Annotated in this window: 49 protein-coding genes and 7 pseudogenes (1 of these 56 cut by a window edge); 32 read left to right on the forward strand and 24 right to left on the reverse strand. The window is 68.6% G+C overall.

The features are described from left to right. Positions 1-103 precede the first annotated feature (103 nt). Positions 104-1,561 (reverse strand): SulP family inorganic anion transporter, encoded by a 1,458-nt coding sequence (locus OHA03_RS39770; protein WP_267009639.1) that lies wholly within the window; start codon positions 1,559-1,561, stop codon positions 104-106. A gap of 1,409 nt (positions 1,562-2,970) precedes the next feature. Further along, positions 2,971-3,318 (reverse strand): hypothetical protein, encoded by a 348-nt coding sequence (locus OHA03_RS39775; RefSeq protein WP_267008848.1) that lies wholly within the window; start codon positions 3,316-3,318, stop codon positions 2,971-2,973. A 434-nt stretch (positions 3,319-3,752) separates the two neighbouring features. On the opposite strand from OHA03_RS39775, the gene OHA03_RS39780 reads away from it, so the two are divergent. Beyond that, positions 3,753-4,361, forward strand: a complete 609-nt coding sequence (locus tag OHA03_RS39780) for a hypothetical protein (protein ID WP_267008849.1) — start codon at positions 3,753-3,755, stop codon at positions 4,359-4,361. A gap of 98 nt (positions 4,362-4,459) precedes the next feature. Next, positions 4,460-9,052, forward strand: a complete 4,593-nt coding sequence (locus tag OHA03_RS39785) for a cation-translocating P-type ATPase (protein ID WP_267008850.1) — start codon at positions 4,460-4,462, stop codon at positions 9,050-9,052. A gap of 190 nt (positions 9,053-9,242) precedes the next feature. Here OHA03_RS39785 and OHA03_RS39790 read toward each other — a convergent pair. After that, positions 9,243-10,345: pseudogene (locus OHA03_RS39790) on the reverse strand (hypothetical protein). A gap of 195 nt (positions 10,346-10,540) precedes the next feature. Between OHA03_RS39790 and OHA03_RS39795 the strand changes: the two are divergent. Continuing rightward, the gene (locus OHA03_RS39795) at positions 10,541-11,053 is read left to right on the forward strand and encodes a DinB family protein (protein WP_267008851.1); all 513 of its coding nucleotides are present in this window, start codon (positions 10,541-10,543) and stop codon (positions 11,051-11,053) included. Between the two features lie 134 nt (positions 11,054-11,187). Here the strand turns inward: OHA03_RS39795 and OHA03_RS39800 are convergent, their stop codons facing one another. Continuing rightward, positions 11,188-14,469: a GH92 family glycosyl hydrolase gene (locus tag OHA03_RS39800; protein WP_267008852.1), complete on the reverse strand. Its 3,282-nt coding sequence runs from the start codon at positions 14,467-14,469 to the stop codon at positions 11,188-11,190. A gap of 611 nt (positions 14,470-15,080) precedes the next feature. On the opposite strand from OHA03_RS39800, the gene OHA03_RS39805 reads away from it, so the two are divergent. Further along, positions 15,081-16,301, forward strand: a complete 1,221-nt coding sequence (locus tag OHA03_RS39805) for a chitinase (RefSeq protein WP_267008853.1) — start codon at positions 15,081-15,083, stop codon at positions 16,299-16,301. 440 nt (positions 16,302-16,741) lie between these two features. Continuing rightward, a complete protein-coding gene (locus tag OHA03_RS39810; protein ID WP_267008854.1) occupies positions 16,742-17,230 on the forward strand; it encodes a hemerythrin domain-containing protein in 489 nt (162 codons plus the stop codon). Between the two features lie 73 nt (positions 17,231-17,303). Here OHA03_RS39810 and OHA03_RS39815 read toward each other — a convergent pair. After that, positions 17,304-17,576 (reverse strand): annotated as a pseudogene (locus OHA03_RS39815) (aminoglycoside phosphotransferase family protein); the annotation flags it as partial. A gap of 80 nt (positions 17,577-17,656) precedes the next feature. Between OHA03_RS39815 and OHA03_RS39820 the strand changes: the two are divergent. Both OHA03_RS39820 and OHA03_RS39825 read left to right on the forward strand, forming a co-directional pair. Beyond that, complete coding sequence (locus OHA03_RS39820) at positions 17,657-18,196, forward strand: transcriptional regulator (RefSeq protein WP_267008855.1); 540 nt, start codon at positions 17,657-17,659, stop codon at positions 18,194-18,196. Between the two features lie 17 nt (positions 18,197-18,213). Further along, the gene (locus OHA03_RS39825) at positions 18,214-19,488 is read left to right on the forward strand and encodes an MFS transporter (protein WP_267008856.1); all 1,275 of its coding nucleotides are present in this window, start codon (positions 18,214-18,216) and stop codon (positions 19,486-19,488) included. 86 nt (positions 19,489-19,574) lie between these two features. On the opposite strand, the pseudogene OHA03_RS39830 reads toward OHA03_RS39825, so the two are convergent. Next, positions 19,575-20,879 (reverse strand): annotated as a pseudogene (locus OHA03_RS39830) (transposase); the annotation flags it as partial. A gap of 385 nt (positions 20,880-21,264) precedes the next feature. On the opposite strand from OHA03_RS39830, the gene OHA03_RS39835 reads away from it, so the two are divergent. The 3 genes from OHA03_RS39835 (at position 21,265) to OHA03_RS39845 (ending at position 23,985) form a co-directional block, all read left to right on the forward strand. Further along, complete coding sequence (locus tag OHA03_RS39835; RefSeq protein WP_267008857.1) at positions 21,265-22,896, forward strand: hypothetical protein; 1,632 nt, start codon at positions 21,265-21,267, stop codon at positions 22,894-22,896. A gap of 255 nt (positions 22,897-23,151) precedes the next feature. Beyond that, positions 23,152-23,451 (forward strand): transposase family protein, encoded by a 300-nt coding sequence (locus tag OHA03_RS39840; protein ID WP_267008858.1) that lies wholly within the window; start codon positions 23,152-23,154, stop codon positions 23,449-23,451. A gap of 153 nt (positions 23,452-23,604) precedes the next feature. Continuing rightward, entirely contained in the window at positions 23,605-23,985 is a 381-nt protein-coding gene (locus OHA03_RS39845; RefSeq protein ID WP_323181369.1) for an FKBP-type peptidyl-prolyl cis-trans isomerase, read from the forward strand. Here OHA03_RS39845 and OHA03_RS39850 read toward each other — a convergent pair. The 4 genes and pseudogenes from OHA03_RS39850 to OHA03_RS39865 form a co-directional block, all read right to left on the reverse strand. Next, a pseudogene (locus tag OHA03_RS39850) lies at positions 23,960-24,939 on the reverse strand (YihY/virulence factor BrkB family protein); the annotation flags it as partial. The gene OHA03_RS39845 and the pseudogene OHA03_RS39850 overlap by 26 nt on opposite strands. Continuing rightward, entirely contained in the window at positions 24,940-25,413 is a 474-nt protein-coding gene (locus OHA03_RS39855) for a hypothetical protein (protein ID WP_267008859.1), read from the reverse strand. A 306-nt stretch (positions 25,414-25,719) separates the two neighbouring features. Further along, on the reverse strand, positions 25,720-25,893 hold the full coding sequence (locus OHA03_RS39860; protein WP_267008860.1) for a CsbD family protein: 174 nt from the start codon (positions 25,891-25,893) through the stop codon (positions 25,720-25,722). A 489-nt stretch (positions 25,894-26,382) separates the two neighbouring features. Further along, entirely contained in the window at positions 26,383-27,180 is a 798-nt protein-coding gene (locus OHA03_RS39865; RefSeq protein WP_267008861.1) for a tetratricopeptide repeat protein, read from the reverse strand. On the opposite strand from OHA03_RS39865, the gene OHA03_RS39870 reads away from it, so the two are divergent. Next, a complete protein-coding gene (locus OHA03_RS39870) occupies positions 27,179-27,439 on the forward strand; it encodes a transposase (RefSeq protein WP_267008862.1) in 261 nt (86 codons plus the stop codon). The genes OHA03_RS39865 and OHA03_RS39870 overlap by 2 nt on opposite strands. A 45-nt stretch (positions 27,440-27,484) precedes the next feature. After that, positions 27,485-27,961: a hypothetical protein gene (locus tag OHA03_RS39875; protein WP_267008863.1), complete on the forward strand. Its 477-nt coding sequence runs from the start codon at positions 27,485-27,487 to the stop codon at positions 27,959-27,961. Between the two features lie 128 nt (positions 27,962-28,089). Here OHA03_RS39875 and OHA03_RS39880 read toward each other — a convergent pair whose 3' ends face one another. The 3 genes from OHA03_RS39880 to OHA03_RS39890 all read right to left on the reverse strand — a co-directional run bounded on the left by OHA03_RS39880 (position 28,090) and on the right by OHA03_RS39890 (position 30,179). After that, complete coding sequence (locus tag OHA03_RS39880; protein ID WP_267008864.1) at positions 28,090-28,815, reverse strand: SDR family oxidoreductase; 726 nt, start codon at positions 28,813-28,815, stop codon at positions 28,090-28,092. 208 nt (positions 28,816-29,023) lie between these two features. Further along, positions 29,024-29,587, reverse strand: coding sequence for a hypothetical protein (locus OHA03_RS39885; protein WP_267008865.1), 564 nt, complete (start codon positions 29,585-29,587; stop codon positions 29,024-29,026). 118 nt (positions 29,588-29,705) lie between these two features. Continuing rightward, positions 29,706-30,179: a hypothetical protein gene (locus OHA03_RS39890; RefSeq protein ID WP_267008866.1), complete on the reverse strand. Its 474-nt coding sequence runs from the start codon at positions 30,177-30,179 to the stop codon at positions 29,706-29,708. Between OHA03_RS39890 and OHA03_RS39895 the strand changes: the two are divergent. The 5 genes and pseudogenes from OHA03_RS39895 to OHA03_RS39915 all read left to right on the forward strand — a co-directional run. After that, positions 30,136-30,381 (forward strand): annotated as a pseudogene (locus tag OHA03_RS39895) (hydrolase); the annotation flags it as partial. The gene OHA03_RS39890 and the pseudogene OHA03_RS39895 sit on opposite strands and share 44 nt — an antisense overlap. Before the next feature lie 106 nt (positions 30,382-30,487). Then, entirely contained in the window at positions 30,488-32,212 is a 1,725-nt protein-coding gene (locus OHA03_RS39900) for a PASTA domain-containing protein (protein WP_267008867.1), read from the forward strand. Positions 32,213-32,343: 131 nt separating this feature from the next. Beyond that, a complete protein-coding gene (locus OHA03_RS39905) occupies positions 32,344-33,405 on the forward strand; it encodes an ATP-binding protein (protein WP_267008868.1) in 1,062 nt (353 codons plus the stop codon). Continuing rightward, positions 33,402-35,219: a hypothetical protein gene (locus OHA03_RS39910; protein ID WP_267008869.1), complete on the forward strand. Its 1,818-nt coding sequence runs from the start codon at positions 33,402-33,404 to the stop codon at positions 35,217-35,219. Before OHA03_RS39905 ends, OHA03_RS39910 begins: the two co-directional genes overlap by 4 nt. A gap of 322 nt (positions 35,220-35,541) precedes the next feature. Beyond that, positions 35,542-36,057 (forward strand): DinB family protein, encoded by a 516-nt coding sequence (locus OHA03_RS39915; RefSeq protein WP_267008870.1) that lies wholly within the window; start codon positions 35,542-35,544, stop codon positions 36,055-36,057. 14 nt (positions 36,058-36,071) lie between these two features. Here OHA03_RS39915 and OHA03_RS39920 read toward each other — a convergent pair. The 5 genes and pseudogenes from OHA03_RS39920 to OHA03_RS39940 form a co-directional block, all read right to left on the reverse strand. Further along, positions 36,072-36,788 (reverse strand): annotated as a pseudogene (locus tag OHA03_RS39920) (IS5 family transposase). A 346-nt stretch (positions 36,789-37,134) separates the two neighbouring features. Further along, a complete protein-coding gene (locus tag OHA03_RS39925) occupies positions 37,135-37,413 on the reverse strand; it encodes a hypothetical protein (protein ID WP_267008871.1) in 279 nt (92 codons plus the stop codon). A 298-nt stretch (positions 37,414-37,711) separates the two neighbouring features. Beyond that, complete coding sequence (locus OHA03_RS39930) at positions 37,712-38,113, reverse strand: hypothetical protein (protein ID WP_267008872.1); 402 nt, start codon at positions 38,111-38,113, stop codon at positions 37,712-37,714. Positions 38,114-38,231: 118 nt separating this feature from the next. Then, positions 38,232-38,837 carry an ABATE domain-containing protein gene (locus OHA03_RS39935; protein WP_267008873.1) on the reverse strand — a complete coding sequence of 202 codons (606 nt, stop codon included), beginning with the start codon at positions 38,835-38,837 and terminating at the stop codon, positions 38,232-38,234. Positions 38,838-39,078: 241 nt separating this feature from the next. Beyond that, the gene (locus tag OHA03_RS39940; RefSeq protein WP_267008874.1) at positions 39,079-39,240 is read right to left on the reverse strand and encodes a hypothetical protein; all 162 of its coding nucleotides are present in this window, start codon (positions 39,238-39,240) and stop codon (positions 39,079-39,081) included. A 691-nt stretch (positions 39,241-39,931) separates the two neighbouring features. On the opposite strand from OHA03_RS39940, the gene OHA03_RS39945 reads away from it, so the two are divergent. The 9 genes and pseudogenes from OHA03_RS39945 to OHA03_RS39985 all read left to right on the forward strand — a co-directional run bounded on the left by OHA03_RS39945 (position 39,932) and on the right by OHA03_RS39985 (position 46,959). Beyond that, entirely contained in the window at positions 39,932-40,405 is a 474-nt protein-coding gene (locus tag OHA03_RS39945) for a VOC family protein (RefSeq protein WP_267008875.1), read from the forward strand. A gap of 189 nt (positions 40,406-40,594) precedes the next feature. Next, entirely contained in the window at positions 40,595-41,716 is a 1,122-nt protein-coding gene (locus OHA03_RS39950) for an alpha/beta fold hydrolase (RefSeq protein ID WP_267008876.1), read from the forward strand. Positions 41,717-42,081: 365 nt separating this feature from the next. Next, positions 42,082-42,513, forward strand: a complete 432-nt coding sequence (locus tag OHA03_RS39955; RefSeq protein ID WP_267008877.1) for a Sec-independent protein translocase subunit TatB — start codon at positions 42,082-42,084, stop codon at positions 42,511-42,513. Between the two features lie 150 nt (positions 42,514-42,663). Beyond that, on the forward strand, positions 42,664-42,924 hold the full coding sequence (gene tatA, locus OHA03_RS39960) for a Sec-independent protein translocase subunit TatA (protein ID WP_267008878.1): 261 nt from the start codon (positions 42,664-42,666) through the stop codon (positions 42,922-42,924). Positions 42,925-42,989: 65 nt separating this feature from the next. After that, positions 42,990-43,868: a twin-arginine translocase subunit TatC gene (tatC, locus tag OHA03_RS39965; RefSeq protein ID WP_267008879.1), complete on the forward strand. Its 879-nt coding sequence runs from the start codon at positions 42,990-42,992 to the stop codon at positions 43,866-43,868. Between the two features lie 218 nt (positions 43,869-44,086). Then, positions 44,087-44,802 (forward strand): annotated as a pseudogene (locus OHA03_RS39970) (IS5 family transposase); the annotation flags it as partial. 119 nt (positions 44,803-44,921) lie between these two features. Beyond that, complete coding sequence (locus OHA03_RS39975; RefSeq protein ID WP_267007759.1) at positions 44,922-45,230, forward strand: transposase; 309 nt, start codon at positions 44,922-44,924, stop codon at positions 45,228-45,230. Further along, on the forward strand, positions 45,227-46,147 hold the full coding sequence (locus OHA03_RS39980) for an IS3 family transposase (protein WP_267007760.1): 921 nt from the start codon (positions 45,227-45,229) through the stop codon (positions 46,145-46,147). Before OHA03_RS39975 ends, OHA03_RS39980 begins: the two co-directional genes overlap by 4 nt. 209 nt (positions 46,148-46,356) lie before the next feature. Further along, the gene (locus tag OHA03_RS39985; protein WP_267008880.1) at positions 46,357-46,959 is read left to right on the forward strand and encodes a GNAT family N-acetyltransferase; all 603 of its coding nucleotides are present in this window, start codon (positions 46,357-46,359) and stop codon (positions 46,957-46,959) included. A gap of 158 nt (positions 46,960-47,117) precedes the next feature. Here OHA03_RS39985 and OHA03_RS39990 read toward each other — a convergent pair whose 3' ends face one another. The 4 genes from OHA03_RS39990 to OHA03_RS40005 form a co-directional block, all read right to left on the reverse strand. Further along, a complete protein-coding gene (locus OHA03_RS39990; RefSeq protein WP_267008881.1) occupies positions 47,118-47,366 on the reverse strand; it encodes a hypothetical protein in 249 nt (82 codons plus the stop codon). A gap of 191 nt (positions 47,367-47,557) precedes the next feature. Beyond that, positions 47,558-47,803 carry a hypothetical protein gene (locus tag OHA03_RS39995; RefSeq protein ID WP_267008882.1) on the reverse strand — a complete coding sequence of 82 codons (246 nt, stop codon included), beginning with the start codon at positions 47,801-47,803 and terminating at the stop codon, positions 47,558-47,560. 531 nt (positions 47,804-48,334) lie between these two features. Then, entirely contained in the window at positions 48,335-48,511 is a 177-nt protein-coding gene (locus OHA03_RS40000) for a hypothetical protein (protein ID WP_267008883.1), read from the reverse strand. A gap of 126 nt (positions 48,512-48,637) precedes the next feature. Next, positions 48,638-49,543 (reverse strand): NAD(P)H-binding protein, encoded by a 906-nt coding sequence (locus tag OHA03_RS40005; RefSeq protein ID WP_267008884.1) that lies wholly within the window; start codon positions 49,541-49,543, stop codon positions 48,638-48,640. 155 nt (positions 49,544-49,698) lie between these two features. On the opposite strand from OHA03_RS40005, the gene OHA03_RS40010 reads away from it, so the two are divergent. Next, positions 49,699-50,951, forward strand: a protein-coding gene (locus OHA03_RS40010; RefSeq protein WP_267007271.1) for an IS3 family transposase whose coding sequence is annotated in 2 segments (ribosomal slippage) — positions 49,699-49,981 and positions 49,981-50,951 — 1,254 coding nt in all. Because the reading frame shifts where the segments join, the coding sequence is not laid out codon by codon here. A gap of 206 nt (positions 50,952-51,157) precedes the next feature. Here the strand turns inward: OHA03_RS40010 and OHA03_RS40015 are convergent. After that, the gene (locus tag OHA03_RS40015) at positions 51,158-52,174 is read right to left on the reverse strand and encodes a hypothetical protein (protein WP_267008885.1); all 1,017 of its coding nucleotides are present in this window, start codon (positions 52,172-52,174) and stop codon (positions 51,158-51,160) included. Between the two features lie 239 nt (positions 52,175-52,413). Between OHA03_RS40015 and OHA03_RS40020 the strand changes: the two genes are divergently transcribed. The 3 genes from OHA03_RS40020 (at position 52,414) to OHA03_RS40030 (ending at position 54,724) form a co-directional block, all read left to right on the forward strand. Beyond that, the gene (locus OHA03_RS40020; RefSeq protein WP_267008886.1) at positions 52,414-52,866 is read left to right on the forward strand and encodes a MarR family winged helix-turn-helix transcriptional regulator; all 453 of its coding nucleotides are present in this window, start codon (positions 52,414-52,416) and stop codon (positions 52,864-52,866) included. Between the two features lie 929 nt (positions 52,867-53,795). Beyond that, positions 53,796-54,299 carry a hypothetical protein gene (locus OHA03_RS40025; protein ID WP_267008887.1) on the forward strand — a complete coding sequence of 168 codons (504 nt, stop codon included), beginning with the start codon at positions 53,796-53,798 and terminating at the stop codon, positions 54,297-54,299. Between the two features lie 194 nt (positions 54,300-54,493). After that, a complete protein-coding gene (locus OHA03_RS40030; RefSeq protein WP_267008888.1) occupies positions 54,494-54,724 on the forward strand; it encodes a hypothetical protein in 231 nt (76 codons plus the stop codon). A 197-nt stretch (positions 54,725-54,921) separates the two neighbouring features. Here the strand turns inward: OHA03_RS40030 and OHA03_RS40035 are convergent, their stop codons facing one another. Next, positions 54,922-55,542, reverse strand: coding sequence for a TetR/AcrR family transcriptional regulator (locus tag OHA03_RS40035; protein ID WP_267008889.1), 621 nt, complete (start codon positions 55,540-55,542; stop codon positions 54,922-54,924). A 52-nt stretch (positions 55,543-55,594) separates the two neighbouring features. Between OHA03_RS40035 and OHA03_RS40040 the strand changes: the two genes are divergently transcribed. Further along, entirely contained in the window at positions 55,595-56,311 is a 717-nt protein-coding gene (locus OHA03_RS40040; protein ID WP_267008890.1) for a hemerythrin domain-containing protein, read from the forward strand. Then, positions 56,308-56,755, forward strand: the start of a protein-coding gene (locus tag OHA03_RS40045) for a hypothetical protein (RefSeq protein ID WP_267008891.1). It continues 530 nt past the right edge of the window; the window shows 448 of its 978 coding nt (coding positions 1-448); the start codon lies at positions 56,308-56,310; its stop codon lies off the right edge, out of view. Before OHA03_RS40040 ends, OHA03_RS40045 begins: the two co-directional genes overlap by 4 nt.

The raw sequence follows: 56,755 nt of genomic DNA on the forward strand, positions 1-56,755 counted from the left end.
GGCGCCCCGACGTCCGTACGGTGGGGCAGGGGCCGGCTGCGGCGCCGACCAGTAGAGGCCTGCACCGGCGCACGGCCCGAGCCGCCGTCATCCGTCGTGTGGGTCAGGGTTCCGCGGGGACCAATCTGACCGGGGCGGTGCCCGGGGTGTTGTGTCTGTCCGCCCAGGTGGTCAGGGCAGTGAGGCACGCATGGTCCAGATGCCGCAGGCCCGACAGGTCGAGCTCGATCGGGCGGTCCTTCGGCAGCGCCTCCAGGGCGTCGAGTATCGCCGGCAGTCGGAGGAACGTCGCATTGCCCGTCAGCCGCGCGCGGATCACGCCGACTCCTCCGTCGGCGACATCGACCTGAAGGTGAGAGGTGTCCCACGCCGACTTCGCCACGGAGAGCGCAACACCGATCAGCACGCCTTCGAACATGTTCGCCACGACGATCATCCCAGCCGTGGCGACCACGATCACTGCCTCACCCCGGTGCGCACGCCACAGCACAATCAGCTCCTTGACAGGGACGAGCTTCGCGCCGGAGTAGACGAGGATGCCCGCGAGGCAGGACAGCGGAATCACACCGAGTGCCGACGGCAGCAGCGCGGCGAACAACAACAGCCATCCCCCGTGCAGCACTCTGGACGCCTTGCTCCGTGCGCCCGCCTGGACATTGGCCGCGCTGCGGACAATGACCGCGGTCAGGGGCAGCGAGCCGAGCGCGCCGCATACCGCGTTGCCGGCGCCCTGGGCAATGAGTTCCTTGTCGTAATCCGTGCGTGGTCCCGCGTGGAGGCGGTCCACCGCCGCCGCGCTGAACAGGCTTTCAGCCGATGCGATCAGGGCGAACGCGAGCACCGTTCCGAGGACGCCGAGCTGAGTCAACAGCCCGAATGCGTCCGCGCTCGGTGGCTGAACGGCGTCCAGCAGCCCCTGTACCTCGACCTTCGCGACAGGCGTGTCGCAGATCGCGGCGATACCGGAGGCGACAGCGACAGCGACCAGCGGAGCGGGCACGAGCCGCATCGATGGAGGGAGGTGCTTCCACCCGACCAGGACAGCGATCGTCCCGAGGCCCAGCCCGAGAGCCACCATCGACTGGGCGGAACCGAACACATCGGCCAGCAGGCCTGGCATACCGACGATCTTGGAAGGTCCGGTATCAGGCGCCTCGCGATCGGCCATGACGTACAACTGGCCGGCGATAAGCAGGAGTCCGATGCCGGCGAGCATGCCTTGGACGACGGCCACAGAGATGGCCCGGAACCAGCGGCCCAGTCTGAGTACGCCCATGAGGAGCTGAAGCAGGCCGGCGGCGAGGACGAGAACACCGAGGCCGGCGAGGCCGTGAGCCGTCACGGCTTCGTAGACCAGCACCGTCAGGCCGGCCGCCGGGCCGCTGACCTGGAGACTGCTCCCCGGCAGCAATCCGGTCACCAGCCCTCCCACGATTCCCGTGACCAGACCCAGCTCGGCCGGAACACCGGAGGCGACAGCCACCCCCACGCACAGCGGGAGCGCGACCAGGAACACCACCAGAGATGCGGCGAAGTCGTCTCTACCCCTTGCCCCGCACACACCCTCTTTGCCGCGCCAGAGGGCCTTCCCCCGCCGGCGTCGGCCGCTGGGGTCGTGGATGGTGCCCTTCACAGGGCGCGGATGGTGCCAGTGGCCCGCCGGTGGGCGAGCTCGGAGCCGACGTGGATCGCCTCGCATCTGTGAGGGATGGGGCTTGGGGCGGCGGCACTCCGGTGGCAGCTGCGGGCACGGTTGTTGAATGACTGCATGTCAGCTTGTCTCTCCTGCACGGTCATGCGAAGTACGGATGACGATCGGGTCCACAGGGTTGCGCTCGGGTTGACCGACCTGGCGTCAGTGGAGCAATGCCAGGAGCCGACGCTGCAGGTCGGACAGCAGGCCGTTCCGAGGCGGAGCGGACGCGGGATTCGGCTGTGGAGTGGTCGGGCTCGGGGCACAGGAACTCTGTTCTCGTTCCGAGGCCGCGAGTGCATGTGAACTGTCCGGCGACAACGGCGCCGCGGAGGGCTGGGCGGGCCGGCGAGCCGCTTCGGCGCGCACCAGTGCGCACACGGCCGCGAAGACATCTGCGGGCATGACGGGTTCTCCTGCGAGGTCACGTGACGTAGGTGTTGACGACGGCAGGCCGCACCTCGCGTGCCTCTCGCGGCAGAGCACGACGTGTACGAGAGATGTGCGGCCGGAGCCGATCAGCAGCGCAGCACGAGACCTGTTGGAGAATCAGCCGAGCCGGCTCTGCCCACAGGCGCCGGTGCGCAGGCACGGCGCCCAGTTGCTGTGGGCTCTGCGCCGAACGTGGGGTCGGTCGCCACCGCAGTAGCTGCAGATGGGGTGTGGCGCGGCTTGCCGAACGAGGTTGTTCCGGACCGCCACCTGTGGTCGTCGCTGTGACGGCTGGGAGCCGGGGGGCAGGACAGCTCTGATGACGCTGAGTCGATGACAGCGGCGCTGACCGTCTGACTTTCGTGAAGCGTACGGCTGCTGTGATCGAGGCCGATCTTGGAGACAGGTGCGGGGGCTGGGGTGAACACTCCGTGCATCAACGTCATCAACGCGATCAGCAGGGCTGTACACACGGCGCGGCGTACCGTCCGCTGTCGTGCACCGCCGCTGATGGGCGTCATGTTGAGTCCTCCCGTGATGCCTGATACCAGGGAACATCGACGAGGAGGCTGCGGCAGTCCGACCCCTCCGCGCGAGTGACAGGTTCACCCGCGTCACTCATTCATGGAACATTCGTTCGGTCGGCGTTCCGTCGTGGGTGTCAGCCCGGTTCGGGCAGCGGGGTTCCCGATACGGAGACTGCTCACCCCGCATACCGGCGACCGCGTCCGTCCGGCGGTTTCGCCAAGGTCGTCACCTGCAGTTGAACGAGGAGGCTCCACATGAGGCCAGGGTGCGTTGACGATCGCGCCCTTGCGCCGGGGGCTGAATTCCTGGTCCGTCGTTCAGCCCGCAGGCGGTGGGGGAGTCGGCGAGTGTGATCCGGAGGGGATGGCTCGCGCTGTCTGGCTCGGGATGGCGGCGGGTGTGCCGCTGTGGAGTGCTTGCCGGGTGATCCGGATGGCGTACGGCAGGGCGGCCCGGGTCAGTGCGTCCGCGCCGGCGGCCTGGGCTGCGGCCCCGATGAGGGGCTCCGCGCAGGCAGCGGCGCGCCGGAGAGCAGCAGGAGTGCACAGCCGGCTCGTGTACCGCAGAGCTGGGCGGAGCAGACTGGTGGCGGGAAGGTGGGGGAGCGCGAGGGTCAGGGTCCGGTCGTCCGCACCGGAGCGCGGCCAGGTCAGTTCGATGCGCATGAAATGGGCCTCCACTGGAGGTAGGCGGTCTGGCACCTGCGGAACACGTTGGGCTGCCACTGCACATGCCGAACAGCTCGGTCGATCAGGCGGAGCGCAGTGTGACGCGGGTCAGTCGACGGGCGCAGGGCGGCTCTGGGCCGGGCGGGCGCTCATGTCCTCAACTCCTCGCGGCCAGGACACGCGCGGGTGTCGGTCGGCGATCCGTGGCGGCGCGGCGGCGGGACCGGGCGGCTGGTCTTCCCGGGCTTGTCGCAGCCGGGAAGGGCCGGGCCCTTGGTGTTGAGGCGTCCACCGCCTGTTACCTCACTTGGCGGTAAGTGGATATGTCCAGGCTTGCCGTATTTGCGTGATCTTGTCAAGGTTGCTGAAAGGTGAGAGACGTCACGGCCGCGGGCCGTCCGTCTCACCTGCCCGACGGAGAGAGAGCGACCATGACTGACAGATCCCATGTGTCTGGCTCAGGGGACACGAAGGTGCAGCATCCCGTCCAGGTGGCACTGGCGCACCCCATGCAGCGGGTGATGACAGCAATGGACAGGGTCCCCGGGGCGGACCGGGTCAAGGGGATCGTCGACGGTGTTCTGGACTCCGTCGGGATCGTCTCGCCGCATGCTCGGCGTGTCGCGGCATATACCGGTGCCGGGCTGCTCGGTGTAGCCGGTGTGGTCGAGTGGCCGGTGGCCGTGACGGGCGCCGCGGTGGTGTGGCTCACGCAGCCGCGTCCGACGGAAACCGCGGAGGCCCAGGCCGCCGGCGAGGCCCGGGCGGAAGGTTCGCAGGTGAAGCAGGCCGCCCGGTCGGCCAAGGCGCAGACCACCACGAGAGCGGCGAAGACCCGCCCGGCCAAAAAGGCATCGGCCACTTCCGGAAAGGCCAAGACCCGCCCGGCCAAAGCATCGACCGCGTCGGGTACGGCGAAGACCCGCCCGGCCAAGGCGTCGACCGCCTCCGGGACGGCGAAGGCCCGCTCGTCCAAGCGCGCCGCCACGAGCGCCTCGGGCACCTCGCGCGCCAAGGCCGGTGGGCGGAAGAAGTCCTGAGGCCGCCTCCCATCCGCTGTTACGACCGTTCCGCGCCCGGCGTCTGTCACGGACCGTTCTGCTCCCGGCCCCGTGCGGCAAGCCCGCGAAGGTGAGACATGCTGCTCCGCTTGCTGACCGGGCTGCCCGCCGTGGCCCTCCAGACCGCCTTGGCTGTGCCGGTCCAGGCCACCCGTCGGATCGCCACGCCGACCGCAGGTGCGGCGCGGATGGCCGCTGAGCTCGTGAATGCCGGTGCGCGCGGCGCGGTGGACGGGGCGACGGCGGTGTCGGCGACCGCGCTGCGGGTCGGCAGGGCCGCCCGCAACGCGATCACTCCTCAGGTCGGATACTGGCGCGCCGGTTCACGGATGCACCTCGCACTGCAGCACCACCCGGACGCGACCGTTCGAACCGTGGAACGACTCGAGGCCACTGCCAGAAAAGTGGCCGTCGAGCTGGCCGAGCACCCTGACGTGCTGATCGCCTACTGGGACGGCGGCCTGGGGCGGCTGGTCGTGCAGACGACCGAGGACGCGGTCAGCGAGCAGGTGGCGGACACGGTGTCCGAACTGGCCGCCGAACAAGGGCTTGTGCACGTCGGCGATCAGATGCTGGAACACGTGCACCCGGGTGCCGCTGGGAGCGTGCGCGCCAACGCGGTCGCTCTGGCGTGCGACGTGGCGGGCATCGGCGTAGCACTCGCGGGACGGGCAGCCTTTCTGAGGCGCGCCCCGGAGGCCATGGTGGCCGCGGTCGTCGTGATGCGTGAGGACTCGCGGGTACGCGCGGTGCTGAGTCGTGCACTGGGCCCGGACGCATCCGATCTGGTGCTGGCCGCGGCCCATGCGGCCGTCTGCGGGATCGGGCAGTCGCCGAGTCCGCTGCTGCTCGACGCGGCACTGCGGAGTGCCCAGTTGGTGGAATCCCTGGCTCAGCTCGCGACGTTCGACGCCGTACACGACACGCTGTGCGCGCCGGATCGGCTGACTGTGGCCAACACCGACGTCGTACGTCCGCCGCTGCGTCCGAGCCCGGGTGAGGAATATGCCGCTGCTGCGGTCAACGGGATGCTGGGCGGCGCCGCCACCAAGCTCCTGTTCACCCGCAGCATCGACGAGGCGGCCGAGACCGTAATGGCCGGTTCCCCCAAGGCCGCACGTTACGGACCGGCGGCCTTCACCGCGGCTCTCGGCAGTGCCCTGGCACGCGAGGACGTGCTGGTCCGCGACCCCGAGCGGCTGCGCCAACTGGAGCTCGTGGACACCGTGGTCCTGCATCCCGCAGCACTGCGCAGCACTCGGCGCACCGTGCTCGAGGTCCACCCCAGCATGGCCGGCTGGGATCACCACCGGTTGTGGCAGGAAGCCACCGCGGCCGTGAGCGGGCCCGAGGACGCGACAACGCCGTCCGAGGTACCGTGCATCGGTCTTCGTCCGGTGCCTGATGAGACGGCGCTGGACGCGGGACTGATGGTCGCGTCGGTGCGCGGCAGGGACGTCGGCACCGTTCTGGTCGGCTGGGAGGTCGACCCCATGGCCGAAGCCGCGCTGGACGCAGCGCGCCGAGCCGGTCTGCACGTCGTGGTGGTGGACGACTGCTCGCTGGGCGAGTTCGGGACCCTGGCCGACCAACTCGCCTCTGCCGAGATCCCGTTGGCCGAGGTGGTGGCTGCCCTGCAGAACGAGGGCCGAACGGTTCTCACGGTGGCGCGCGTCCCGCACGACCGGGCGGCAGCCGAACGGGAGCTGACTGCCGCCGCCCACGACGTACTCGCTGGACTGCTCCGCAGTGACATCGCCGTCGCCGTCACCGACGAGCGCAGCGCTGTCGTCTGGGGCGCCGACCTTCTGCCTCTGCGCGGACTCGAGGGTGTATGGCGGCTGCTGTCAGCCGTACCCGCAGCGCGGGCGGTCAGCCGGCGTGCCAAGTTCTGCGCCGAGGCGGGCGCCACGCTCTCCGAGCTTCTGGTACTCACGCAGGGGGCTCGGTCGCAGCGGGTTCCCTTCCCCCTCGAAGTGCGGCTCAGTCCCGTCAATATCGCCGCTGCCGCGGCCCTGGTGATGGGCTGGTGCGCCGCACTCGGTGTAGCCGCCGGTACGAGCCCCCACCCCACGCCGCGAGTGCCCTGGCACGCGCTGCAGCCCGAGCAGGTCATGGCTCGGCTGGCGAAGGCATCGCGTGCCGCGCCCACCGCCGTGACGGTGGTACGGACCCGGGCCGGTGACCTCGCGGGCGCCGCTGCCACGCACCCGGCCTTCGCGCCTGCACGGGTGAGCGCACGTCTGGCCGGCGCCGTGTGGGCCGAACTGGACGACCCGTTCACCCCGGTCCTGGTGGTCGGTGCCACCGCGCAGGCACTGCTGGGCTCCGCGGTGGACGCGTTCCTGGTCATCGCCGCCGTGGCGGTGAACGCCTTGGTCGGCGGCGTCCAGCGATTGCGCGCGGAGCGTGCACTGTCCGCACTGGTGACCGGGCAGCGGCAAAACGCCCGGCGACTCGCTCACCCGTCAGCAGAGGAAGCATCCGTCGTCGAGGCCGCGCGACTGGCGCCCGGCGACGTGATCGAGCTGCGCACCAACGATGTGGTGCCGGCCGACGCGCGGCTGCTGGAGGTCAGTGGCTTCGAGGTGGACGAGTCCTCGCTGACGGGCGAGTCACTGCCCACCCGCAAACAAGTGGCCGCCGTACCACAGGCGCCCGTCGCCGACCGCAGATGCATGGTGTTCGAAGGTACCACGGTGGTGGCCGGCCATGCCCGGGCGGTGGTGGTGGCCACGGGCGACCAGACCGAAGCCGGCCGCGCGGCGTCCCTCGCCGCCCGGGTCCCCACCTCGGCGGGGGTTCAGGCACGACTGCACCGGCTGACCCGCCGGGTGCTTCCCCTCACCCTCGCAGGCGGCGCCGCGGTGGCCGGCCTGTCCCTGCTGCGCGGCCGCCCGGTGCGCACAGCCCTCCAGGGTGGACTGGCAGTCGCAGTGGCCGCCGTGCCCGAGGGCATGCCTCTGGTCGCGACCGTGGCGCAGATGGCCGCGGCACGGCGGCTGAGCAAGCTCGGCGTCCTGGTACGCACACCACGCAGCCTGGAGGCACTCGGACGCGTGGACACCATGTGCTTCGACAAGACCGGGACCCTCACCGAGAACCGGTTGCGGGTCGTCCGCCTGATCACCGGCACAGGCGCCGAGCAGCCGGCCAACACCCCAGAGACGAAACAGATCCTCCGCATTGCCGCCCGGGCCTGCCCCCGTGTCGCCGAGCAGCCGGGCGCCCACGCGCATGCCACCGACGAGGCGGTCCTGGTGGCGGCCCCGCCCGAGACAGGGTGGACCACCGTACAGGCCCAGCCCTTCGAGGCGAGCCGGGGATACGCCGCCGCCACCGGAAGAGACGCGGACGGCTCGAACTTGCTGGTCGTCAAGGGCGCGCCGGAAGTCGTGCTGCCCTGCTGCCCGGATACGGATCCGGCAGCCGTCGAAGAGGCACTCTCCCTCGCCGGCCAGGGCCTGCGGCTCCTGGCCGTCGCCCAGCGCCGTCTCGCGACGGACGACGAGGCGAGGGAAGCGCTGGACAAGCCCCTCGAACTGCTGGAGCTCATCGGGTTCGTGGCTCTGGCCGACACCGCCCGTCCCAGCTCCGCCCCGCTCGTGGCCGGTCTCGGAGAGGTCGGCGTGCGCCCCGTCATGCTCACCGGCGACCACCCGCAGACCGCCCGCTCCGTGGCCATCGCCCTGGGCTGGCCCGCGGATGTCACGGTCGTCACCGGCAACGAGTTGGCTTCACTGGACCGGGCGGGACGGGCCCGCCTGCTCCGGGACTGCGGCGTTGTGGCCCGCGTCGCACCCGAGCAGAAGCTCCAGGTCGTCGAGGCACTCCGGGAGGCGGGTTGCGTCGTGGGCATGGTGGGGGACGGCGCCAACGACGCCGCCGCAATCCGCGCCGCCGATGTCGGGGTCGGTATCGCCGCACGCGGATCGGCAGCCGCACGCAACGCCGCAGACCTCGTGATCACCAACGACGAACTGTCGGTCCTCATCGACGCCATCGGCGAAGGCCGAGCCCTTTGGCGCAGCGTGGCCGACGCGATCAGCATCCTGCTCGGCGGAAACGCCGGCGAGGTCGGCTTCTCCGTACTGGGCACACTGCTGTCCGGCACGTCGCCGCTGTCGACACGTCAGCTGCTGCTGGTCAACCTGCTCACCGACATGTTCCCGGCGATGGCGGTCGCGGTCACCCCCCACGACCCGGAACCCGCCGGTGAGCCCACCGCAGTGGAGACCGTGCCCGTGGGCATCGCCGTCCTCGGGCAACCGCTGACACGTCAGATCCGCCATCGTGGCCTGATCACCGGTATCGGCGCGGCCACCGCGTGGCTCATCGGCACCCTCACCCCCGGCACGGCACGACGCACCAGCACGATGGCCCTGTGCGGTGTGGTCGGCGCTCAACTCACGCAGACCGTCGTCGGACGCCGCCACAGCCCGCTGGTCCTGGCCACGGTCCTCGGCACCGCCGCCGTGCTCATCGCCCTCGTCCAGACACCCGTCGTCAGCCACTTCTTCGGGTGCACGCCGCTGGGCCCACTGGCCTGGACCGGAGTGGCCGTCGCCGTCGGTACCGCCTCCCTCGGTCCCCGCGTACTGCCACAGGCCGAACAGATGCTGGCCGACCTCACCTCACGACTGCGTCCCGTGGTCCGGTTCGTCCACTGACGCCCTGCGCGCGGAAACACTGCGCTCGCAGACCTCGGCCGCCCCATGCCGTCCGCGTATCAGTGCCGCTCCGCGCACGTTCGTGGAGGAACGTTGGTGTTCCTGAGCATCTCAATTCGGCGGATGACTTGCATCACCTGGCGGCGCTGAGCTCTTGCGGCGGCGGGCAGGTAGGCGTGTCAGACCGTTCCTAGCCAGTGTGCATAAGTGAGTCCTGGACCCACCTATGTGTTCTGGGCGCATCCCGAACGGTGTTGGATGTGCTGGGTTCCCGCTTTCGCGTCCCGTTCGGCTGCACGTCTCCGGGGGCGTGGTCCGTGGTGGGTGGGCGGGTTCCCTCACGCCCTCGTGCATCTGGTCCGGCCTGGGCGGTCCGATGCCCGACACGATCACTCCGGTCGTGTGGGGGCGGTGTCGTCCGACGTCGGATCGGGTGTCCGAGGGCGCGTCGTCCGATCGCGATACCGGCGGCATCGTGACGGGACATTCTGCGGTGCGGGGTGGTCAGCGGTTTCATTCCACACCCCGGTGCGCGAACGCGACGGCGGCGGTGAGGGTGTAGCGGTCGTGCGGGGTGTTGGCCAGGTGCGTGAGGGGGGCGGGCAGCTTGATGGACACCTGGCCGTCCGGAGTGACGCGGATCGTTTCGTTCCCGAACCGCTTCCCCGACGCACCGTCCGCCGCAAGAAACCAGCGTTCCGCCTCCCACCGCTCCCGCCAGTGCTTCTCGGCGAGCCCCGCCTCGGCGAGATGGTGGCGGGTGTTGAGCAGGCGTTTACCGCCCCGCACCACACGGACCCGTCCCGTACGCCAGTCCGCGACCACCGCCGTGTGCCGCGACTGAAGGGCGTTGAGGCGACGCGACTTCTGGAACCACTCCCCCTTGGACCGGTAGCCACCGGCCGCCCGCTTGGTGCCCTTCTGCCCGATGGGGAGGGACAGCCGGTGCCGCAGCGTTCTGTTCCCGGCATCGAGGGTGCGGATGTGCGCGGCCTGACAGCGACGGGCGAGCGCCCGCTGATCGTGCGTGGCCTTCGTGATCGCACCCGCGATCCGCGACGACGACTCCCTCGCCAGCTCCCGCTTACGCGATGCCCACGTATCAGCACTGTGATCCAGACCGTCCGCGCAGCGGGCCTTGAGGTCATGAGAGGCGAGCGCGCCCTGGTGTTCACCGATGGCTCGCAGGACCTTCTCGTCCTGGGGTGTGAGGTGCTTCAGGCGGTCCCGCACCGCCACTCCTGAAGGACCCGGCACCACGAACGACGCCGCCAACTCCCGCACACCACCCACCACAACACCCCCCAAGAACCTGCGCACCTGCCACTCAGCACAACGAGCAACCACCACCAAGGTCACCCATTCGACTCCAGAACTCCCGTTCCGATCTCTGCCGGCCCACCACCGGACTCACTCCCGGGCGCTACAACTCACTTCTGCACACCAAACCGACAGCAGCTCGCAACCCCGCTGGCAGGATCTGCGATCATGACCACCATTGAACGGCCGATGCCGCCCCTGAACGCCGACGAGCGTACGAATGTGGAGAGCTGGCTCGACTTCTACCGGACCACCTTGGCCATGAAGTGCGACGGCCTCACCGAGGACCAGCTACGGACCGCCTCCGTGCCTCCTTCGCCGCTGACCCTGCTGGGGCTCGTCCAGCACATGGCCGAAGTCGAACGAAACTGGTTCCGCCGCGTGCTGACGGGCGAGGACGTACCGGCCATCCACAGTCCGCAGGCCGACACTGACGGCCGCGACGACGGATTCGGCCTCTCCGACAACATCTCTTTCGAGACGGCCCGGGCCACCTGGCAGGACGAGATCGCCCGCGCCCGCGCCAACAGCGCCACTCGGCGACTGGAAGACACCAGCCCGTTCATGGGGGGCGAGGTGAGCCTGCGGTGGATCTACACGCACATGACCGCCGAATACGCTCGGCACAACGGGCACGCCGACTTCATCCGCGAGCGAATCGACGGAAGCACCGGCGTCTGATCTCAAGAGCAAGACGACCGCATTGCGCCCTTCGCAGACTGCACCTTCACAGGCAGACCGGTTGCCGAACGGCGAACGGGCCGTCGCGGCAAGGACGGTGTCCCTGCCGTGACGGCCCGTTCCGATCACCTGTGTCAGGCGGTGTCCACCGCGAAGATGTGGAGCACGCCGCCGTCCGTGGTGGACGGCAGGGTCACGCTCGCCAGCTGCTTACCCGCCTGGAGCGTGATCGGGGCGGTGGCGAAGATCTCGGTACCCACCGGGTCCTTACCGCCGCCCTGCACATCGCGGTACGTGGTGTGGACCGCGACCGTGTTGCCGAACGACGGATTCTGCGTGCCGCCACCCAGCGTCCAGTCGCTGAACCCGATCTCGGCCTGCTGCGTGGTGCCGTCGGTGTACGTCAGCGTCACCTGGCCGCTGGCCGAGCCCTCGGCCGCGCTGCCCAGCAGGCTGAGCTTCGTGTCCCCCGGCGCCGACGGGACGTTCAGCACCTGCGGGCTGTCTCCCGCGACCTCGATGTTGTCGGGGTCGCCCGCGCCCACCTTGGGCCAGCCGAAGTCGAAGCCGCCGGACGAGACCGTCCCGCCGGGTGTCACGCCCGCCGCCGCAAGTGCCTTGGCCGAGTAACTCCAGCCCTCACCGTCGAAGTTGGCCTGCGGATTGTCGTCGTCGGTGGAGACGCCGGTGCTGTTGCGGTTCCACAGCATGCTGTTCTTCTCGGCGACGGTCACCGCGGCCGACGTCTTCGGGAGCTCATTGCCGGCGGAGGACCTCAGCGTCACCGGGACCGTGTAGTGACCCTCGGCCGTGTCTGCCGCGGCGGATACGGTGAGCTTCGCGCTCGCCGAACCGCGTGCCGGGACCGTGAAGTCGCCCTCCGTGGGCGTGACGATGACACCGGCCGGCGGTTTCGCCGTCCAGTGGACGTCGGTGGACTGTGTCTCCAGGGTCTGTACCTTGACGGTCGTCTCCGCGCTGCCCGACCCGGGCTCGACCTTCAGCTGCGCAGGCGTGGCGCCGGTGAAGTACTTCACGCCGCCGCCGGGGAAGGACGGTGGGGCGTCGGCCGCCGCGCTTCCCCAGGAGGTGTCCGCGGTCGCGCCGAGGGCGTAGTCGAGAGTGCCGCCATGGGTGACGAGCGAGGCGGGAACCCACGGCTTGTCGGACGTCCTGCCATCCACCTTCAGGCCGTGGATGTACTTGTTCTCCGCCGACGCGGCAGGTGCGTTGATCGTGATCGTCTTCCCGTGCCCGGTGTGCACCACTGCGTGCGGGAACAGCGGAGCGGAGAGGATCAGATCGGCACGGCTCGGGTTCTGCGGGTACATGCCCAGTGCCGAGAAGACGTACCAGGACGACATGGTTCCCGCGTCGTCGTTACCGGGGATGCCGCCCGGGGTGTCGGTCCACAGCTGGTCCATCTCCGCGCGGACAGTCTCCTGTGTCTTGTATGGCGCTCCCAAGTAGTTATACAGATAAGGGGCGTTGATGTCCGGCTCGTTGGTCGCGTCGTAACGCGTGGCGTCCTGCGCCGAGAAGTCGAACTTCCCGTCCGGTGTACGGAAGAAGGCATCGAGCCGCTTCAGCGCCTGGTCGTTGCCGCCCATCGCACTGGCGAGGCCCGCCACGTCCGAGTACACCATCCAGGTGTACCGCGCGCTGGACCCCTCGACGAAGCCGCTGCCGGTGCCCGGCGTGAAGGTGCCCACCCAGGTGCCGTCGGCCTTGCGGTCGCGGATGTAACCGCCCTGCGGAGTGGCGTTGGCGTCGAAGACGTTCGTCCAGTTACCCGAGCGGTCCAGGAACTTCTTCGCGTCGGCGGTCTTCCCGGTCTGCCGGGACAGCTCGGACAGGCCGTAGTCGGCCGCCGCGTCCTCCAGCGTCTCGGCTGCGCCTCCCCAGCAGTGGCAGTTGTCCGCCGGTACGTACCCGAGCTCCAGATACTTGTCGAGCGCGGGCCGCTGGCCCACGCACTCGACGTTGCAGCCCGAACTGTCCGAGTCGTTCGCCGTCGGCACGGTCGCTGCCTCGACCAGCGACTTCAACGCGCCCTCGACGTCGAAGTCATGACCGCCGAAGGCGTAGATGCCGGCGAGAGCCGCGTCCGAGGGGTCTCCCGACATCACGCTCGTCTTGCCGTTCTCCAGCAGCCAGCGGTCCCACTCGCCGCCGTGCTGACTCGCGTAGTTGTAGAGGGACTGCGCGTAGTCGCTGCCTGCCTTCGGGTTGAGCAGCGTCATCAGCTGCACCTGCGCGCGGTACTGGTCCCATCCGGAGAAGGTGCCGTACTGCGCCTTCTGCCCCTTGGCGAGCCGGTGCGGCTTGCGGTCGGCGCCGAGATAGCGGCCGTCCACGTCGCTGGTCAGGGTGGGTTCCAGCATGGAGTGGTAGAGCGCGGTGTAGAAGGTGGAGCGCTGGGCGTCGGTGCCGCCACCCACCTCGACCGACTCCAGGGTGCTGTTCCAGACCTTGGCGGCCTGCGTCCTGACGGAGTCGAAGCTCTTGTGGGGCCCGTTCTCCGTGCGGAGGTTGGCCTCGGCGTTCTGTGGGCTGACATAGGAGATGGCTACCTTGGCCTGGACCTTGGTGGTTCCGTCGGCGAAGGTGATGTACGCGCCGGAGCCCTTGCCCTCCACGGCCTTCCCGGACGAGCTGTACCCCGTACCGCCGGAGGCCGAGGTGGAGCCGGGCTCGACCGTACCGTCCGTCCAGGTGCCGACCTTCGCGAACGCCTTGTCGAAGTGGGCGGTGAAGTAAAGCGTGTACAGGTCCTTGCGGTTGTTCGCGCTCTGCGGACCGCAGAAGTTGCCTGCGGTGACGGAGCCCGTCACGGTCCGGTCGGCCGTGTTGATCTTCACGGTGGCGCCCGTGCTGCCGGTCTCCGAGTTGGAGGTGCGGAAGAGCATGCTGGCGGGCTTGTCCGCCGGGAAGCCGAACTGCCCTGAGCCGGTCCGGGCGGTCGTGGTGAGCGCCGCGGACGCGCCACTGGCCAGGCCGACTTTGTAGTAGCCGGGTGAGGCGGTCTCGTCGGTGTGCGAGAAGGCGCTGGCATACTTCGCATCGGAGACGTCCGTGGTGGGCGAGGAGTCGACGTCACCCACGTACGGCATGATCGGGATGTCACCGTTCGCACCGGAGCATCCGACGCCGTTGAGATGGGTGAGGCTGAAGCCGCGTACCTTCGTTGCGTCGTACTGGTAGCCGCCGGGAGCGGGTGTCGAGACCTGCTTGCCCTTCGAGTTCTGTGGACTCCAGGCCAGCATGCCGAACGGCTGCACGGCGCCCGGATAGGTGTTGCCCGCGTTGGACGTGCCGATCAGCGGGTTGACGTACGACACCGGATCCTTGACGGTGCCGTGCGGTGAAGCCGCCGAGGCGGGGGCGGCTGTGGCAGCCATACCCAGCGTGGCCATGGCGGTCACCGCGACGGAGCTGATAGCTCGGAGCCCGGTGTGCGTCCGACGTTTGCGCGTGTCTGACACCGTTCCTGCCCTTCATGTGTGACGGACGGTCAACGCGGTGGGAGCGGGGCGCCGTGACCACTCCGGAACGGCGCCGCTCCGACAACGTTGTCAGCGACGTGAGGATGCTCCTCCTGCCGCTCCGGAGTGTCAAGGATTCCCCGACTCCGGCCGTCCGGGCCGGGCATGAGCCGTGGCCGCCGGAGCGGGTCTGTCCCCACACGTCAACGAGCAAGGCTGCGGGTGTCGATGGGACGGGTCTCCCATCGTCTCGGGCCAGGCTGCGCAAGCCTTGGGGCACTCGACGAGGTGTCCGCCTTCGAAGCGGGCTCCGGCGCGGACGAGGCGGCCATGTGGGGTGCGCTCACCGCCCGCCGGCGAGTCTGCGCGCACTCGACCGGCTGGAGCACCATGGCCACGCCCGCCGTTCTGCCGGCCGCACCCTTGGCGTCCGCCTCCCAGGTGCGTCAATCTTCAAGAATCCGCAATGGTCTAGGCCAACTCATTGACGTGCCTGCGTCAACCCTCGATTCTGGCGGCACCTTCTCCCAACAGGAGTCCGCATGAAGCGTCTTCGCGCTCTGCTCTGTGGTGCCGCCTCCGCCGCGCTGGCCACCGCAGGACTCGCTGCCTTCGCCGCGCAGCAGGCTTCGGGTGCGTCGGCCGACGCCACCGCGCTCAGTAACCGGTGGTACGCCGCCGCGCCCTATCTGATGCCGCACGACAACAACCCGCCGGACGCGGGCGCCATCATGGACGCCACCGGCCTCAAGGCGTTCCAGCTCGCGTTCATCCTCGCCCCCAACGGGGGCGGCTGCAGCCCGACTTGGGACGGTACGTCGCCGGTCTCGTCGGACACCGCCGTGGCATCCGTCATCAACGCGATCCGCGCCAAGGGCGGTGACGTGTCGGTCTCCATCGGCGGGTACGGGGGTACCAAGCTCGGCCAGACGTGCTCCGACGCGGCGTCCACCGCGGCCGCCTACCAACAGGTCATCACCAAGTACCAGCTGAAGGCCATCGACTTCGACCTGGAGGAGCCGGAGTACGAGAACACGGCCGCCATCGCCCATGAGATCGGCGCTGCCAAGATCCTCCAGCAGAACAACCCGGGCCTCTACGTCTCGGTCACCACCGCGGGAACCGCCGACGGTACCGGCTGGTTCGGCAAGCAAATGCTCAACGAGGCCAAGTCGCAGGGCTTCACGCCGAACAACTTCTCCATCATGCCCTTCGACGGCGGGTTCAACGGGGCGGCCGCACAGACGAGCGCGCTGACGAACTTCAACTCCATCCTGCAGTCCACCTTCGGCTGGGACGCGGCGACTGCGTACGCGCACGAAGGCTTCTCCGGCATGAACGGCCGCAGCGACACCGGGGAGTACTTCAGGCAGGCCGACTTCCAGACCGTGCTGGACTACGCCACCAGCCACCACATGGACCGCTTCACCTTCTGGTCCCTCAACCGCGACCGCCAGTGCACCCCGCCCGACAACAACGGCCAGACCTCCGGCACATGCAGCAGCGTGGCCCAGTCGGACTGGGACTTCGCGAAGTACTCGGTGAAGTTCGCCGGCGTCACCCCGCCCACGACCACCCCTCCGACCACGCCCCCTCCGGGCGGCAGCTGCACCGCGGCCGCGTGGAGCAGCAGCGCCGTCTACACGGCCGGTAACACCGTCTCGTACGGGGGCCACACGTGGAAGGCCAAGTGGTGGACGCAGAACGAGACGCCCGGCACCACGGGCGAATGGGGAGTCTGGCAGGACCTCGGCGCCTGCTGACCTGACATCCGTCCGGCCCGGGCCGGCGCACGCGCGCCGGCCCGGGACGACTCCTGGGCCGCGAGCAGCGCGGCCGGCCCCGGGACATCACCGACGCCATGTTGCATACCGTCCTGCGCTGCAAGACGCTCGGCGAGTCCGTCGAGCAGATCCGCCTCGACCTGCTCATCCCCACCGGCAAGACCGTGGAGTGTTGCTGTGAACACGAGCGTCAGAAGGCCTGTCACACCGTGGCCCTCCCGGAACGGCGGGATTGTGGACGTGCTGCATGAACGCTGTGCCGGGGCCGGACATCAGCGGAGAGGGACGCCAAGGAGTGTGTCCACCCGTCCGGACGCTCGCCTCGGGCGGTCGGGCACGTGCGCGCCTATTGTCGTCGCATGAGGCCTTCCGGGTGGCCGTCACGCTGCGCCACCTTGCCGTGGTTGGCGGCGGGGGCGATGTCCGATCCTGGAGGTTCCGAGGTGTGCCATTACTGCGGTTGCCGCGAGATTTCCCTCATCGAGGACTACATCGCCGAGCACGAGAGCGCGACCGATCTGGCGGGAGGCGCCGTACGGGCCCTGAAACGGGGTGACATCGCCGCCGCCCAGGGGCAGCTGCGAGACATGGCCACGGTGCTGCGGGCGCACTGGCGGGGCGAGGAAAAGGGACTCTTCGCGGTGATGCGCCAGGACGACGAGTACACGCGGTACATCGAGGACCTGGAGCGCGAACACCGCGAACTGGACCGGTTTCTGGACACGGCAGATCTCGGCGACAGGGACGACCGCCAAAGGTTCCTCGACGCCGTGGACGAACTGCACCGTCACATCGCCAAGGAGGAGGACGGGCTGTTCCCCGCCTCGCTGACCACGCTGGCCGGCGACGACTGGGATCGCGCGATGGCCGCCTGGCGCGAGGCGCACCCGGACGTCCGGACGCCCTGACCGGCCCCCACTGCATCTCGCAGCGTGATGGGCCCATTGACCTGCGGTTCCAGCCGGCCCGGGCCGAGCTGGATTACGCGTATCGGTCGAAGAGGGCCTGGATGTAGTTCTCCGGCCTGTTCGTCAGCACGGTCGGGGTGAGATCAGCACGGTCCAGTTCACGCCAGGGGACGGCAACCTTCTCAGCGTCCGGAGCAAAGGCCAAGGCGTCCAGTAGTCGCCAGTACAGATGTGCGGCCTGATCTTCGACCAAGGCCCCTCCCGCTGCAGCGTATCGGTGGGCCAGGCCCATGCCCGCAGGGACACCGTGCAGCAGAGCCAGCGCGGTCGAGCAGTGGGCCACGTCTCGCGCGCCGGACAGCAGGTTCTGGAAGTCCGTGCGAAATCCCCTTGCACAATGGTCAAGAATCGTTGACCATTGCTCGCATGCCTACCGACGATCTTCCCGAGACGTTTCACGTCACCACTGACGAGCAGCTGCGCGCCGTCTCCAATCTCACGCGTCACCGGATCATGGCCGTGCTCCGCTTCGAGCCGGCGACGATTACGCAGATCGCCGAGCGGGTGGGCCTTGCGAAGGGGAGTTCCAGCTATCACGTACGGCTGCTGGAGCGGGCCGGCCTGGTGAAGGTGGTACGGACACGGAAGGTGCGGGGGGTCACCGAGCGGTACTACGCGATGGCCGCGCGGGCGATCGCGCTGCCGGATCCGGGCGAGGGAGGGCCGGATGTGCTGATGCGCCATGCGGTGGCGGACCTGGAGGCGTCGCCGGCGGACGGCGAGCGGCACGTGCGGATGGCGCATCTGCGGCTCACCGAGGAGCAGTTCGCGGAGCTGGGGACGCGGCTGCAGGCACTGGCGGACGAGTACCGGGGGCTGTCCGATCCGTCGCTGCCGGACGCGTCACTCGTCTTCGCACTGTTCCACCCGGCACCGCGCGAGCAGGCCGAGGGGGGCGCCAAGTGACCTCAGGTGTTCGGAAGTTGCCGACCGGGTTCGGACGGCTGTGGACTGCGCAGACGGTGTCCTCGCTCGGTGACGGGGTGACCCAGGCCGCGCTGCCGCTGATCGCGTTGACGTTGACGCGGGATCCGATGGCGCTCGCCGTCGTCACGGCCGCCGGGACGCTGCCGTGGCTGCTCTTCGGGGTGCTCGGCGGTGCGCTGGTGGATCGCTGGGACCGTCGGCGCACGATGTGGGTCGCGGACGCGGCGCGTGCGGTGCTGCTCGCGATACCGGCGGCAGCGGCGGCGCTCGACGTGCTGAGCATTCCGCTGCTCGCGGCCGCCGCCTTCCTGCTCGGCCTCGGCGGGCTCTTCTTCGATACGGCCGCCACGGCCTACCTGCCGGATCTGCTCCGCCGCGACCCCGCGCTCCTGGAGCGCGCCAACTCCCGCCTGCGCGGCGCCCAGACCGCCATGTCCGGTTTCGCGGGGCCGCCTGCGGGCAGTGCACTGCTCGCGCTCGGGCGGGCGGTCCCGCTGCTCGCCGACGCGGTGTCGTTCCTGTTCTCCGCGCTGCTCGTCCGTACGCTGCCCGCTATGCCCCGGCCCGTGCCGGAGGTCCGCGAGTCGCTGCTTCGGCAAGCGCGGGCCGGGGCCTCCTACGTCTTCCGGGACCGGGTACTGCTCGGGCTGGCGCTCCGCCCGGCGGTCGGGAACGTCGCCTTCCTCGCTGTGGAGACCGTCCTCGCCCTCTTCGCGCACGACCGCCTGGGCATCGACACCTACGGCTTCGGCCTGCTCCTCACAGCGGAGGCCACCGGCGGCCTGCTCGGTGCAGGCATCGCCTCCTACCTTGGCCGACGACTCGGCACCGGCACCGCACTGACCTGCACAGCCGCCGTCGAAGGGCTTGCCATCCTGGGCCTGGCCGCTGCCCCGAACCCGTACGTCGCCGGGCTGGCGCTCGCCGTCTGCGGGGCCGGCATGGGCGCCACGATGGTGCTCGCGCCCTCCCTCCGACAGGCGATCGTCCCCGCCCACTTGATGGGCCGGGTCGCCTCCACCTCCCGCATGCTGGCCATGTGCGCCGCCCCCATCGGGGCCTTCCTCGGCGGCTGGCTGGCCACCACCTACGACATCCGCACCCCGCTCTACGCCGCCGCCGGCCTCCTCCTGGCGATGACGGCCGTCACGGCATCCATGACCAGCAACCGCCGGGTCGAAGCGGCGCTGCGTGCCGCTGGCCCGGCCGACGGTCCGGATCACCCGGCATCCAAGGATCCCGCCCAGGAGAGTGCACCCGACTTGTTGTGACGCCTGCCGCGAAGGCGTCACAACAAGTCGGGTGCCAGGCCCCCGCGGGCGCGACGAGTGGCCGGGTCGGTCGGGTGTGCTGGCCGTCAGTCCTCGTCGTCCTCGGCGGCGTCCGGGTCCCGGAAGGGGCGCAGGCCCTGGCCGGGACCGCTGGCTTTGATGTTGAACAGGTAGCGGCCCAGGAAGTTGATGTGCCGGTCCTTGAGCGGGGAGAGGCGGGCGACGTCTTCGTCCTTGATGTCGTGACCCTCAGCACGGAGCCGGGCAACGGCGGCGTCCAGGTAGCGGGTGTTCCACAGGACCACGGCGTTGAGGACCAGGCCGAGAGTGGCAAGCTGGTCCTCCTGGTCCTCCTGGTCCTCCCGGTACGCCTGGCGGATCTGGCCGCGGCCGCCGTGGCAGATCGCGCGGGCGAGGCGATGGCGGGATTCCTGCACGGTGAGCTGCCGGTTCATCAGGCGCCGGTAGGTGTCATCGACCGGGTCGACCAGGGCGAGCAGGTGCATGGTCTTGTCGATGCGCCCGTACTCGGCGAACGCGGCCCCCAGCGGGGTCGGGTGCCCTTCGCGGCCGAACATCCGCAGCAGGTCGTAGGCCCGGACCTGGTTGGTGATGAGCGCCCCGGCCACCCGGAGCATGTCCGGCCAGTGTGTGGCGATCTTCTTCAGGTTGACCTTGTTGCAGGCCACCGCCTCCAGCGGCCCATACCCGTCGGCCGGCCCCTCGCCGTCGGGCAAGTCGGCTCGCCAGAATCGCTGGTCGGCCAGGTCGCGGAAGCATGGGGCGAAGCGGAAGCCGAGCATCTTGTACAGGCCGAAGGCCAAGTCGGAGTACGAGGCGTTGTCGGTTGCCACCATCTCCGGGCGCACGCCGCCGTCAAGGTTCAGCAGGGTGTCCGTGGTGTAGAGGCTGTCGCGCGGGGTGCCGCGCACGACCATCGCGCCGATCCCGGCGACCTGGTCGTTGACGGCGTTGAGCCAGGTCACGCCGCGTTTGTAGCCGTAGTACTTGGGCGAGGGGCCGGTGTTGAGGCTCTTGACGGGGACGACGAAGCGCAGGCCGTCGACGGAGGCGAGCAGGCCGCCGCCCCACATCTGGGCCAGCTCGATGCGGGGCTGGGCGCCGATCAGCGCGGCGTTCGCCGCGGCGATGGTGTCGGCGCGCACGTAGTTCTGGTCGACGTGCGAGAGGCGCGAGCGGGGCAGCGCCTTGTTGTTCGGGTCGATGACCGGGGTCAGGCCGATGTTGCAGCTCCGGGAGACCAGCTGGGCGACCAGGGAGACGAGCAGACCCTCCATGCGGGTGCGGCGGTCGGAGACGTGGCTGAAGGCGTCGAGGAAGCCGGTCCAGGAGTGGACCTCGAACAGCAGGTCCGGTAGGTCGATCCTGGGGAAGCGTCGTCGGTTTCTCGCTGGCCACTGAATCGGGTGACAACACGCTCCGAAGTAACAACTACCTCTGCGAGGCATGAAGGTGTGGCTTTGTCGGTCAGTGGCGAGAGCGTTTGTTGCCCAAGAGCGAGAACACCCCGTGGGCGCGGAAGACGATGTAGCCGAGTTTCAGCAACGCCCGGTTGCTTGATTGGCCAGGGATGTCATGCATCCGCCGGTGGGGGTGGATGCGGAGCCCGGCGGTGTGCCGTGCACGGTCAGCGTGCGCACGATGAGCAAGGCCCTCGGCACGTGGCCGAAGCCGTGCGGACGGAGTCGCCGGTAAGCGCCTACGACGTAGCCGTCGGGCGGCCCGGTTCAGGAGGCGAAGTGGCAGGATGACGCGGTGTCCGACTCTCTGCATGAACTGTGGCTGCGCGGCATCGCCTTCAATCCGGCGGCGCCCTCCGACGTACTGATACGCCTGGTGGATCGAGCGGCCGGTGAGGTCGGCCTGCTGATGTGCGAGGGTCGTGACCTGCCTGACGCCGTCATCGACACAGCCCTCCGCCATCCGCTCGGGGAGATCCGCCGCGCGCTCGCCGTTAACCAGCACGTCGACCCCTCACGCCTCGCCCCCTTGGCGACGGACCCGTCGGGGATCGTCCGCGCACGGCTCGCCGGCGGCTCCCGTTCTTACCCCCGACGGGTGCGACCGCTGCCGGACGACATCCTCGTGACCCTCCTGACCGCCCAGGACGGGGGCGAGGACGGCAAGGTCACCGAACACGAGATTGTGGCGGAACTCGATTCCTCCCGGCAGATCCCGCTGTCCTTCCTCAGCGTCACGGCCGGGCACGAACACCCCGGGCTCCGCGTACGTGCCACCTGGAGGTGGCAGTCGCTCACCGCCGCACAGCGGGAGGCCCTGCTCGACGACCCCGACGCTGCGGTGCGGGAAGCGGCGCGGGAGAGCAGCTGGGAGCTGGACCCGGAAGCGGTGGAGGCCAGGCTGCGGTCCATCGGCCCGCGCGGCAGGTCCTTCGTGTTCGGCACGTGTGCTCTGTCCCCCGCGCTCGTCGAGCAGTGCTTCGAGGACGGCAGGGTGTACCCCTTGACCTGGAACCGGCACACCCCGGCCGATGCCGTCGCCCGGCTCGCCCGCCACCCTGAGGCGGAGGTTCGTGCGATGGTCGCCGTCCGGCCCGACCTGGGACCGGACCTGGTGGCGGAGCTGAGGGAGGACCCGGACGAGGAGGTGCGGATGTGTGCACGCCTCCACCCCTTCACTCGTACCTGGGCCGAGTACGGAGCGATCCAGGGGGTCATCGGGCACGGTCCGGACTGCACCTGCCCGGCCACCGAGCCGGCCACCGGGCCGGCCACCGGGCCGGCCACCGGGCCGGCCACCGGGCCGGCCACCGGGCCGGCCACCGGGCCGGCCACCGGGCCGGCCACCGGGCCGGCCACCGGGCCGGCCACCGGGCCGACCACCGAGTCGGCCGCCGGGCCGTCGCCCGACTGGTTCGCCGCCTGTGCGGTGTCCGAGGAACCGGTGCTCCGCCGGGTTGCGGCGAGTTGGCCGGGCCTGCCGACGGAACTCGTCGGGACGCTCGCGCAGGACGACGACGAGGAGGTGAGGATCCGGCTGGCCTGCCACCATCCGCTGGCTCCGCCGCACCTCCTCCTGGACGTCTTCGTCAACCGTCCGGTCCACCGTCCGCACCTGCTGAACCTGCCCGCGTTCCCCCGTACCGGCCGGACCCACCTCATCGGCCACCCGGATCCCGAGGTACGGGCCCTGGCCGCAGCCGATCCCGCCCTGCCCGACCCTCCGGTGGAGGACCCCGACGCGTCGGTGCGCCGAGCAGCGGCCGCCAACCCGAATCTGTTACCGGAAGCCCTGGAGGCCCTCCTCGCCGACCCCCGCACCGCCGAGGGCGCTGCGGCCAACCCGGCCCTCCCCGTACCCCGCATGCACGCACTCCTCGACCGCTGCCTGAACGGTGCTGTCACCCCACCGGCGGCCCGACGCTGAGAGACGACGCCCACCTAGCGATCACAGGCATGGCAACCTCCGTCGGCCATCGACTGACGCCGACACACCAGACAAGCGTTCCCAAATCTCGGTTCTGGCACAGATCTTGGGGAGCCGTTGCGGAGCGTTACCCCGACGTTCGATTGCGAGGGACTGGCTCGTGTGAGGCGGCGTACGCCTTGTCCGTTGACGTTCGGAAGTGACGCTCCCTCTGGTCTCTGCTGCGGCCGGTTGTGAGCGGTGATGGTGCTGGTCATGCAGACCGGTGCACCGTTCTGGGACTCGCTGGTGTTCGAGGGGATCGACGATGTGGACGTCGAGGCGGTTACGGCCGCGTTCGGCACGGTCGAGGTGGTGGCGAGAGGCCGCGCGGCCCGGGCGGCGTGTCCGGGCTGCGGGCGCTTCTCGGACCGAGTCCACGACCGTTATCAGCGCAGGCTGAAGGACCTTCCGCGCAGCGGGCCACGCGCCACCAGGCGACGCCCAGGGGCCATACCCGCGGACGCGGGGAGCAGGGCCTCGCCATCATCGAGTACGGGCGCAGCGTACCGATGACCTAGCACGCCCAGTCACGCTGAGCATCGTGCTCCGTTGGGCTTGATGCACTCCAGGAGACCAGCGTTCACGGCATGATGATCTACTGCATAGAGTGACCATGCGCCTGGCTGGTCTGTATGAGGCTTCCGGCGGCGAGCGAATGAGGCTGCAATGAGTGAACTGACGAAGCCTGAGATCGACCTTCCGGAGGGTGACGCTCCCACCGAGCTGACAATCCGTGACCTCGTCGTCGGGGACGGGCTTGAGGCGAAGCCGGGCAGGGTTGTCCAGGTTCACTACGTCGGGGTCACCTTCGAGTCCGGAAAGGAATTCGACACCTCCTGGGACCGGGGCCAGACGTTCAAGTTCGCCATGGGCGGTGGCAAGGTCATCAAGGGCTGGGACCGCGGGGTCAGAGGGATGAAGGTCGGCGGCCGGCGCGAGATCATCGTTCCCCCGCGCCTCGGCTACGGCAACCAGTCGCCCTCGCCGTTGATCCCGGCGGGCTCGACACTCGTCTTCGTGGTGGACCTGCTTTCCGTCGCAGTCTGAGGCCTTCTACTACCCGACCTCTCCGCCCGGAACCAAGGCGGGGCAACACCTGCCGGCCGACCTAGGCCCAGAGCAGCAGCGACATGAAGGCACTCAGGGGGCCGTAGACCGTGTCGAAGGACCCGCTGACCGAGAGATAGAGGCTGAGCAGCCAGGTCAGCGCGGTCCACAGCACCAGGTAGAGGGCTGCCCCGAACGCCAGCCACGTGTAGCCGGGTTGCCTGCGACGCGGGGAGCGACGGAAGATCGCGCTCGCGGAGATGAGCGCGAGCAGCAGGCCGCACGGCCATCGCAGCAGATCCCAGGAGTTCCGGGCTCCGTCGCCGAGGCCGTAGACCGTCACGGCAGCCGCGGCGAGGTCGCTGCCGACCACCATGAGGATGAACCCGATGCCCAGAGGTATGCCGGCAGCCAGCGCCATCACCAGGCCCCGGAAGTACTTCTGATGGAAGGGGCGGTCGCGCTCGACCCCGTATATCCGGTTGACACCGCGTTCGATCTGGCACATCGCCGTCGAGACGTTCACCAGCGAGAAGGCTAGGCCGAACCAGAGAGTGAGCTGAGAACCTTCCCCGGCACGCTGCCGGCTCCGATTCTGAGCTGAGAACCTTCCCCGGCACGCTGCCGGCTCCGATTGAGCGCGTCGTCCACCACCTCGGCGCTCGGTCCCGGGGCGATGCGGTGAATCGTCAGTTCCGCCAGCCTCCCCACGTTCTCCGTGTGAAGTGAGGCGGACAGCCCGACGAAGGCGATGACGAGCGGAATCACGGCGAGAACGGTCTGGAGGGCGAGCGCGCGGGCGTGGCTGAAGCCGTCGGCGTAACGGAAGCGGACGAAGGAGTCCCGCACCAGTGGCCAGCGACCGTAGCGGCGCAGCGATGCCAGTGCCTTGTCGGCGGAGAGTTCGTCGCCTGCCAGGTCACGGGTCTGCGGGACCCGGGTCGCGGTGCCCATTTACTCGCCCTCCGATGGCCGAAGTACGGTCAGGGCCCCGGGCCTGACCTCAGCGATGAGCAGTCGGCCCGGCCGTACCGGATCGCCGTCGGTCTCGCGCGGCCGCACCGAGGCGAAGCGGAGTTCGGCGCGGCGGAAGGTGAAGTACTCCACCGGGGTGCCGGTGCCCGCGCTGTCGGCGGCCGGGAGGCTGTCCGACGCGATGAACGACGCGTTGGCGAGGGGCCCAGTGCGTAGGTGCCCGAAACCCTCGTTGACCTTGTCCTCACTGCTCAGGGGCCGTATCTCACTGGCGGGGCCGGTGATCAGGAGCCCGAATCCCACCATCAGCGCGGCCTGACAGGCGGTCAGCAGACCGATCCGGGCGGCGGCCCGGGCACTGCCACTGGTCAGAGCGGGTGACCGGCCGGGCCGAGAGGCGGCATGGGACTCTGTGGTCCGTTGGACCGGTCTTTCCGGCAGGGCGGTAGGCATGGGGCTCCCAGTATTCGGCGCCGCGTGGCGGCAGTGGTGGTCGGCCGGGGGCTCGGCCCTCCCGGTGCTCCACCGTCTGCCCCGCAATCCGCCGTCAGGCATGCACGCGTGCGTGTACGCTCCGCGCTCTCACCGAGCTGTCCGGTGCGCCGGCGCGGGTCTGGGCTTGCTGAAAAGCCGGCAATGGCGAACGTTTCACCGGATTCGGCTGCTCCGCCTCCGCGGCCGGCATGCGTATGGCCCGGCAGGGGATGCCGGGCCATACGCACAGCGCGGTCCGGGGGAGGCCACGCGGTGTGGTGCGGGTCAGTGCTTGAAGGCGTCCTTTGCCTTCTCCTTGGCTGTGCGGGCGTCGCCCTTGGCCTGGTCGATACGGCCTTCGGCGGTGAGGCGCTCGTTGCCTACGGTGCGGCCGGCGGCTTCCTTGATCTTGCCCTTGGCCTGCTCGGTCTTGGCCTGGGTCTTCTCATTGGCAGCCATGATTACTCACACCTTGCTGTGGTCGACTTCAGGAACAACCACCGCCTTACCCGCAATGCCTCCGACAAACCCGCCGCTCGCCCTCGTTGCTCCTGGGAAGCATGCCGTGGCAGTACCCGGCGTGTGCTCGATGACGAGGATGACCTGGCAGAGCCGCCTGCCCAGTGTTCAATGATCGCCGACTTGGTCGACCGGCGTGCTGACGAGGCGCCTTCCGCACCGCGTGAGGCAGCGGACCCGACTCGCGCCGTGACCACGCGGATCGCCAGGGGATGGCGTTCCATTCACAGGCTGTCCCGACTTTCCGGCGGATCAGGGAGCGGGGCCCGGTGTGTGCGATCGCAAGGCCGCCGGAAGTCCTGGAAGCGGACCACCAGGACTTCCGGCCAACGCCGCGAGGGTGCGGACCGGACGGTGCCGAGCGTGACGGGAGGGGCCAAGGACCTGTCCGGCGGTTCAAGGCATGGCTGGCTGAACACTTCCTCAGGTTCAGTCGCCGCCCAGAGCCGCGCCGATCAGGGCCTCCGCCGCCCCAGGATCGTCGGCGAGCCGCCCGGCGTCGCGGATCTGCTCCTCGTCCAGGGCCCCGGCCTTCGCCAGCTGGATCGCCTCGTGGATGCCGTTTCCGTCGCCGTGGGCGAGCATGACGAAGAACCAGCGCACTGCCTGCACCGGGTCCGGGGTGGTGCCAAAGCCGTCGCGGTACCAGCAGGCGGCGGCGTTCATCGCCCCCGTATGCCCGCGCTCGGCCGCCCAGACGTACCACCCCAGCGCCTCCTCGTCCCGGTCCAGAGCGGACAGCCGGTCGGCGAGGAGGGCACCGGCGGCGACGATCCCCTCACGTGCGGCAGCCTCCAACAGCCGCAGGGACTCGTCAGGGTCGTCGACCAACTGGGCAAGGTTGAACACGCCATAGGCGTCCCCGCCCTCGGAGGCCGCCCGGAATAGCTCGGCGGCACGCGCGCGGTCCTCTGCGACGCCCAGACCCATCACCAACATGTGCCCATAGGTGCGCTGCCCCGCCGGAAGGCCGGCCTCGGCCGCCGCACGGGCATAACGCACAGCCATGGGCAGGGCCGACTCGTCGAAGTACTCCAAGTAGATCCCGGCGAGCAGCGCGGCGGCCTCCGCCGACCCACCATCCGCCAGCGGTACAAGCTCGACGGTCACCCGGACCGCCAGCTCGGCACCCTCCGTATTGCCCTCCATTGCGGCCCGGACGAAGGCGTGCCCCGCAGCTACCCAGTCCCCGGCCTCGGCTGCCCTTCGGCCCTCGTCCAGTTGCATGCGGGAACCTTATGCCATCGTCCGGTGGGTCATGCTCGGAGCCATCAGGCAGGCCGAGCGGGACGCACCGAAGCCCATGAAGGGCTTCGCCGGCTTCCTCCGCCAGGATCTCGACGCCGTCATCGCCGGACTTACCCTGCCATGGAACTCCGGGGTGGTCGAAGGCCACGTGAATCGGGTGAAAACACTCAAGAGAGCAATGTATGGCCGAGCCTCGTTCGAACTCCTGCGGACCCGCATCCTCGAAAACGGTCCATGAGACAGTCGGGCACGGCTCACCGATCGTCACCGAGGAGAAGGATCCATGAGAGCTTTGCCCGCCGTCACCGGCCGTGATGAGTTCGATGCCCTGGTCGTCAGGACGGACTACCAGGACGACCAGGCGTGGCAGGACGTGGCGGCGGCGCTGATGGAGCCGGCGGGGGACAGGCAGTACGAGGCGCACGTCCACTTCATAGACGATCCGGCCTGGGCAGGGGCGACCGTTGACGAGGTGCTGACTGTGGTCAGCGCCGACGACAACCTGGCAGTCGTCTTTCTCGCCGACCGGACAACTATGCAGGCCGAAAGCCACGCGTTGCTGGCGGTCACCACGATGACGCGGGAGGAGTGCGTGGACGATGAGGACTACGAGCGGCTGACCGAGTTCGGCCGTGAGTTCCGCACCCTCCCCGCAGGGATCCACGACGTCCACGCGAACCTGAGCATCGGCAACCTGGGCTTTGAGGAGTACGCGGCATGGGCTCACGACGATCCCGAGAGGATCTACCGGTCCTTCTGAACGGGGCTCACGAAACTGCGGACAGAGCCTTGAAAACGGCCAGGGCCGCTCGCGCTGCTCGGGTGGTTGTCCCAGCAAGCAAGTAGGGGCGATCGTCCGCACTGGTGGCGTTGGGTCTGGGCGGACGCCTACATCTGCTCGAAGTGGAAGGAGCGGATGAAGCAGTCTCGCGGCTGGCCGATCGCGAACAGGACGCAGTCGAGCACGGATTGGGCGGTCAGCGGGTCGCCTGCAGTCCGGGAAGCGTGATCCCAGGTGGAGTGGAGTGGGTCGCCGTCCATGAAGTCCGGCGGGTAGAGCGAGATGACACGGATGCTCTCAGGGCGGAGTCGGTGGGAGAGGATGTCGGCGAAGCCGGCCTGGGCGGCTTTGGCCGCGTAGAACGCGGGGTGTGCCTGGGAGCGGTGGTTCCGGGCTTCCGCGGCCGAGGAGACCAGGTTGACCACGTCCGCACCAACAGAGGCGCGTAGCAGTGGGAGGAAGTGTTTGACCGTCAGCACTGTGCCGGTGGCTCCGGAGGCGATGGTGTCGGTGATCGCGTCGTCGGCGGCGTCCCACAGATCGGGACCTTCCAGGTAGCGGGCGCCATTGTTGATCAGTACATCCACCCGGTCGGCGTGGGCGGTGATTCCATCCAAGGCCCGGATGGAGGCCGGGTCAGCCAGATCGCAGGCGAACGCGTCAGTTTTCGCCCCACTGTCGGTCGCCACCTCATCGGCCACTTTCTGGGCCGCAGCCAGAGAACGCGCGGACACGAACACGCGCGCACCCAACCGACCTGCCTTCAAGGCCAACGCTCGCCCGAATCCACGCCCGGCCCCGGTAACCACCACCGTGCGTCCAGTGAGATCCACTCGCGCACCTCCTTCTACCCTGTGTTGATCACCGTGAGCGTAGCCGTGCTGTCCAACGCGCTGCATCCTTCAGCCGAATTACGAGTGGGGAGATCCACTGAACACGTCTGGGTAGGACATGAGCATCACCTGGCCGGTTTCACAGAGCGCCATCAAGATCTCGGATGCAGTGTGGGCTCGATGCCCGGACACGGGGTTCGGCGACGGCTCAGAGGTATGCCAACAACGCGGTGAGTTCGATAGACAACCCGAGCGTCCCCCAGAGGAGGATGTCACCAACTGGCCGGACCGGACGTCCTGCGTCTTCACGCAGCACGGTCATGTGGACGGCAAAGGAGGCCGGCGCCGTAGCGGCCCAAAGCACACCCGCAAACAGCAACCCGTCCATGGCGAGTTGTCGCCACTCATGGATCCCGCTCTGCGACATTCGGGCCATCGTGGGCAGGCCGACTGCGGGCAGAAGCCCCAGTGCTGTGCTGACCGCCACCCACCACCACCTTCTCCCGTGCCCTGCGAGCCGCCCGAACCAATGCCCCAGGGCCACAGTCGGCAGGATGTATGCGGCGGTCAGGAGCGCGCTCGCACCCAACAGCACTGGCAGCCCGACCACTAGCGTGAGGGGGAGCAGCGCCCCTCCTGTCGGGAGACTGGCGAGCCGTCCGGTCCACGCCAGTGCCAACGCGGTAATGACCACACACAGCACAGCCATCGATACCGACGAAGGCGCTGCCCCCACCCGGTTGGCTTCACGTCTGCCCAACAGTTGCGCCATCTCGACCCCCGACCCGGCCCTATCCGCGGCCATTTCGCCGCCACCCTAGGCCCATTACTGAACACGTTCAATGGCGGATCAGACACGTGTGCCCGGTCTCCGGTGGAGAACCCACCGATCAACTCCGACCCGTCGGACACGCCCTAGCCGTTGACGACCTTGTCGTAGCGCAGGGCGACATAGCCGGAGGCGGCGCGGCCTGCGATGCGGCCGCCGGTACCACCGTTGGGGTGTCCTGACCACGCATCATATCGTCGTTGGTGTTGGCCTCGTGGATGTACAAGAACTTGCCGGCCGCCATGTCGACCCACTTCTCGAAGCGCACCCCATGCCCGTCCTGGGTGTTCAGCGCGTCGCCGGGCTGGAGGTCGGATTTCGAGATGGTGCTGCTGACGCTCGGCAGGCTGTAGGTGGTGTAACTGGTGTCGGCGTGCCAGGTCATGGACACGAAGCCCGAGCAGTCGGTGCGGTACGTGTGGTCGCCGTCCGGGGCGGAGGCGTACGCGCCCTGGTTGTAGGGGATCTCGCGGTTCAGCCAGTTCACGGCGCTGCACGTCAACGACCCCGGCCACCACAGCTTCGTCCTGCTCAACGGCGACATCGAGACCAGCCCGCCCGCCGGCCCGAAGTTTCCCTTGATGTTCCACGCGGTTCCGAAGGGAACGCCGTACGCGTGGGAGAACCGGTACTGGTACACCGGCACGTTCGCCTGGTGAGGCAACACCACTTACAGCCGCGCCGACGTCCCCGGCCCGACCGCCGACACCGGCTGGAGCCTGAAGTTCTTCGAGTAGGGCGGCAGGCGTGGTCGAGGTCCCGAGGAATCGGGGCAGGTCGGAGGAGGTGCGGGGATCCCGTACCCGTGTCCGGTCCTCGAACGGGGGTCGTTAATATCCCAGCATGTCCGAGACTTCCGTGCAGCGTCTCCTGCGAAACGACTCACGCACCGTGCAGGTGGCGGCCCATGAGGCCGTGGGGCTCCCGACCCGTGAAGCGGAGTCTCTGCTCCGTGTCCTCGGGGACGGGGAGTCGGTTCTGGCCCTGTACCGCCGGGACACAGGGCACGCGGCGCTCACCGAGGACGCCCTCATTCTCCTGGACGGGAATGCTGCGACGCGTGTTGCGAGGCCCTTGGCGGTACTGCGCCCCGCGTACGGCTCTCCACGGCGCGTGGACGTGTCCGTGGACGGCCGGAGCGCAAGCCTGTGGGGCTCGCGGATCGACGTGTCCGGCGATCTGCTCCTGCGCACCGGAAGGCTCGTGTCCGGGCCTCTGACCGGCGACTCGCGCATCGGCGCGGTCGTGGCCGGCGAGTCCGTCTCGCTTTCCGACGTCGGCAGGAAGGCACTGCTCGACGAGCTGGAATCCGGGGAGTTCGTCCGGGCCCTGTACCACGACGGCTGGGGATACGCAGCGCTGACCGGGAAGGGTCTCATTCTCCTCCGGAACATCCTGTGGCCCAAGGCGGTCCGAGTGACGGAGCCGCTGAGGATCCTCCGCGGCACGTATGGCCTGTTCGACTCCGTCGAGATCCTTGTCGACGGGAAGCAGCGCAAGCTGCACGGCTCGAAGCTCGACCCGAAGGGGAAGCTCCTCGAAGCCGCGGGGGAACTCCTGCCTCCCGGCTCTCCCTTGCGTCCCGGTCGCAGGACGCGGTTCCTGACGTGGGTGCGCCGGCATCCTGTCCTGATGTCCGTGGCGGTGGCCGTACTGTTCTTCACCGGTGCCGGTGCCGGTGCCGGTGGGGGAGCGGGCACGGGGTCCGGCGAGAAGGAGGCCGCGGCGGAGGTGCGTGCGGACCGCAGCCTGACCGTCCCCGAATTCGAAGGGTTCTCCCTGTCGGCAGCCGTGGCGGAGGCCGGCGACCATTCGTGGCTGCGCGTGTCGGCAGCCGATGCCTCCTCCGCCTTCCGGCCGGTGACGGGCACTGAGGCGAACTGGCGGGTCTGCTTCCAGATGCCGGCCCGCGGCGAGACGGTCCGTCCGCCCGTCAGGACGCTGACTCTGTACGCGGTCCCGGAGCGGGAGGAGTGCCCGACGCAGCTGCTCGGTACGCGCCGGATCGGCATGCCGGACCTCGTCGGCGAACGGTTCGACGATGCCTCGAGTGCCCTGGGCGAGCTCGGCCTCGCTCGCGCGGTCCCTTTCCACGCCCATACCGGCAAGCAACTGGACGGCGAGGCACGTGACCTGGCCGCCTGGCAGGTGTGCCGGCAGCAGCCGGAATCCGGCACCGAAGTCTCGACGTGGACGCGGGTCTCGCTGTGGCTGATCGGCCCCGGTGACCCGTGCAGCGCACCCAGCCCCAGTCCCAAGCCGAAGCCCAAGCCGAAGCCCCAACCAAAGCCCAAGGCCGACCCCAAGCCTTCGTACGGCACTTCGGGCGGCGGCACCACGGGAGGCAGCACCGGCGGAGGCAGTACCGGTGGCAGCTCGTCGACCGGTGGAGGCACCACCGGCGGCGGATCCTCCGGCAGTTCGGGCGGCGGCAGCAGCCAGGGGGGCGCCCGGTTCGGGCAGTCCTGCTCCCCGGTGGGCGCCACCGCGACGACCGTCGACGGGCGGCCCGCGAAGTGCTACATGGGCAAGGACGGCCTGGCCCGCTGGGGTTACTACTCGGGATGACGGGATGAACTCCGGCCGCCCTTCGTACGGCCGTCCCTGCACCGACCGGCCCGATATTCGGCTGCGGCGGTCCGTGGGGCCTCCCATACTGAGCGGGCTCGAACTCCCACGTCCCGAAGGAACACCTCCGCGTGCAGGCTGCCGTCACCGTCACTCCCGCCCAGATTCCCGACCTGCTGCTCGGGCTCGCCACCGTGCGGCCCGTGTTCCTGTGGGGAGCGCCCGGCATCGGCAAGTCGTCGCTCGTACGCGGCTTCGCCGAGTCGCTGGGACTGGAGTGCGTCAGTCTTCTCGGGACGCAGCTCGCACCGGAGGACCTGATCGGCGTGCCGCAGATCCGTGACGGGCGATCCGTGTTCTGCCCGCCGGAGAGCATCGCCCGCGACGAACCGTACTGCCTCTTCCTCGACGAGCTGAACGCCGCCACCCCCGACGTCCAGAAGGCCTTCTACTCGCTGATCCTGGACCGGCGGATCGGCTCGTACGAGCTCCCCGCCGGCTCGATCGTCATCGGGGCCGGCAACCGCGCCACGGACAACGCGCTGGCCAGGCCCATCGCGTCCGCTCTGGTCAACCGGCTCACCCATGTCCATCTGCGGGCATCGGCAGCGGACTGGCTGGTGTGGGCGGGGGAGAACGGCATCCACCCCTGGGTGACGGACTACCTCATCGACCGCCCCGACCACCTGTGGTCGCAGCCGCCCAAGACTGAGGAGCCGTTTTCCACGCCCCGCTCCTGGCACATGCTCTCCGACGCCCTGCACTCCTTCGGACCGGACATCGATGAGGAGACGCTGAAGGTGATCGTGCACGGTACGCTGACGCCCGCACACGCTGTCTCCTTCTGCGGCTACGCGAAGATTGTGCGCCATACCTTCGGCATCGAAGCGATCCTCAAGGGAGACGCCTCCTGGCCCGCCCGGCTCGAGGACCGTGACCTCCTTTACTACCTGGCCGAGGCGTTCCGCGGACGGCTGGTGAAGGAGCTGCCACGGCAGAAGGAGCACGTCTCGGCGTCGATGCGGCAGACCTCCTACCGGGCCAAGTCGCTGCTCGTGCAGCTTGCCGAGATCTCGGTCGAGGTCGCGCAGACTGTCATCGCGGACGACGCCGACGGACAGCCGGTACTGCCCGCCTGGTTCCTCGTCGAGGCGGCACGTGACATGCCCAGGCTGGTCGAGGCCCGGCGATGAAGGCCAGGGCAGGCGGGGCAAACGGCAAGGCCGGCACGTCCGACCCGGCCGCCGAGGCGTTCGCGGCGGGGCTCGCGATGGTCAAGCGGAATCCGGCCTTCGCCGCTGTCGAGGCTTCCGTCTGCAGACAGGCCAAGTGTGCCTGGACCCCGGCCGGGGGACTGGCCGCCGTCACCTCCAACGGCACCGTCCACCTCCACCCCACCAAGCGGGCGGATCCGGCCGAATGGGCCTGGGTCCTTGCCCACTGCCTGCTGCACCTGGGCTTCGGGCACGTGCCGGCCGCCACGGACGACCCGCGCGAGCAGCCCGACCGGTTCGACCTCGCGGCCCGCTGCACGGTCGTCAACCGCTTTCTGCTCACCTTCCCGATAGGCCGTCCCCCTGGACATCTGCCGGAGTCCTATCCCGGCGGTGACGAGGCAGAGATCGCCACCCGCTGGCGCCGCGACGGCATCCCCGCCGCCTATGAGCTCTGCGGCACTGCGGGCGGCCACCCGGACCAGGTCCTCACGACTTGGCGGGCATGGAACACCTCTGTCCCGGACTGGGAGACCGCCTTCGCGCACGCCCTCACTCGGAGCGTCTCCACCGCCATGGACGTGGCGGGCGGACGCCTCGACCGGGTTACCGGGGAGCGCGCGCCGCAGCGCCCCTGGGGCCGGGCCATGAACTGGTTCGTCTCCTCGTACCCGCTGCTCGGCGGACTCGCTGCGGGCCTCACTGTCGTGGCCGACGCCGAACTGGCCCGTGCGCAGGGCATTTCGATCGCCGCGGTCAGCTCTGCCGCAGGTGAGATCTACATCAATCCACTGCGCACGTTCACCGACGAGGAATGGCGCTTCATCCTCGCCCACGAGATGCTGCACGCCGCGCTGCGCCACGGCGAACGCCGCGGTGGCCGCGACCCGTTCCTCTTCAACGTCGCGGCCGACTACGTCGTCAACGACTGGCTCGTCCAGATGCGCGTCGGCGATATGCCCCAGGGGCTGCTGTACGACCCGGACCTGCGGGACCTGTCCGCCGAGGAGGTGTACGACCGTATCGCGGTCAACCTGCGCCGACAGCGGCGGCTCGCGACCCTTCGCGGCAAGGGTGCCGGTGACATCCTCGGCGAGGCGCTGCCGCACGCGGAGGCCCGCCCGTACACCGACCTGGACGACTTCTACCGGCGAGGCCTGGTGCAGGGCTTCGATTTGCATCAGTACGGTGAGCGCGGCCTGCTGCCGGCCGGGCTGATCCAGGAGATCCGGGCGCTGGCCCACCCGCCCGTGCCGTGGGATGCGAGGCTTGCCCGCTGGTTCGACGAGTACGTCCCCCGACCGGAACCCGTACGGTCCTACGCCCGCCCGGCGCGGCGGCAGGCATCGACACCGGACATCCCGCGCGCGGGCCGGTACTTCCCTCCTCAGGAGACGGCCCGCTGCACCTTCGGAGTCGTTCTCGACACCTCTGGCTCGATGAACAGCACCCTGCTCGGCAAGGCACTCGGCGCCATTGCCTCGTACGCGGAGGCACGCGACGTTCCCGCGGCGCGCGTGGTGTTCTGCGACGCGGCACCGTACGACGCCGGCTATCTGCCACCGGCCGAGATCGCGGGCCGGGTTCGGGTGCGCGGCCGTGGCGGTACCGAACTGCAGCCGGGCATCGACCTGTTGCAGAGGGCCGACGAATTCCCGCCGACGGCCCCGATGCTCGTCATCACTGACGGCTGGTGCGACACCCTGCGGATCCGGCGCGAGCACGCCTTCTTGATTCCGCAGGGTGCCTCTCTGCCGTTCACACCGCGCGGCCCGGTGTTCCGGTTGAGCTGAGGGTCCGGCGTCAGAGGTTCTCGTGTGGAGGTCAGAAATTCGCCGACGCACTCCCGCCACGCTTCGCTCAGGCGACGTTGTCGGCCCGGGGTGGCTCTACAACGCCTCGAGCTCGGCGCTGATGAGCGCCAGAAGTCCTGCTGGAGTAGCAGGACCTGCCCGGTGGGCCACTGCCATTGCCCTGGGACGGTGCGGTGTGCACCCTTGGGTCTGTCCGGCGGATCTTGCAGGCCGTGCCGGCGCAAGGCGGTGGTTGCACGCTTGCCTGCGCGGCTTCTAAATCACGCGACACCGCCTCCGAGCTGTGGGAACCTCATCCGCGATGACACAACGAACCGATACACCCCCCACGTGGGACGAACGTACGCAGCTGGCCACCTTCCTGGATTACGCCCGTGACACGGCGCGAGCCAAGTGCGAGGGCGTGTCCGAGGAAGATGCCCGCAAGGCACCGCTCCCGAATTCACCGTTGATGACGATGTGCGGGTTGATCAGCCACCTGCGATGGGTCGAGCATCACTGGGTCCAGGTGATGTTTCTCGGTGAGGAGCCCGAGGGGCCGCTCACGGCGGCGACCGACGACGACCCCGACCCCGAGATGCGGACAGCGGTCGACATCCCGTTGCCCCAGCTTCTCGCCGAGTACGAGGAACAGAGCGCCCGCTATCGCCGCCTGGTGGCCGACCGCGACCTGAACTCCACGGCCGAACGTCCTATCGGCGACGGCCGCCACGTGGACCTGCGCTGGGTGGTCCTCCACCTCATCGAAGAGATTTCCCGCCACAACGGTCACCTCGATGTCGTGCGTGAACTCGTCGACGGACAGACCGGCGTCTAGCTTCTGCCTGGCATTCATGGGCGGAGCCAGAGTCTGATCGAGGCGAGGGTGACGGTGCCGTGGAAGACGTAGGCGCGTTTGTGGAACCTCGTGGCCAAGGCCCGGAAGTTCTTGAGGGCGTTGATCGTTCGCTCAACTTCGTTCCTCCGCTTGTAGATCGTCTTGTCGAAGCCGGCGGGTCGGCCGCCTTTGCTGCCCGGCGTTGGCGGTTGGCCCGCTGGTTCTTCGGTTCGGGGATGGTGTGCTTGATCTGGCGTCGGCGCAGGTAGCGGCGGTTGCGGCGGCAGGAGTCGCCTTGTCGCCGCCGAGCGGGCCGGGCCGGGTGTGCGGGTGTCCGTCGCCGAGGCGGCCGACGCGGATGCGTTCCATGACCGGGATGAGCTGCGGGGCTTCGCCCCACTGACCCGGCGTGATCAGCAAGGCCGGAGGGCGGCGTCCACTTTCGCCGGCGAGATGGATCTTGCAGGTCGGGCCGCCCCGGGAGCGACCGAGTCCCTCGTCGGGGCGGTGCTGCCGGGGCGTGGGTCTTTTCCCGGCAGCACCGGCGCCGTCGGTCTTCCACGAACCGAAACGCGCAGGCAGATCCCGCCACGGCACCCGGTGCGCAGCCGATACAGGATGCCGTTGATGACCCTGCGGTGGCTGACCCAACGGCCACCGCGCTTCCCGGACTTCGGCAGATGCAGCTTCAGCCAGGCCCACTCCACATGCGTTAAATCTCCCCGCCCCATGCCCATGCCAACGACCCGAGATCGAGGCGGTCACAAGCGCCGTCGGACAGACCCTAGTGGGAAGGGGTGCGGGGGGAGGCGTCATGAAATGCTCGGAGGTGCCCTCACTGGTGAGCCATCGGCAGCTGGTGGTGATGCTGGAGGCTGAGGGGGCGACGGAGCCTGTCGATGGCCGGGTGGATGTCCAGGAGTTCTTGCCCTGGGCTCTCCTCCAGGACAGGCAGTACGGCGCCCGGTTCCCGTCCCTGTTCCTCCTGCGGAGACCGCAGGCGATCGGATTGTCTCGAGGCAAGCGCGCCCGTTGCGCGTCGGAGGAGTTCCGGCACTGGCGCGAGGCTGCCCTCGCCTATGCCGCAGCGGTGGACCGCGTCAGTGCGGAGATGGAGACCATTTGGGAGCGGGCGGCGTACGCACGGTGGTGGATGCACGGCGATCGGCGCCGCGCCGACGAGGCATGGCACGAGGTGCAGCGGCGGTACGCCGAGCTGGTCCGGGAGGTGAGCGAGGCGTACGCGCCCGTCCGCGAGGAGACCGCCAGGCGATCGACGCCGAGGAGGAGCGGCTCCGGGAGGTTCTCCGCGAGAACGGCCTCACGCTGGAGCAGTGGCAGCGCCGTCTGTTCCATCCGGGCCCTTCGCAAGGGCGGGGCACCCCCTCTGGCGGCACCGCGACCGGTGGCACGGGCGGTTTCGGCATCGGCGGCTTCGAGCGCCGCCTCGAACTCCACGACGCCCTCGTCTCGTTGGCCTGCGGATTGATCTGCTGGCGATGCCTCACGAAGGCTCACCCATGATCTTGTTGCGAGCTCGTAGTTCCGCATCGGTGGATTTCATCTGCGCGACGGTGGCTTCTTGCCAGGTACCCGCTCCAACACACGTTTGTGTGGCCGCGCGGCCATCGACCGCGTCGCGCGAAGTCCGCGGCTACAGCGCACACCATTGGCCCAGATCGTTGGGCGCCTCTGCCTGGATAAAGTTCCGCACAAGAGCCCACGCGCGGTCGATGTTCAGGACGAAGTCACCCGTGAACTCTGCCAGGTCGTCCACGTTCGGGATGGCAACCACTGCGTCCGAGGGAGTCGCGCCATCTCCGATGAGAAGAGAAACCCTCTCAGCGTCACTGAACCGATGGACGACCGCGTGATCACCTCGGAAGCCGAGGGTGAGCAGAGGATAGTCACTGTCCGCCAACCGGACTTCGAGGTATCCGTGCCCGCGGGCACGCAGCTGGCTGAAGCGGACCGAGAGGCCACTGACGTCCGAACGCCTCTCAACCGCTGAGAACCGCCCCGATTCCGGCGACGTCGTCGCCCAGACCACGTTCACACAACCCCCGGTGATCGGTCCCGCCCCCTAAATGCTGGCCACGATACGGCCATCAGGACCGATTCACATGATCGTGTTACGGGCTCTATGGGGCAGGGGACGCACCGTACCTGTCAGGTCAGGTCAGGTCGGCGTTGGCAGGCAGCTTCTTCTTCCGCTGCCGATAGGCCCGCATGGACGCCCGAGAGCCGCACCTCGTGCCGCAGTAGGCGGCAGAGCTGTTCCGCGTCCGGTCGAAGAAGCAGAAGTGGCACGGCTGGTGCCGGCACGCCCGCAACCTGTTCCACATGTCGGTTTGGGCAAGTTCGGTGATCCTGGCCAGGACGGTGCCGAACAGCCCGGGGACGTCGGTCTGCGTGGTCGCCAAGGACGCCCCCGAGGCGGTGACGACCGTCACCAGCGGATACCGGGCGGCGATACCGCGCAGGCCTTCCTCAGCCTCGGCGAGGATCTCGGGCGTGATGTCCCTATCGCCGGAATGAGCTAGCAGCACGATGATCAAGGCGTCGCGCAACTCGCGTGCACCGGCCGCGTCGGCCTCCGTGACGTGGGTGGTCGGCGTACCCAGGCCGTTCTCCAGCAGCCATGCCTGCATGGTCTGGGCGTTGTAGAAGCGCTCCGTCAGCTGGCGGGGGCCTGAGGTGTGCGTGTTGACGAATTGCAGGACCGCATCGACCGCCGGCGGCTGAGTCAGCGGGCTGTGCTCGGTAGTGCGCGGGGGCATCGTGTCGTCCTCCTTCCTCGAAGGCAGGCTAAATCATTTGGGGTTATGACCGAAACCATTACGGTCACAATTCTCTTCCCGTGAGATGAGCATCTCTCCCCGGGCGCGGAGTGGAGCCCGCAGGGCCGCGGCCGGGTCGCCGCCGCGGTGTGGCCGCATGGGCGATGGTGGCGTTCTGCCCGGCCGGGGCACCGTAGGGCCGCGCCCGGGTGTGCGCAGCCGTGGTGGTGGAAACGAGGGGTCATCCCGCCCGGCGCGAGGATCGGGAGCGGCGCGACGTGCCCACGCTGTCCGATGGGGCGACGGTCTCGGTGACCGCCATCCCGTCGCGTCGCCGGGCGGCCATGACCGACGGCGGTGAATACGGGGCGCCGAGCTGGACGGTGGGAGTGAACGTGGTCACCCCGAACTGGCAGGCAGTTCACCTTCCGGGTTCTGCTCGTGGCCGCGAGCACGCGCCGCCTGGCCGTGGGCGCGGTGCCTGCGGTCGCCGGGGCGCTGGTTCCGTCAGTGCGCTCGCCGGAATGTCGGGGAAGCGGCCGCCCGCGGCTGCCGCCGTACCTGTGACGCGGGCCGGCGGATCGCTCGGGCCGGCCGTTCGCCCAGTGACCCGTGCCTCGATGTCGCGCCTGTGTCCGATGCTTCCCGACGCCGCGTGCGCCCGCGTCGGGCGGTGTGCAGGTGCCGGGATGTGGGCGAAGAGCGGCGTCACCCCTTGCCGTCCGGCCTGGTGACGGCACCCGTTTCCCGTATGGCGGCGAGGCGTCTTGGCCCGGTTCGTCGTCGAACTGCTTGCCGCGAACCTCTCCGCAGAAGGTTGCGCGTTATGAGCTAATGGCTTACGGTCCTAACTATGACGGTGCGAGTCGCTCGGGAAGCACGACTCAAGGGCTTCGACTGGGCGGTTCGCTCGCGGAGTGGACGAGTGAACAAGTACTTCGCAGCCGGCGGCATCCGTGCCGGCGACAGCGAACGCATCCGTCGCCGTGACCCGATGGGATCGGCCAGAAGAGATTGCTCTGCCGCCCTCGGCCCCATGGACCGGTGACTCACAGGTGTGGGATTCACCGACATCAAGAGAGAAGGACCCTTACATGTACATGAAGTTCGAAGTCACCGTGCTGCCTGTTTCCGATGTCGATCGGGCCAAGGCCTTCTACGAGCAGGTGGGATTCCGTCTGGATCTCGACAAGGCCGTCAGTGAGGACTGGCGCGCGGTGCACTTCACGCCGCCCGGCTCCGAGAGCTCGATCATGTTCGGCCGGGGACTGATCTCCGCCGCACCCGGCTCGGCTCAGGGCCTGTACCTCGCCGTCTTCGATATCGAGGAGGCCCGTGCGGAGCTCGTCGGCCGCGGCATCGAGGTGAGTGAGGTGTTCCACGACGCCGGGGGCCTGCTCTTCCACGGTCACGAGGGTGGAGAGGTCACCCACCAGGTCGAGGGACAGGGACGGATTGCCGGCCTGCACCCCGACCGCGCCTCCTACGGCTCCTTCGCCACGTTCAGCGACCCGGATGGCAACGGCTGGGTGCTCCAGGAGATCAAGCGGCGCTTCCCCGGCCGCTGACACCACTCAGTCACCCAAGGGCGACGGGCCGCGCCGGCCCGTATGGCGGCCGACCCGTTCACCTCTTGTGTGCAGCCCAGGGGGTCGGCGGCTGGATCATCGCCACCATATATGCGCATATGCTCCTATGTCTCGAGGTCGGCCCCACCACGCCCTGACGCTCGGACAATATTCGCGAAAGGAAATTTCATGAACATGTCTCCTATGGAGCCGCCGGCCCAGGAGGGCCCCGGATCAAAGCCGACGTCACACCGCGCGCGGCGCGGGTTCTCGCGACGCGCCTTCGTCGGCGGCGCGGCTGCTTCCGCCGCTGCCGCCGCCGGCGTCTCGCTGGTCGGCGGACTGGCCCCGTCCGCTGCTGCCGTTCCCACCATGCGCAGGCCGAAGGGGTTCGGCTCGGTCGCCACGGCGCCGCATCTGCCGGCAGGGTTCACCAAGACGTTCAAGAGCCGGTTCGTGCAGGCCGGCGGGCTGCGGCAGCACGTGGTCATCGGAGGCGACGGTCCGCCGCTGCTCCTGGTGCACGGCTGGCCGCAGAACTGGTACGCGTGGCGCATGCTGATGCCGGAACTGGCCCGCAACTACACAGTCATCGCCGTCGACCAGCGTGGTATCGGGCTGACCGACAAGCCCCGTGACGGGTACGACACCCGTACCCTCGCCAACGACCTGGTCGCTCTTATGGACGCCCTCGGTCACAAGCGGTTCGCCGTGGCCGGCCACGACACCGGCCTGATCATCGGCTACGCGCTGGCGGCGGATCATCCACAGCGTGTCGCCCGCGTGGCCCTCCTGGAGGTTCCCGGGCCCCCGACGGTAAAGGCCTCGCCGCCCCTGTTCATTGATGAGGATCACAACAACAGGCTTTGGCACATCCCGTTCAACCGGGTCGACCACGAGCTGACCGAGAAGCTGGTCAGGGGCCGGGAAGAGATCTTCTTCGGGTACGAGTTCGACATCCAGGGCGGACAGAAGCTGCCCGACTACGCGCGCGAGTACTACTTCCGTCTCTTCTCCGACCCCGAGACCCTGCGTGGCGGCTTCGGTCTCTACCGCGCGTGGGACGCCACCACCGCGCAGAACGCGAAGCGCACCGAGAAGAAGCTGACGATGCCCGTCCTGGCGATCGGCGGATCGGAAAGCTGGGGTGACGCGGTCGGGGGCGCGATGAAGCCCCTCGCGAACGACGTGCAAGGCGTGGTCATCCCCGGTGCCGGCCACTGGGTCGCTGAGCAGGCCCCGAAGGAGCTGCTGTCGGAACTGACGCGCTTCCTGGCCCCGTACCGCCGCACCGCCGGCCCGTCCCGCTAGCGCACGGCCGGACGTCCGGGCCCGCCCCGGGCGTGACGGAACGAGCTCGACCGGGCGGCAGTGTCGCCGCCTTCGAGCAGCCGGAGCTCCTCACCGAAGAGCCCGGTATGTTCGCCGGGCTCCTGCGCTGATCCCACCGCAGAGGCCCTCGAACGAAGTGGTCCTGCCCGCCGGGTGTCCGGCGGGCAGGACCGCAGCCAACGCTCTTGCTTAGTCGTACTCGGGGAGATCAGCCCCCGGGGAGCCGTACATCGTCGTGCGGCCGGCCCGCCTCCGGCAGGCTTCCCTCCGGACGACTGGCGCGCCACGGTTCGCCTCCTGTCCAGGAGCGGCGGAGCCTTCACTATCCCCGACGGGAGGCATGGATGTTTTCCGACATCGGCCCACTCGAAGTTGTGACACTGATCGTGCTGGCCGTCATTCTTGTCGGGCCCGACAAGCTCCCCAAGATGGTGTCCGACACCGCGCGGACCCTGCGCAAGCTCCGCGAGCTCTCGCAGAGCGCTCAGGCGAGCATTCGTGACGAACTCCCCGCAGAGTTCAAGGACCTGACGCTTGAGGACCTCAACCCGAAGACCTTCGTGGCCAAGAACCTGCTGGGTGACCAGAACCTGGGCCTGGGCGACCTGACTGTCGACCTCGGCCTCGGGGACGAACCGCTCGACAGCGCCGGGACCAACACCTCGAAGGGCCTCGGGAAGGCCGCTGCCCCCGGCCCGCTTCCCGCGGCCACCGGCCACGGACCTCTGGAAGCTACCGGCGCGGGGCACTACAGCCGCGACAAGAACGGTTCGTAACCGGGAAGGCTCACGGCCGCCCCGCCGTCGGCCCGGCCCGTCAACGCACCGACCGGCACGCAGGGCCTGGCTGTCGCATCCGCCCGCAGCCGGGCCACCCGCGCAGGAGCGCCGCTCCTGCGCCTTCAGATCCTCGGAAAGGAAACCCCTATGTTCGGAAGGCTCGGAGCACCCGAGATCATCCTCATCCTCGTCGTCGTCGTGCTCCTCTTCGGCGCCAAGCGGCTCCCCGATATGGCCCGTTCCTTTGGGCAGTCGCTGCGAATCCTCAAGAGCGAGACCAAGGCCATGCAGAAGGACGACGGCGCCGAACCCCCGACCGTGCACGCCGCTGCAGCCCACCAGCTCGCGTCCGAGAGCCGGCACACGGCCCCGGAGGCGACCGAGGCAGAAACCTCCCACCGGCGCTGAAACGCCGAAGCCACCGACCAGCACCCGCGCGGCCGGTGCCGCACTTGAAAGGACCGGGACCGCCCATGCCGACCCGACCAGCACATGACGCCGCGCGTATGTCCCTGGGGGAGCACCTGCGCGAGCTGCGCAACCGCCTGCTCAAGGCCGTCGGAGCGATCCTGCTCATCACCGTCGTTGCGGCCCTGTTCTACAAGCAACTGATCGGATTCCTCATCGATCCCCTGCCCGGCTGCGCTCCGGGCCAACCAGCCGGCGCGGAGGACGCGGGCCGGTGCGGCGTGATCTCCCTCAACGGCCTTCTGTCACCCTTCACCCTCGCACTGAAGGTGTCGATCACCGCGGGGGTCGTCGCCGCGAGCCCGGTGTGGCTGTATCAGCTGTGGGCCTTCATGGCACCAGGACTGCACCGCGACGAGAAGAAGTACACACTGATCTTCCTCGGGGCAGGCATCCCCCTGTTCCTGACCGGTGCCGCGGTGGCGTACGGGACCCTGCCCACCACGACACGGGTGCTGATCTCCTTCACTCCGGACAACGCCACCAACCTCCTGCCCGTCGACGACTTCCTCGACCTGGCCACCCGCATGGTCCTCGTCTTCGGCCTCTCCTTCGAACTCCCTGTCCTCCTCGTGCTGCTGAACCTCGGCGGTGTGATCAGCGCGCGCCGGATGGCCGGCTGGTGGCGCGGCATGCTCATGGGCATCGCCGCCTTCGCGGCACTCGCCACCCCCAGCACCGACCCACTCAGCATGCTGCTCCTCGCCACCCCCATCAGCCTGCTGTACCTGGCGGCGTGCGCGATCTCCTGGCGCAACGACCGCCGTCGGCAGCGCACCGGCACCACCGGGTCAGGCGGAATCCCGGACAGCGAGGCATCCCCCATCGACCTCACCCCGGTCCGCCTCGACGCCCCCGACGACATCTCCGTCAGCCGGTCCTGACGCGACCCTTTCAAGGAGCGGCCCGCCGCCGGTGGTCAGGGAAGTTGCTTGCGGCGAGCCCGGGAGGCCCGCAGATTGACGGCGTTGCCGCAGACGCGTACGTCGTGCCCAGAATCCGCTGTTGTTGTGCGAGCGGCTAGAACGCCAGGGCGCAGTTGTTCGGTGCGCCCCCATCTGCTAAAGCGTGTCTCCTTGATGGGTGCGTCAGTTGATCGGATGTGTCTGTCCGGTTAGTGATCACTTATGCAATATGGGACCGGATCGAGCCGCTGACGCCGGCCGATCCGGTCCGTGGACGACGGTGGGCCGACCATCGCCGGACCCTGGAGGCCATCGCGTGGAAGTACCGCACCTGCTCGCCCTGGCGCGACCTCCCTGAAGAGCTCGGCTTTCAGACCGCGCACAAACGCTTGATCAGGTGGGCCGTGGACGGCACATGGGAACGGGTCCTCGCGGCTGTCCTTGCAGTGGCGGATGCCGACGACGACGTGGGCTGGACAGTCTCGGTGGACTCCACCGTCTGCCGGGCTCACCAGCATTCGGCCGGAGCCAGGAAAAGGGGGTGCCCGGCCACTCCGAGCCCGAGGATCACGCACTCGGACGCTCCCGCGGTGGCTTGAGCACGAAGGCCCACCTGGCAAGTGACAGCCGGGCACGGCCCCTGTCCATCCACGTCACCGCGGGCCAGGCCTGTGACGCACCTGCCTTCGAGGCAGTCATGGCCGGAATCCGGATCCCGCGAAGCGGACTCGGCAGGCCAAGAACCCGCCCTGCGACCGTCCTGGCGGGTCGTGCTTACTCTTCCCGCGCGATCCGCAGGCATCTCCGACGCCGCGGCATTCGGGCCGTCATCCCGCAGCCCGCCGACCAAATCGGTCACCGCCTGCGGCGAGGCCGCGCCGGAGGCCGCCCACCAGGCTTCGACGCCGAAACATAGAAGGAGCACAACACCGTCGAGCGGTGCATCGCCCGTCTCAAGCAGTGTGAGGTTCCCCCGAGATGCGGGGATGGGTGACAGAGGGTCAGATGGGTCTCATGAGAGGAGCCCAGACGATGCCTGCCCCGAGGAAGTACCCGCTTGAGTTGCGTGAGCGTGCGGTTCGGATGTACCGGACTGCTGAGCCGAAGCCTGTGATCCGCCGCATGGCGGAGGAACTCGGCGTGCACCACGAGGCCCTGCGCAACTGGATCCGTCAGGCAGAGGCCGATACCGGCGAGCGAGACGACATCCTCACCACCGTCGAGCGTGAGGAGCTGGCCGCCCTGCGGAAAGAGAATGCCCAGCTCAAGCGGGCGAACGAGGTCCTGCGGACGGCCTCGGCTTTTTTCGCGGCCCAGCTCGACCCGACCCGGCCCAGGTGACCGCGCTCGTCGATGCGCACCCGCACCTGGGGGTCGAGCCCGTACTCCGGGAACTCTCCATCCCCTCCTCCACCTATTACCGATGGCGCCAGGCCGAGAAGGAGCCATGCGAGCGACGCCGCCAGGACGCCGAACTCACAGGGAAGATCCGGCAGGTCCACGCCGACTCCGGCGGGATCTACGGCTCACCCCGCGTGCACGCCGTCCTGCGGCGTGAAGGCGTCCACGTCGGCCGCAAACGCGTCGAACGGCTCATGCGCCAGGCCGGCCTGGCCGGGATCAGTCCCCGCCGGGGCAAGGGCTTCACCCGACGCGACCCTGACGCCGATCTCGCTCCTGACCTGGTGCAACGCGACTTCACCGCGGCCGTGCCGAACCGGCTGTGGGTCACCGACCTGACCATGATCGCGACTCTGGAGGGCCCCCTGTGGCTCTCCGCGATCCGCGACGCGTTCTCCCGCCGGGTCGTGGCCTGGGAAACCTCCGCACGTGCGGACGCCGACCTCGTCCTGACCTCGCTGGAGTATGCCCTGGCCAGCCGCGAAGTCACGCCCGGTGAGCTCATTCACCACGCGGACCACGGCACCCAATACACCTCCGTGAAGCTCACAACACGCCTGGTCAGAGCCGGGATCCAGGCATCCATGGGCACGGTCGGCGACTCGTTCGACAACGCCCTCGCGGAGAACCTGTGGATGGTCATCAAGACCGAGTGCATCCGCGGCCGCGTCTTCGCCACCAGAGCCGAAGCGAACCTCACGCTCTTCGAGTACATCGACGGCTTCTACAACCCCCGCCGCATCCAGAAACGACTCGGCTACCTCAGCCCGATCGAGTACGAGGAGAAGCACTACGCCGACCAGGCAGCGACCGAACCAGTGAACCTGAAACCACGTCAACCCGCCCTGACCAGCTAGTCAGCCACCCCCGCACAGCGGGGGAACCTCAGTGGCGCGGCCTGGCCATGCGAACCGACAAGCTCGCCATCGCGTAGCAGGCCGCATTCCACCTCGCCGCCATCCTCATCTGGGCTCGTAAATGACCAAGGATTGAGGAACAGCGGCGTTGGGCCGCTGGGGAGACAAATCCGGTGGCCCCGACTTGAAGGCACTCATAGCATCCGCCCATGACCCAAGACACCGGGATCGCGGACAACGAGCGTGACGCAGAGGCTGCAAGGGAACTTTCCTGGCGTGCCAAGTCTGTCGGTCTCGCGGCAGTAGACATAGACGACGCCGAGCTCTTGCACGGTTGGCGATCCGACCCGGTAACCGCCTATGAAATCGGCATCTGGCCGCGCTCCCTCACCGCGATGCGTGAGCGCATCGAGCGCGACAGTGACGACGACGCTCGCGACGACTTCCTCGTCCTGCTCCCTGACAGCACCCCCATCGGCCATATTGCACTGAGCGGCCACAACATCGTCAACGGCACAGCACAGGTCGAGCTGATGCTGGCTGGTCAGCATCGCGGGCACGGCCACGGCACCGACGCCCTCGACGCTCTGGTGGACCTAGCGTTCGGCGAACTCCCGATACACCGCCTCACGGCAGAGACCCATACCGACAACGCCCCCGCCCTCGCCGTCCTCGCCAAATCCGGCTTTGTACACGAAGGCATCAGCCGCGCCGCCTGTCTCCATCGCGGCCGCCGCCACGACCTCGCCGTGTTTTCACTGCTCCGCCCCGAATGGGAAGAGCTAAGCCGTCCTCGCGCCTGGGATGCCTGACCAACGGAGAGCACTTGCCCAGCTCCCAGCCCAATCCGGGGCGACACCCCTCAGAGCATCAAGGAGACACGCTCTGGCCGACTCACGAAACGAGACGATTTCAAAGCGCAAGTGGGGCGTCGTCACTACCGTGTGGCCCCGCACGGAGATCACGGACTTCAGTCCCCACGGGCGCGCACGGGCGCGCACCTCCTCGGAATATCCCCATCGGTATCGATGCGGCCAGCGGCCGCGCCACTCGATCCAGTGCGGTCCTCGAGGCAATGCTCGGCGTCGTAGAAGCCGGCCCGCCGGACGAGTTCGATCAGGCCCTGGTCGTCGTAGACGAGGTCGGCGATCTCATCATTGATCGTGACTGCCCGACCGCCAGCAAGGGAGAGGCCGTGGACAACTATCGGGGCACTCATCCCTCCGGAGTGGCGAGGGGTGGCAGCGGGCGCACCCGGCCGGCCGAGCTTCCAAGCGACGCCGGACAGGCCACCGGCGGCGACGAAGACGCGTAAGGAGCGGTCGACACTCATCCACGAGCGCCTCGAGTCGGGGCTCGTGGTGAACTGACGGACGAACTGCAATGTCGAGCGGCCTGAGGTTGGCCGAGCTACTGGAGCCAGCGGGCCATCGGTGGTTCGCCGCGTCCTGCGTCGACTTCTTTCTGGTAAGCCCGTTCGTGCCAGGTCCACTTCTTTCCGTTGTTGTCCGGGAGCGGCTGTCCATGTGCGTCGGTGAAGACGCTGACGTGGCAGTGAGGGGGACGTATGGTCTCGGTCCCATGCCAGCTGAACGCCGCGAAGTGGATGACGGCGCGGCAAAGGAGCAGTATTCGGGCGCGGCGGTTGTGTCTCACGAGCGCACCGTAGAGACAGTATTGGATCACCGCCCAGTCGTGTCCGAGGTTGGCGAGGGCTGTGAGTTGCTGGCCAGTCAGGCGGTCGCGTCTTCTTTTAAGGTTGCTGAGGAACACGCCCAACCGAACCGTCGTGCCGTCGGGGAGTTCTTCGATGTGGGCTCTTTCCGACGCCGGTCTTCCCCTCCCGTGAGATGTGCTGCCGAAGCGCCATCACATCACCCGTCGTGAAGCGGTCGGAGCCCTTCCCTGTCGCCTTCGAACCGCCCTGTGCTGACGCCTTCTAGGTTCGTGCAGCCGGTTTCACGCCGAGTTCGTCCAGGCGGTGTTGCTGTTCGGTCCCAGTTGCGGGCCTGCCGGATCAGTCAGCGTCCGATGGTGCGGGTGCCGGCCTCCAGGCTTTGTCCCGGCGGTCAGAAGACCTGGGCGAAGCAGCCCAAAGTGACGGCTATCGAGAGCACTGCCAGCGAGACTGCCATGACGGGTTTGGGTACGTGCATGGGAATCCTCCATTGTTTGGGCTGATGTGGCTCACAGGCAGTACCGAACGAGCCACTCGTCGGCGTTGTATGTGTTCGTTGTCGGGTTCGGCACCGTGGCCGCCCGTTCTTCGATCATCTCCTCGGGGAGGATTCGCTTCGGCAGCTCCCCGAACCGGGCGCGACGCACCGTTTCGGCATGGTCGGGGCTCTCCAGTGCAGGTTGCATTGCATCGTGTCCTCAGCAGTTCGGTGACGGCTCCCGGTCGGTTGAGGGCCGAACACGGCCGACGCGGGCCGGGGTACGCCGCGCAAGCCGTGCTTGTGCGGCGGGTCTGGCCCCGGCCGGAGCGGGTCAGCCCAGGTAGAAGTCCCTGCGGGCGGCTACGAATGCCTCGATCGTCTGTGCAGGTGTGCCGGTCACGTGTCCGACGTCGTCAGATGTGCGGTCGTAGCGGTTTTCTTGGTGCAGTCGCGCCATGGTGGCGATGTGCTGTTCGATGTGCGGCGGCAGGCCTGCCTTCGCGAGCACCTCGGCCCGCCACAGATCGAGCGGCACGTCGACATAGGACACCGGACGCCCCAGCGCCCGTGAGAACTTCTCGGCCATCTCCGTCATGTCGACCGCGCGTGGCCCGGTCAGCTCGTAGACGTGCCCGACATGCGGGGCTGGGTCGCGCAGCACGGTGGCGACCACGCGGGCGACGTCGTACACGGCGACCGGCGATGTGCGCCCGGCACCGAACGGTAGCGCGATCGTGCCGTTGTCCCGGATCGATTGCGCCGCCAGCGAGGTGAACAGCGGATTGTCCAGGAACGACGTCGGCCGGATATGTACCATCGGCAGGCCCGACCAGTTCAGTATCTGCTCCGCCAGCCAGTGAAGCCGCTGCTGGTAGGACTCTGCGGTGCTGGTGGCGGTCATCTGCGACACCGTCATCTGGGACATGCCGACCAGGGCATCGAGCTTCCCGTGCTCGCGCGCCACGGTGGCCACGACCGTCGCGGCCAGCAGATGGTCGGGCGAGACGGGCATCGCGAAGTACATCCGCCCGACACCCTCCAGCGCGGCTGCGACGCTCTCGGGCCGGGTCAGGTCGCCGACGACGACCTGCGCGCCGAGCGCACGCAATTCGGCCGCGCGAGCGTCGTCGCGGCGGACCATTGCGCGCACTGGAACGTCCTGCGCGAGCAGTTGGGCGAGAGCGGTACGGCCCACGCCACCGGCGTTGGCGATGAGAACAAGGTTGCTGGCAGTCATCGGTTGATCTCCTGCTGAGTAGTTGAGTCGTGGTGTGATCACACGTGTGTGATGTGTGAAAGTGGCGAGGCGATGAGGCACCGGGTGGCGGTGCCGGATGTGTAGTGAACCGCCCCGGTTCGAATAGAGACTCGATTCCATGTAAGGATTGAGTCATGGCACGCCCCTCCTCCTATCCCCTTGAGCTGCGCAAACGAGCGGTCCGCATGGTCGCCGAGGTCCGCGGTGATTACCCGAACGAGTCGGCCGCGCTGAAGACGGTCGCCCAGAAACTCGGCATCGGCTCGGCCGAGACCCTGCGGAACTGGGTCAAGCAGGACGAGATCGACTCCGGTCGGCGGCCCGGCACGACGTCGGAGGAGTCCGCGGCGATGAAGGCCCTGAAGAAGGAGAACGCCGAACTCCGCCGCGCGAACGACATCTTGAAAGCCGCGGCAAGTTTCTTCGCGGCCGAGCTCGACCGGCCACACACACGCTCGTAGCGTTCATCGACGAGCACCGGGCCCGCTTCGGCGGTGTCGAGCCGATCTGCCGCGTGCTCACCGAGCACGATTGCAAGATCGCCCCTTCCACCTACTACGCCCACCACAAGCGGCTGGCCGAGCCGTCCGCGAGGACCGTGCGCGACGCCGGGCTGAAAGAGAAGATCAAGGAGATCTACGCGTCCAACTACCGCGTCTACGGGGCGAGGAAGATCTGGCGCGAGCTGAACCGCCAGGACATCCCGGTGGCCCGCTGCGCGGTCGAGCGGCTGATGCGCGAGCTGAACATCGCCGGCGCGGTGCGCGGCAAGAGGGTCATCACCACGATCCCGGACGAGAAGGCCGAGCGGGCACCGGACCGCGTCGAGCGCGACTTCGTCGCCGAGGCGCCCAACCGCACCTGGGTCGCGGACTTCACCCACGTGGCGACCTGGGCGGGCGTCGTCTACGTCGCCTTCGTCGTGGATACCTTTTCACGTCGCATCGTGGGCTGGTCCGCCTCCACATCGAAGGAGACCCAGCTCGTCCTGGACGCGCTGGAGATGGCACTGTGGCAACGCGACCGCGACCAACACCCGTATACGCACGGCGAGTTGATCCATCACTCCGATGCCGGGTCGCAATACACGAGTTTCCGTCTCGCCGAGCACCTGGATGCCGCCGGTCTCGCGGCGAGCATCGGTTCCGTCGGGGACGCACTGGACAACGCCCTGATGGAATCGACCATCGGTCTCTACAAAACCGAGTTGATCAAGCCGCAACGGCCCTGGAAGACGCTCTCCCAGGTCGAGCTGGCCACCGCCGAATGGGTCGACTGGTACTGCCACCGGCGCCTCCACGGTGAAATAGGCCACGTCCCGCCCGTCGAGTACGAGAACAACTACTACCTCGCGACCACGAAACCCCAGGTCACAACCGCTATCTGAGCTCTCTACCGAACCCGGGGCGGTTCAGTAGATCGCAAACAACCGGCCCGGGGTGTGTTGTCCAGCGGTCGCCTGGCGTCGTAGAACTACCGTCGCGCCGCCGCACCACGGCGTAAGCTCCGCGTGCGTGGAATCGCGATGCCGGTAGCGGTCCCGTGCCTTTCACACGTGGCGGTGGCGAACGGACCGGGTCTGGGTCATACGGGTCACGCGGTGGCTGCGGCGCGGCGTCTGATCAGTCGGGGGCGCAGGCCGAGCAGGACCGCAGCGATGGCGGACCACAGGGCGAGCGTGATCACGGGGCCTGCTACGTGCGCGCCGTTGAAGTAGCTCAGGTCGGTGATGGTGCGGACGGCCGCGCCAGGTGGCAGTAGTGCGGAGATGGTTCGGGCCGCGGCGGGCAGCAGATCAGCGCCGATGGCAGCACCGCTTGTGGCGTTGCCGACGGTGAGGAGCACAAGGGTGGCGATCGGGACTCCGACGGGGCCGAGGTAGGTGCCGAGAAGTTTGGTGGTGAAAGCGGCCGCAGCTGCCAGAAGAATGAGAGTGAGGACCAGCGGGACGAGCGGTGCCGGGACCGCACCCATCACGGGGCCGGCGATGATCGCTGCGACGGTGCCGATGGCCACGGAGGCGCCGGCCAGCAGCCAGAACCGGTGACGCAGGTGCAAGACACTGGTCAGGCCGAGAGCGTTCGAGCCGAGGACGAAACCTGCGAGTGTCACGCCGAAGGCCATGTAGAAGCCGGCAAGTCCCCGACTGTCGAAGTGGGTCAGGGGGACGATGTCCTCGGTGGTGACGTGTTTGCCTGCACCGTGGGCGTAGGCGCCGACGAGGTTGTTCACAGCCGAGGTGGTGGACGTGCCGACCGCTCCTGCGATCTCCAGGCGCAGCTGGTCCGGGCCATCGGTGCTGAGTGCGGCGGCGACGTCGTGGCGCTCCAATGCGTGGCGCGCTGCCTTGGCGTCAGCGGCTGGGTGGACCTCGACGTTGTCCCCGAGGGCCTGGTGTATCTCGCCCGGCAGGTCGGGTCCGGTGACGGCGATGGGGAGCTGATAGGGCTGTGGGTCGCGCTGCAGGCCGATGTAGCAGCTGATGAAGGCCACCACGACGACCAGGGCGATCAGAGTCGGCTGGAGCCATGCCCTCACCGGCGGGCGGCGGGCGGCGAGGTGGAGCTTCGGGGAGAGTTCGGCCGCTGCGGAGAGTGTCGGCTCACGCACGGGAGCGGATCCGATGGGGGTTTCCATGACAAGGCTTTCGGGTGGAGGGGTGTGAGGCTCGCGGGAGGGATCAGGAGAGGGCATGCACGCCGCAAACAGTTAAGAGCATATGCTCGTATTTATCTGGGGGCAAGGGTGAGTGGCTCGAGGTGACCCGTCGACCGTTGGCGACGGGGCGACCCTGTCGCATTTGAGAGCACCTGCTCGTATCATGAGTGGGTGAAGCTCTGGAGGAGACAATGACCACTGCGCCGACGAATCCCGGCGACTCTTGCAACAACCTGGCCCTGCGCAAGGCGGCCCGGTACCTCGGTGCGACCTACGACAAGGCCCTGGCCCCGGTCGGCCTTCGTGCGACGCAGCTCAGCATCCTGCAGAAGCTGAGTGTGCACGGAGAAATGACGATCACCGGCCTCGCCGACGTGATCGCCATGGACCGCACGACGATGGCCTCAAACCTCAAGCCGCTTGCCCGCGAGGGTCTGGTGACCGTCGAGCCATCGGCAGCCGACCGCCGCGCACGGATCGCCACCATCACGCCGGACGGCCTCACCCGACTGAAGGCGGCGCTACCACTGTGGAATGCCGTGCAGGCCCAGTTCGAGGAGAACTTCGGCGCCGACGAGGCAGCCCATCTGCGCGCGTACCTGGAAGCCGTCCTTCACACCGGATTCGAGCCCTGGGCCGAGTAGGACACGACGCTTCTGGCGCTACTGACGGCTGTCGCCCTGACGTCACCTGGAGTGCCCGGCGACACGACGGGACTGGATGGCGGTCACCGAGACTGTCGCGCCACCGGACGGTGTGGGCACGTCGTATCGCTCCTGATCCTCGCGACGGTCGGGATGACCCCTTGTTTCCACCACCACGGCCGCGCGCACGCCCGGGGGCGGCCCCGCCGGGGACCGCCCTGCGGCGCGCTGGAGATGCCCTGAGCTGGGAGTTCAGCGGGGCTGCCGTGGCAGGGCGGTGGGGTTGATGCCGCGTTCGGCGTGGAGTGACGCGCGTAGGCGGTCGTTTGTCGTTGCCGAGGTGCTGGATCACAGCGATGGCGAGGTCGAGCTGTTCGGCGAAGTCCCGGTTGGTCCGTCCCGGGCGGGCGTCGTAGGCCTTGGCGATCAGGGCGATCGCAGTCGACCGGAGCCATGTCTTTACCGGCGGCCGACGGGTGCGCTGACTGGGCTTGGGGGGATGACTCGTCCGTCGCGGGCCGGCTTCGGCAATGAACTGGGGGCCATGGTAGGTGTCACCCAAGACCTACCCCCTTGCCAAAAGTAAGAGCATATGCTCTTATTGTCTCTGTCGGTAAGTCCTGAAGTCCTGTTATGGCGATATGGCCCCGACGTAGACGGATCTCGCTGACGCGTGCAACAACCTGGCGCTACGCGAGGTCCGCACCAGCGAGATCATGGCTCGGCATCCAGGACGGTCGCCATCGGATCACCCGTCATCTCCTTGGCAGGTGGCGCGGGTTGGGTGAGTGTCGAAATGTCACCCCGACAGGGATTGTTCGCATGTCGATCGGGGGCAGGCGTCGGCCCGCATCCGGGCCGAGGTTCTCCACCTTCTGCCGCCACCGAATCGACACACCACAGAATGGAGCGGCAAGTTGCCGACTACATTGAAGATCAACAAGCTGCGTTACCTGAGTGCAGCCGCCGGCATCGCTACTGTCGTCGCCGGTGGCGTCGCCATCGCCCCGCTGGCGTCGGCCGACACGTCGACTTCCATCGGTGCGCATGTCGTCGACCAGCGCGCGAAAACATTCGAGCTGGTCGGCAAACAGACCTCACTTGAAGACCTCGATCTGGGCCGGGCGGGAATCAGTCCGGGTGACCAGCGCGTCATCCATGAAGACCTCTACCGCGACGGCGAGAAGGTCGGCGATCACAGCGTCGTCTGCACCTATACCCACGTCAATCCGGCCGCGCTCCAGTGCCTGGGCACCTTCTCTCTGCCTGAGGGGCAGTTCGCCGCGCAGGCGCTGCTCCACCTGCCCGCCCCGTCCTACGTCGACGTCGGCATCACCGGCGGATCCGGCGACTACCGCAACGCCCGGGGCTTTGTTCGCACCGTTCCCGCCGGTGACACCGAGAGGCACTTCACCGTCCACCTGAAGCGCTGACGGTTGGCTGTCGTACGCCCTCGCCGTCACGGTCCGCCCATCTGACACCTGCGCCGGGATCGTCGCGCTCGACCTGGTGGCCGGCGCCGAGCTGCACCTCAAGCGCTGCGGCATTGAGCAGGCGTGCGCCATCTGCCGGGCCCCGGACCATATGGACGGCTGCGGTCTGTCCACGTGGTCCGGGGCGGCCCGACATGACGGATCTGTTCCGCAAGGCCGACATCCTCCCGACGGTACCCGTGTCAGCATTGCCAAGCGCCCCCCGGCGATGGTGGGAAGAGAGCGTCGAATGGTGCGTCGACGACTTCTGCACGGGCGGTCTGCGCTTCGCGATCTCCGCCCGCAAGGAACCTGCCCGCACCACACGGCCGCTCCAGCAGATCGCTCTCGATCGGCCCGCCAACGCGCCAGTCGTTGACCCTTGACAACCCGAGGGTCGACGCTCGGCTGCGCAGGCCCATGAGTATTTAGAGGGCTTCTGCTCGGACTTCGATCACCCGTGCGGGCACACCCACCGCCGCGACCCATCTCGACCAAGCGCCGCGGCAATCACGGGTCCTAGCCACCAAACCAGCCAGCAGATGCCAGAAAGCTAACTAAATCACTGGTATTGGCCCTAGTTCTAGTCCTTCAGCAGCGCCTGGCAGGCGGAGTGGGCGATCCAAGCCTGGGCACGGTCAAACGGCCAGGCGCGTTCGCCGACGAGTGTCATCCAGGCGTGTGGGCCAAGGTGGAACCAGAGCACATCGATGGCTTCCGAGCGAGGGACGTCCGCGCGAAGCCCGTCGAGCGTTATGAGCCGGTCGGCCACGCGAGTGAGGGCTTGGACGTAGTCGTCGGCCCCCCTGTCCAGGACCGCTTTGACGGCGGGTTCCCCCGGCGGGTTTCGGTAGAAGAGCCCGTACACGAGGTCCCAGTGGCGTTCGTGGGTGAGCCGGGTGCCCTCGGCGGTCAGCTCGATCACGGTGCGCGGGTCGTCGCTGGCCTCGATGGCGGCGAGGTTGTCGGCGATGGCCGGGTCGGTGAGGGCCGGCTCCAGCAGGGCCGTCAGGATGCTCGGCTTGTTTCCCACGCTGCTGTACACGGTCGGAACAGCGACCTTCGCTGCCTCCGCGATCTCCCCGATGGTAACCCCTGGATACCCCCGGGCCAGGAAGAGCGCGTGCGCGCTGCTCAGGACGGCCTCACGCGTCGCGGCGGCCGAGTCGGTACGGCGGGGGGAGTGGTACTTCCGGGTGGTCACTCGCGCATTTTACTTCCGCACGGGGAGTGACTATTGACAATATGAGCCTCTAATGAATATGTTCAATATTGTGACTATAGATACTTCTAACGAATCTGTTGCGGTCATTGAGACCCGACTTGCCCATCAGGTCCACCGCGTTGCCACCACCCTGCTGGCCGAGGCGGCCGTTCGCCCCTCGGTGCCGCTCGGCGCGCTGGCGCAGCTGCGCGACTTTCTCGTCGTGAACCTGCGCCATCACCACGAGAGCGAGGACGACGACCTGTGGCCGCGGATCGTTGCGGCGGCGCCCGCCACGGCGCACGGGCTCGGCGCGCTGAGTGAGGAGCACGAGCGGCTGGATGCGGCGCTCGACCTGCTGGCCGCGGTGAACCTGAGCGGCGACGAGGTTGAGGAGGGGGCCGGTGAGGCCGCCGGCACAGGTCTCGGCGGCGGCGCGGCGGACGGCCTCCGGGCCGCATTGCGGGACGCGGCCGTCGCGGTGCGCGACACGGTGCACGATCACCTGGCCCATGAGGAGCCACTCCTGTTCCCCGCGCTCCGCGACCACATCAGCCCCGCGGAATGGCAGGACTTCGCGCAGCGGGTGATCGTGACCACGCCGCCCGTGGCCGGACACCTGATGGTCGGTTTCCTCGACGAGGCGGGCACACCCGCGGAGGTGGAACTGGTGCTCGCGGGACTGCCGGAGCCGGTGCGCCCGCTCCTTGCCGCCATGCGTCTCCAGGCCATGGACGACCTGCGGATCCTGCGCGGGATCGACTCATGACCTCCGCGCCCGTCCGGTGGCCGGACGCGGCGGACGCCGTGATCAGGGGCGACCTCACCGTTGCGGCCGCCTATGTCACCCCGGCCGGTGGTGTCGTGGTCACCAGCGTCTCGCCGGTGGGCCTCGCAGACCGAGAGGCGGGCCTTGTCGGCTTCACTACCTCGCTTGGCTTCCAGAAGAAACTGGAACGTATTCTGCGGGATCCGCACGTCTCACTTGCCTATCACACGCGTGATCACGGCTTCGCCGCAAGTAGCTCGTACGTGCTCGCACAGGGCACCGCGTCGGTTGATCTGCGCCCGTCACCGGGGCGTCTGACGGAGCTGATGCGGGCCTCGGAGCCCTTCCTCGGGGAGGCCAAGCGCGGGCCGATATGGGACTGGTTGCTGCGCGAGTACCACCAGGAGCGCGTCTTCGTCGACGTCGGAGTCGAGCGCGTCACCG

The organism is Streptomyces sp. NBC_00154, from assembly GCF_026342835.1.
GTDB lineage: Bacteria > Actinomycetota > Actinomycetes > Streptomycetales > Streptomycetaceae > Streptomyces.

What these genes read in the sequence shown, in the direction of transcription:
- OHA03_RS39775 (WP_267008848.1), bottom strand. Translation starts at nt 3,318, where the DNA reads ATGCGCATCGAACTGACCTGGCCGCGCTCCGGTGCGGACGACCGGACC.
- OHA03_RS39780 (WP_267008849.1), top strand. Translation starts at nt 3,753, where the DNA reads ATGACTGACAGATCCCATGTGTCTGGCTCAGGGGACACGAAGGTGCAG.
- OHA03_RS39785 (WP_267008850.1), top strand. Translation starts at nt 4,460, where the DNA reads ATGCTGCTCCGCTTGCTGACCGGGCTGCCCGCCGTGGCCCTCCAGACC.
- OHA03_RS39795 (WP_267008851.1), top strand. Translation starts at nt 10,541, where the DNA reads ATGACCACCATTGAACGGCCGATGCCGCCCCTGAACGCCGACGAGCGT.
- OHA03_RS39800 (WP_267008852.1), bottom strand. Translation starts at nt 14,469, where the DNA reads ATGGCCACGCTGGGTATGGCTGCCACAGCCGCCCCCGCCTCGGCGGCT.
- OHA03_RS39805 (WP_267008853.1), top strand. Translation starts at nt 15,081, where the DNA reads ATGAAGCGTCTTCGCGCTCTGCTCTGTGGTGCCGCCTCCGCCGCGCTG.
- OHA03_RS39810 (WP_267008854.1), top strand. Translation starts at nt 16,742, where the DNA reads ATGTCCGATCCTGGAGGTTCCGAGGTGTGCCATTACTGCGGTTGCCGC.
- OHA03_RS39820 (WP_267008855.1), top strand. Translation starts at nt 17,657, where the DNA reads ATGCCTACCGACGATCTTCCCGAGACGTTTCACGTCACCACTGACGAG.
- OHA03_RS39840 (WP_267008858.1), top strand. Translation starts at nt 23,152, where the DNA reads ATGCAGACCGGTGCACCGTTCTGGGACTCGCTGGTGTTCGAGGGGATC.
- OHA03_RS39845 (WP_323181369.1), top strand. Translation starts at nt 23,605, where the DNA reads ATGAGTGAACTGACGAAGCCTGAGATCGACCTTCCGGAGGGTGACGCT.
- OHA03_RS39855 (WP_267008859.1), bottom strand. Translation starts at nt 25,413, where the DNA reads ATGCCTACCGCCCTGCCGGAAAGACCGGTCCAACGGACCACAGAGTCC.
- OHA03_RS39860 (WP_267008860.1), bottom strand. Translation starts at nt 25,893, where the DNA reads ATGGCTGCCAATGAGAAGACCCAGGCCAAGACCGAGCAGGCCAAGGGC.
- OHA03_RS39870 (WP_267008862.1), top strand. Translation starts at nt 27,179, where the DNA reads ATGCGGGAACCTTATGCCATCGTCCGGTGGGTCATGCTCGGAGCCATC.
- OHA03_RS39865 (WP_267008861.1), bottom strand. Translation starts at nt 27,180, where the DNA reads ATGCAACTGGACGAGGGCCGAAGGGCAGCCGAGGCCGGGGACTGGGTA.
- OHA03_RS39875 (WP_267008863.1), top strand. Translation starts at nt 27,485, where the DNA reads ATGAGAGCTTTGCCCGCCGTCACCGGCCGTGATGAGTTCGATGCCCTG.
- OHA03_RS39885 (WP_267008865.1), bottom strand. Translation starts at nt 29,587, where the DNA reads ATGGCGCAACTGTTGGGCAGACGTGAAGCCAACCGGGTGGGGGCAGCG.
- OHA03_RS39900 (WP_267008867.1), top strand. Translation starts at nt 30,488, where the DNA reads ATGTCCGAGACTTCCGTGCAGCGTCTCCTGCGAAACGACTCACGCACC.
- OHA03_RS39910 (WP_267008869.1), top strand. Translation starts at nt 33,402, where the DNA reads ATGAAGGCCAGGGCAGGCGGGGCAAACGGCAAGGCCGGCACGTCCGAC.
- OHA03_RS39915 (WP_267008870.1), top strand. Translation starts at nt 35,542, where the DNA reads ATGACACAACGAACCGATACACCCCCCACGTGGGACGAACGTACGCAG.
- OHA03_RS39925 (WP_267008871.1), bottom strand. Translation starts at nt 37,413, where the DNA reads ATGGAACAGACGGCGCTGCCACTGCTCCAGCGTGAGGCCGTTCTCGCG.
- OHA03_RS39935 (WP_267008873.1), bottom strand. Translation starts at nt 38,837, where the DNA reads ATGCCCCCGCGCACTACCGAGCACAGCCCGCTGACTCAGCCGCCGGCG.
- OHA03_RS39945 (WP_267008875.1), top strand. Translation starts at nt 39,932, where the DNA reads ATGTACATGAAGTTCGAAGTCACCGTGCTGCCTGTTTCCGATGTCGAT.
- OHA03_RS39950 (WP_267008876.1), top strand. Translation starts at nt 40,595, where the DNA reads ATGAACATGTCTCCTATGGAGCCGCCGGCCCAGGAGGGCCCCGGATCA.
- OHA03_RS39955 (WP_267008877.1), top strand. Translation starts at nt 42,082, where the DNA reads ATGTTTTCCGACATCGGCCCACTCGAAGTTGTGACACTGATCGTGCTG.
- tatA (WP_267008878.1), top strand. Translation starts at nt 42,664, where the DNA reads ATGTTCGGAAGGCTCGGAGCACCCGAGATCATCCTCATCCTCGTCGTC.
- tatC (WP_267008879.1), top strand. Translation starts at nt 42,990, where the DNA reads ATGCCGACCCGACCAGCACATGACGCCGCGCGTATGTCCCTGGGGGAG.
- OHA03_RS39975 (WP_267007759.1), top strand. Translation starts at nt 44,922, where the DNA reads ATGCCTGCCCCGAGGAAGTACCCGCTTGAGTTGCGTGAGCGTGCGGTT.
- OHA03_RS39985 (WP_267008880.1), top strand. Translation starts at nt 46,357, where the DNA reads ATGACCCAAGACACCGGGATCGCGGACAACGAGCGTGACGCAGAGGCT.
- OHA03_RS39990 (WP_267008881.1), bottom strand. Translation starts at nt 47,366, where the DNA reads ATGAGTGCCCCGATAGTTGTCCACGGCCTCTCCCTTGCTGGCGGTCGG.
- OHA03_RS40000 (WP_267008883.1), bottom strand. Translation starts at nt 48,511, where the DNA reads ATGCAACCTGCACTGGAGAGCCCCGACCATGCCGAAACGGTGCGTCGC.
- OHA03_RS40005 (WP_267008884.1), bottom strand. Translation starts at nt 49,543, where the DNA reads ATGACTGCCAGCAACCTTGTTCTCATCGCCAACGCCGGTGGCGTGGGC.
- OHA03_RS40020 (WP_267008886.1), top strand. Translation starts at nt 52,414, where the DNA reads ATGACCACTGCGCCGACGAATCCCGGCGACTCTTGCAACAACCTGGCC.
- OHA03_RS40030 (WP_267008888.1), top strand. Translation starts at nt 54,494, where the DNA reads ATGACGGATCTGTTCCGCAAGGCCGACATCCTCCCGACGGTACCCGTG.
- OHA03_RS40040 (WP_267008890.1), top strand. Translation starts at nt 55,595, where the DNA reads ATGAATATGTTCAATATTGTGACTATAGATACTTCTAACGAATCTGTT.